Genomic DNA, 48,852 nt, shown 5'->3' with positions numbered 1-48,852 from the left:
TGACTCACAACACACACGCGCCACAGAGCGCCTTGAGGCACCCCGCCCCAAAACCGCCTTATTCAGCAGGCTCCTAGACCCGGACGGGCTTGGGGGCCTTCCAGGTGCCGTCGAGCGCTTCGGGTTTGGGCCAGTACAGCCGCATCGCGATGACGAACGGCCCAGCGGGTGCGGGCAGCCAGTTGGCTTCGCGGGCCGGTCCCGGCGACCTGTTCTGCACGTTCAGCGTGATGCCGCCGTCGGGGTCCTTGATCAGGGTCGGCAGCATCGCCGAGTTGATCAGGTAGCGGTTGACGGGGTTGGCCACCAGCAGGCTCTGCGGCATCTCGTACATGGTCACCGACCAGAAGGCGTTGACCGGCGGCAGCTGCCCGGGCGCGAACCGCAGCGTGTAGTTGTTGGCGCCGGTCAGTGGCGCGCCGGTGCTGTCGGCGACAGCACTCGGATAGATCGCCTCGGCGGCAGTGTTGCCGTAGATCCCGAGCACCGCGCCGGCCATGCGGTACAGGTAATTACCCCTGAGATCCGTTGCGGTGCCGAACAATTGGGCCGACGTCACCTCGCCGGTGTCGAACTTGTCCTTCTTGAACGTGTCGAACGCGGCCCAGGCGTCCGCCATCCCGTCCGCCACGGCCTTGCGGTTCTCGGGCGTCAGCTGGTCGGCACGGAAAGAGCCGTCGGGACCGATGCCGATGGTGGCGAAGCGCTTCCACATGACTTCCTCGGCGGCCTGCACCGGCGCGAACTTCATTGCGAAGTTGAGGATTTCGAAGAACTTCGGCGACGTGCGCTCGTCCTGCGCCGACAGCGGTGCGACGAAGTCGATGGCCGGCGCCGGCGGTGGCGGCGGCTGCTTCAGGAACGCCGACAACGGCGTCACCTGGTAACCGGCCTGAACCTTCTTGACGTTCTCGATGTCCGTCGGCCCGAACAGCTGCGTGCGGTACAGCACGAAGGCCAGCTCGGTCGAGCTGCGGATCACCCGCTCGACCCCCGGCGGCGTCGCACCGTGCCAATTCGGCCCGGCCAGAAGGTATTTGCCCGTGCCGTTGCCCGTGGCGCGGCTACCGACGTACGCGATGTTGTAGGTATAACCGTCGACGAACTGCAGCGAGTAGTACCGGCCCGGCTCGACGTCCGGCACGCTCAGCACCAGCGGCTCGGCGCGCAGGTCGGCACCCAGGAACGAGTACGGCGTGTCCGAGTTGGGCGTCTGGATCGCCTTGTCCTCGGGAGTGAAGACGCGCGCGACGTTGTGGATCTGGTTCCAGGCGCCCTTGTACTCGGGCCCGGCCTTGTCGGCGAAGTACGAGTACTGGACCCGGTAGTTGTCGACCATCGGAAACCCGTACGTGTACGCGGATTTCGCGATGGCGCGCACCTGCTCCGGCGTCGGCGGGGACGACGGGGACGGGCTCGACGACTTCTCGTCCGCACACCCGGTGACCGCCAGCAACAGGGCGGCCAGGCAGAACCAGACGATGCCGACCCGCACCGTCATCCCTTGTCGAGCTGCTCGGTGTGCGCGCTCGACGAGCGGCCCAGGGCGGCCACCTCGGCGTCCATGCGGGGCAGCAGATCGGGCACGAACTTGGCCACCGGTACCTCGCCGATGCGCGTCGCCAGCAGCGGCCGCAGCCAGCGCAGCGCGCCGACCCAGCCGGGGCAGTTCACCCGCGTCTTGCGGCCCTCGATGCCGGCGACGAAGGCCTCGCCGCACTTGTCGACCGACGTCGTCTTGCTGATGGGCCACGGCAGCTTGGTCAGCATCTCGGCGAACGTCGACAGGTCGGACTTCGAGTCGCGCACCATGGCGGTGTCGATCCAGGACATGTGCGCCGAGCCGACGTCGACGCCGCGGTACCCGACCTCGAGGCGCAGTGCGTTGGCGAAGTGCTCGACGGCGGCCTTGGAGGCGTTGTACGGCGCCAGACCGGGAGCGGCGGTGTAGGCGGCCAGCGACGACACGATCAGGACGTAGCCGCGGCGATCCAGGACCGACGGCAGCGTGGCGCGCACGGTGTGGAACACCCCGAGCACGTTGATGTCGAGCAGCCGCTTGAAGGCCTCGGGGTCGACCTGCAGCACCGAGCCGTAGGTCGCGATACCGGCGTTCGCCATCACCACGTCGATACCGCCGAAGCGCTCGACGGCCGCGTCGGCGGCGGCCTGCATCGAGGACAGGTCGCGAACGTCGGCGACCACGGTCAGGACATCGTCACCGAGCGTGGCGGCTGTGGCGTCCAGCGCCGCCGCGTCGACGTCGGTCAGCACCAGCTTGGCGCCCTTGCGGTGCAACCGGCGGGCCACCTCGGCCCCGACCCCCGCAGCACCACCGGTGATGAAGACGACTTTTCCGTACACAGAAGACATGGTCCGAAACGTACCCCCACGACGAAGTGACTAGAGGGTCACCCCGAGCAGCGCGTCGACGGTATCGGCCACCAACCGCGGCGAAGTGGCGTCGTGCCCGCCGTATTCGAGCGCGTCCGTCGACCAGCCATCAAGGGCGGCAAGAACTTTCGGGGTATCGAGATCGTCGGCCAGGTACCGGCGGACCCGGGCGAGCAGGTCGGTCGCATCCGGCCCGGCGGGCAGTGCGGTGGCCGCCCGCCAGCGCTGCAGCCGCACCTGCGCGGTGCTGAGGACCTCGGGGCTCCAGAAGCGGTCGGCACGGTAGTGCCCGGCCATCAGACCGAGCCGGATGGCGCCCGGGTCGACGCCGTCGGCCCGCAGCTGCGACACCAGCACCAGGTTGCCGCGGCTCTTGCTCATCTTGTGGCCGTCCCAGCCGATCATGCCGCCGTGCACGTAGTGGCGGGCGAAACGCCGCTCCCCCGTTACCGATTCGGCGTGGGCGGCGGAGAACTCGTGGTGCGGGAAGGTCAGGTCGCTACCGCCGCCCTGGATGTCGAAACCGGCGCCAAGGCGGTTCAGCGCGATCGCGGCGCACTCGATGTGCCAGCCCGGCCGGCCCGCGCCGAACGGCGACGGCCAACTCGGCTCGCCGGGACGCTGCACCCGCCACAGCAGAGCGTCCAGCTGGCTGGCCTTGCCGGCGCGGTCGGGGTCGCCGCCGCGTTCGCCGAACAGCGCCAGCATGGTGTCGCGGTCGTAGCCCGACTCGTAGCCGAACTGGGTGGTGGCGTCGGCCCGGAAGTAGACGTCGGGGTACTGGGCGTCGTCGATGACGTACGCCGCGCCCGAGGCCAGCAGCTTCTCGACGAGCTCGACGACCTCGGCGACAGACTCGATGGCGCCGACGTAGTCGTGCGGCGGGAGCACCCGCAGCGCCGCCATGTCCTGCCGGAACAGCTCGGTCTCGCGGTCGCCGAGAGCGCGCCAGTCGATGCCGTCGCGCGCGGCCCGCTCGAACAGCGGGTCGTCGACATCGGTGACGTTCTGCACGTAGTGGACCTCGTGCCCGGCGTCGAGCCAGTACCGGTGCACCAGATCGAACGTCAGATAGGTGGCGGCGTGCCCGAGATGGGTGGCGTCGTACGGCGTGATACCGCAGACGTACATGGTGGCCTTCGGGCCTGCCGAGACCGGCCGGACCTGACGGTCGGCGGTGTCGTAGAGCCGGAGTTCGGGGCCGGCCTGTTTCGGCCGGCCCGGCAGGCTCGGGACGCTGGGCGCCAGCCACGATCGCATGACGTCGACTTTAGCCGTCGTCAACTCAGTGGAATGCCGCTGCCCGGCTTCGACTCCTGATAGCGCTGCGAAAGCTCTTGATACCGCCGAGCAATCCGCGCGATGCGCTCGTGCAGGTCGCCGCGGCGCGGTTCCGGCTCTTCATCGGCAAGATCGCGAATCCCGTGCGCTGTCCAGAACGCGTTGGTTCGTCGATAGCCGCCCGGGTCCAGACCGAACAGTTCTTTGAGGATTCGCAGATCATGCGGAATCGCGAAGCTGTCGCGCGAATCCTCGTGGCTGAACAGATAGTAGTAATTGTCGAAGCCGGCCCACGTGATCGCCGACATGCACAGAGTGCAGGGCTCGTGCGTGCTCAGAAACAGGAGGTCATGCGTCGCCGGGCGATCTGCGATCTCGTAGAACTGGTTGAGCGTATTGATCTCGCCGTGAAAGAGGGGGTTGCGCGTTTCCGCGTTGGTGCCCGCCAGCACCAACGACAGGTCCGCCTTACGCAGCAGCGCGGCCCCGAAGACCTTGTTGCCCGCGGCGACGCCCTGCGCGGTCAGCGGCAGGATGTCGGACTCGATCACGTCGAGCAGTCGCGAGACGAGCTCCATTCGAGTACTCCTCATCGGTGGTTACGCCGGCCCGGTATCGTCCGCACGATGGGGCCGCCTGATCATCCCCGGGTCGCCGGGTTGTTGTTGGCCGCAGGCGCGGGCCGCCGGTTCGGCATGCCGAAAGCCTTGGTGCCCGGTGCAATTGAGCGCGCCGTCGACGTGTTGTTCTCGGGTGGTTGTGCCTCTGTCGCCGTCGCGCTCGGCGCCGAATATGAGCGCGCCGCAGCGCTCGTGCCCGACACGGCGGCGATCGTCGAGGTTGCGGGATGGGAGGAAGGCGTCGCAGCGTCGTTGCGTGCGGGACTCGCGGCGATCGACGGTGAGACCGCGCTGATTCATCTCGTCGATCTGCCGGATGTCGGTCCGGACGTCGTCTCGCGTCTGTGTGCCCTGGCCGATCGGGACCGGCTTGCCAGGGCGACCTACTCCGGCACGCCCGGGCACCCTGTCCTGATCGGCCGCAGTCATTGGGACCGGATTCGCACCAGCGCCCGCGGCGACCACGGCGCGCGCGAATACCTGAACAGCGTTGGCGTGATTCATGTTCCGTGCGAGGACCTGGCGACGGGAACAGATACCGACACACCTGCCCGCTGATGGACTTCGCCGTCGCAGTCGCGCAGTGGAAGCCCTGTTCCGCCCTCACGCAGGCTGATGATCTCCGCGATGACCGCGATGGCGATCTCTTCAGGAGTTCGGCCGCCCAGATCCAGCCCGATGGGAGAGGACAGCCGGGCCAATTGGCTGTCATCGATCCCCCGCTCGCGCAGCCGTGCCACCCGGTCGTCATGGGTTCTGCGCGAACCCATCGCGCCGACGAATCCGATCTCGGGCAAGCCCAGGGCGACCTCCAGTAGCGGCACGTCGAAGCGGTCGTCGTGCGTCAGCACGCAGATCGCGGTCCGCGCATCGACCAGCCCGGCACCGGCCTGTTGTCTGAGGTAGCGATCGGGCCAGTCCACGACGACCTCGTCGGCCATCGGGAACCGGTCCTTCGTGGTGAATACCGGTCGCGCATCGCACACCGTCACGCGGTAGCCGGCGAATGCTGCCGCGTGCGCAACAGCGGCGACGAAGTCGGTTGCACCGAAGACGATCAGCCGCGGTCGCGGCGCCAGTACTCGCGCGAAGACGACCTCGCCGCCTGGGCCGGTCAGCGTGCGGCTGGTGGTCAACGAGTCGGCAGCACGCACCACCGCGGCGTCCAGCGAGCCGACGCCGAGACTGCCCTTCACCGACCGGTCGGCGATCACCAGGTGACCGCCGGGACCGCCACCTGACCGGGCCGGCTCGCCGGCGCTGATCAGCGTCGCCAGGACGGCGGTCTCACCCCGGTCGGCGGCTTTCACGGCGAACTCGAATTCGGTGACATTCGACGGGCCGACGCGCTCGACGAAGACATCGATCGTTCCGCCGCACAGCAGGCCGACAGCGAACACCGACTCATCGCCGGCGCCGTAGCTGACGAGCCTCGGCTCGCCCGAGGACAGCACCTCGAGAGCCAGCTCGTACACCGCGCTCTCCACGCAACCGCCGCTGATGGAGCCGACGACGCTGCCGTCACCCGCCACGAGCATCGACGTACCCGGCCCGCGCGGCGTTGATCCGCTGACGGCGACCACGGTGCACAACGCGACCGACTCGCCGAGCCGGGTTCGGGTCAACAAATTCTCGATGACGTCCATGGTCAGTACTGCACCCGGTTGCTGTTGCCGATCCACGTCTCGAACGGCAGGAACGAGTGGTGCAAACGGTGCTGCTGGACGGGGACTTCCCAGTGTTCCCGTGGCCTGTCGAACAATTCGTAGAACGCCCGGTCGTCGAACCCGCCGACTGCCGCGTCGTGGCGGTCCGCCGCGAACACGACCCGGTCGACCCTGGCCCACAACGCCGCGGACAGGCACAGCGGGCAGGGTTCGCACGACGAGTAGAGCGTGTGGCCCGCCAGGCTGAAGCTTCTGACCTGCTGGCAGGCGGCGCGGATCGCCATCACCTCGGCGTGTGCGGTCGGATCGAGGTTCTGCGTCACCCGGTTCTGCCCGGTCGAAACCAGCTCACCGGCACCGACGACCACCGCGCCGAACGGCCCGCCGCCGGCTTCGACATTGGCCGTCGCCAGGTCTATCGCGACGGTGAGCCACTTGGGATCAATGCCGGTGGAAACGTTCATCGTGGTGTTCCTTCCTGAGCGAGCCGCCAGACTCGATCCCTCGACATCGGGAGTTCGAATGGACGCACGCCGATGGCGCGACGAATCGCGTTGGCAAGCGCGGGCGCCACGGGGTTGTATGGGGATTCGCTCATCGATTTCGCGCCGTAGGGACCGAGATCGTCGGCGGTCTCTGCGAACAGCACTTCCGTCGTCGGAATGTCTGCCATCTGGGGCACGCGGTACACACGGAACGTGGGTGTCGTCACCCGGCCCGCGTCGTCGATCATGATCTCTTCGTAGAGCGCAGAGCCGATGCCCTGGGCGACGCCGCCTTCCACCTGGCCCCGGCACTGGGCCGGGTTGACGACGACGCCGGCATCGGCGGCGTGCACCGACTGCAGAATCCTGACCGTCCCGGTCTCGGTGTTGACCGCGACGCGAAATCCCTGCACGTTGAACGCGATCGACCGCAGTTCACCCGTTTCGGCTCCGGTCGTCTGGAGGCCGTCGCCCACCCGATACAGCGCGGGCGCGGCCGCGATGATGTCGCCGAAGCGCACCAACCCGGTGGAGACCTGCACCCCGTGTTCACCCAGCGCACCGACTTCGCCGGTCAGCCGGAAGACGGTGTCCAGGATCAGTTCGCGCATGGCCGACGCCGCGGCGTACAACGCCTTGCCTGCAACCGTGGTCCCTGCTGATGCGAAGGCGCCCGTGTCGTAGTCAGCGGCGTCGGTATCGCCGTTGCGCAGCGTGATGCGGTCCGGTGTGGTGGCCAGTGCGGTGGCGGCGATCTGTGTGTGGACCGTCGTGGTTCCGTTGCCGAATTCCACGGTCCCGACGCCGACTTCGTAGCCGCCGCTCGGAGTGAGCCGGACGTTGACCGAGGAGAAGTGGCCGCGCGGGGCCAGCGTCGCGATGGCCGACAATGCGATGCCCTCCCCTGTGCGCCACTGGGCTCCCGTCGGGGCGGTCTCGCCGTCGGCATCCGTCAGCGCCCGTTCGACCAGGTCGAGGCATTGGTCGAGTCCGTAGCTGCCGTAGATCAGGTCTGGTTCGGGTTCGGCATGGGCGATCAGCAAGTCGTCGCCGTCGCGCACCATGTTGGTGCGACGAATGGTGAAGGGATCGATGCCCAGCTGCAGAGCCAGCTCATCGAGAGCGCTCTCGATGGCGAAGATCACCTGGCCGAGGCCATACCCGCGGAACGCGCCCGACGGCGGGTTGTTGGTGTAGACGGCCTCGGCATCGACACGCTTGACGGGGCATCGGTAGACGGACACCGACTCCGCGCAGCCGTGGAACATGACGCCTGGCGAGTGATTTCCGTAGGCGCCGCCGTCGCTCAGCACGGCCAGCTTCATCGCGGTCAATGTGCCGTCGGAGCGGGCGCCGAGCGTGACGTCGACGCGCATGGGATGGCGATGGGCGGTCGCGGTGAGCTCGTCGGTCCGCGACATCTCGTACGCGACAGGCCGCCCGGTGCGCAGCACGGCGACCGCGACGAGGTCCTCGGTGAACATCTCCTGCTTGCCGCCGAAACCGCCCCCGACGCGCGCGGTGTACACGCGAAGCCGGTCCTCGGGCAGATCGAGCAGAAGGCACAGTTCCTTCCGAACGAGGAACGGAACCTGTGAGCTGGTGCGTAAGGTGAGCCGGCCGTCGTCGTCCAACCAGCCGATGGTGCCGTGGGTCTCCAGCTGCGCGTGCGTGACCCGCGCGGTCCGCCAGGTACCGCCGACCGTGACGTCGGAGTCCGCCAGGGCGTCGTCGACGTCACCGCCAAAGCCCTCGTGCATCGCCGCGATCACATTGCGCGACGCGTCGGCGACGCCGTCTTCGAGCGTCCGGTCCGGATGCAACAGCGGCGCGCCCGCCGACCGTGCCTCCTCCGGATCGAACACCGCGGGCAGCACCTCGTACTCGACCACGATGCGGCGGGCCGCGTCCTGCGCGGCCGCGAGCGTGTCGGCGACCACGGCGGCGACCCGTTGTCCGATGAAGCGGACGATCGGGTCGAACACGAGGGTGTCGTCGGGGTCGTCGGTCCGGATCTCGTGGCGCGCGGTGGAAAACCGCGGCGTCGCGACATTGAGATGCGTGAGGATCACTTCGACGCCGGGCACCTCCTCGGCGGCCTCGGTATCGATTGCCACGATCCGGGCGTGTGCATGGGGTGACCGCAGCACCGAAATGTGCAGCAGCCCAGGCACATCGATGTCGAATGTGTAGGGCTCGCACCCGGTGACGATCCGCCGGCCGGCGGGTGGCCGCAACGACTGTCCGATGGCCGGGCCGGCCGGGGCCACCCCGTCGCCACTGCCGGTGACCCCCGCCCGGATCGCCTCGCGAATGGGCCGGTAGCCGGTGCAACGACACAGGTTGCCCTTCATCCGCCGGTCGAGATCACCGAGGTCGTCGGGCTCGAGGGTGGACGCGGTGACGATCATCCCGGCGGTGCAGAAGCCGCACTGGAAGGCGAAGCTGTCGCAGAACGCACGCTGCATCGGATGCAGATCGTCGCCGTCGGCGAGCCCGGCAACCGTGGTGACCGCACGGCCGCCCATCCGGGCGGCGGGATAGATGCAGGAGTGCACCGGTACGCCGTCGAGAATGACCGCACACGCTCCGCAGTCGCCGGCGTCGCAGCCCTTCTTGACGTCGAGGTGTCCGGTTTCCCGGAGCAGGGTGCGCAGGCACTGCCCCGGACGCGCATCAACTTCGACGGTCGTGCCGTTGACACCGAATCTCATACGCACGCCATGGTGCGTCGCCGCCGGCCGGTGGTCATCGCGCGATTCGCAGGCGTCGGGCAGAGGCGATGGGATTCGCGTCGGCAACCAGGTCGTCGAATCGCCACGCCGCGATCCGCGAGATCTCACTGAGCGCCGCCATGTGCTCGACCTGCGGAGAATTGTCCAGTCGCCGCCAGCCGAGGGTCAGAATGTGTTCGCGACTTTCCAGATCCCGAAGGCAGATGATGAGGGGGAAGCCGAATTTCGCTTCGTAGGCAGCCGACAGCTCGCTGAATTCCTCGGCCTCCTCCTCGGTGAGACCGTCGAGGCCGAGGTAGGCCAGATCGACTTTCGACATGTTGTGTTCCTGTGTCTCGGACAGGCCCGGATACGCCTGCATCAGCTCCATCTGCTCGGCGGGTGTGGCCGCGAGCAGCGCGGTCTGGACGGCGCCACGCAGTGCGCGGGTGTCGGCGAACGGACGTTGCGCGAATGCGCGTTCAACCGGCCAGGCCAGGCCCTGATACAGGACCGAGAACGTCTTGACGAACTCCTCCTGCGTCATCTTGTTGACGGCATCGAGTCCGACTTCGCCGGTCCGTGGCGTGCCGGCGACCATCGGGCCGCGGTTCGGACCGATGTGGAAGAACACGATGTTCAGGACGATCGCGGCAATGGCGCCCAGCGTGATCCCGGAACCGCAGATGATCTGGGCCCAGGCGGGAAAGCTGAATTTCAGCAGCGGCTGGGCGGTGACGAGCATGCCCAGGCCGAGTGCGGTGCCGACGATCACCGCGTTGCGGTGATCGTTGAAATCGACTTTCGACAGGGTCTGGATGCCCACCACGGCCACCGTGGCGAACAGCGCCAGCGATGCCCCGCCCAGCACCGAGTGCGGGATCGCGGCCACGACGGCCGCGGCCTTCGGTAGGTAGCCCAGCACGATCATGATGACGCCCGCGGTGGCCACCACCCAGCGGCTCTTGACCTGCGTCAGGCGCACGAGTCCGACGTTCTCCGCGAAGCACGTGTAGGGGAATGAGTTGAGTACGCCGCCGATCGTGGTCGCCATCCCGTCGGCGCGCAGTGCTCGGGCGATGTCGTTGGCGCCCACGCGTTTACCGACGATCTCGGCCGTCGCGAACACGTCACCGGTGGTCTCGACCGCGGTGATGATCATGACGACGATCATCGAGATGATCGCGGTGGCGCTGAAGGTGGGCCAGCCGAAGTAGAACGGCGTCGTCACGCCGAGCCAGTGGGACGTACCCACCGCACTGAAATCGACGTCCCCGAGCAGCGCGGCGACCGCAGTTCCGATGACCAGCCCGGCCAGCACGGCGATCGTGGCGAGGAACCCGCGGAAGAGGCGCTGCATGACGACGATGATCAGCAGGGTGCCCGCGGCGTACGCGAGATCCTTGAGCGCCACATCGCTTTTCATCGCCTCGGTGGTCGTGCCACCGACGATGTCGTTGGCCGCGACAGGCAGTAGGGCGATTCCGATGATCGTGATGACCGATCCGGTGACGACCGGCGGGAAGAACCGCAGCAGCTTCGAGAAGTACGGCGCCATGAAGAAGGTGAAGAGTCCCGCGACGATCACCGACCCGTACACCGACAGCAGACCGGGAACCCCCGACAAGCCACCGGCTGTGCCGATCGCGATCATCGGGCTGACGGCGGCGAAGGTGACGCCCTGGATCAGCGGGAGTTTGACGCCCACTTTCCAGAAGCCGACAGACTGGATGATCGTGGCGATGCCGCACGTGAACAGGTCGGCGTTGATGAGGTGGATCATCTGCTCGGGCGACAGCTTCAGCGCTCCGGCGACGATGATCGGAACCAGCACCGCACCGGCGTAGAACGCCAGCACGTGCTGCGTGCCGTACACCGCAAGCTTGGGAATCGGCAACACTTCATCGACCGGATGCACGGCCTTGCGCGCGACGTCGGCGCGGTTGGTGTCAATCGGCACGGCCCACCTCCAGGTGAGAAAGAACTTCTGAGCGAACGTCTGCGGCGAGCACGGCACTGACAGCGCGGCGCCAATCAGCGGACCCGAGCGGGTCGGTGTAATAGCCGGGTGCGGCCAGCACGTCGGAGCGGAGAGCTTCGGCGTCGGGTAGCTCCGGATAGCGGAAGACCGTGGGTGCGAGCGTTGCGGCCGTGACGGTGAAGACCGCCGAACCGTCGTCGTCGCAGCGGCCGCTGACGACGGCCCCGGAGCGTCCGTACTCGGCCAGCGCGATGGTCCGCAGTGCCGCCGTCGCACGCAGCGCCCGCTCGGGCAGGTGCACGGCCCGCAGCACCTCGCCGTGGGCCAGCGAGTTGGTTCCGTTGCCGGTGACCAGATCCGCGACCGGCTCCCATCGGGTTTGGCCGTCGGGAGTCCAGATCTCGGCCACGCCGTCGAGCGCGGCGGCGAGCGACACCATGGATGCGGCCGCGAACGATCGGCAGATGTTGCCGCCGACGGTGGCGACGTTCCAGATGGTGGACGAGGCGAGTAATGCGTTCGCACAATCACCGAAGAGCTGCTGGGCCGGCCAGTCGGCCCGACGCGGGTAGCGCACGAGTTCGGTGATGGTGCACGTGGCCGCGATGCGCAGCCCCTCGTCCGTGTGCTCGATGGGGCACCAGCCCATGGTCGTGAGGTCGACGACGCCGGTGGCTTCGGCCTGCGGTTCGGAGAACAGCCATGTCCCGCCGGCGACGAAGGACTCGCCGTCGGCGAGGTGCAGGTCGTCGCGGGAGCGCGCGAATCGGTATCGGCTGACGGTGTTCAGGTCCATGGCTCAGCAGAAATCCGGAATCGTGGTCCATGCCTCGGGCGCCTGCTCCGCGCCTTCGCGGGTGATGGTGGCTTGGATCAACCCGTACGGCCGGTCGGCGGCGTAGAAGACCTCGTTCGGGTTCTCCAGACCGAACGGGCTGAGGTCGACGACGAAGTGGTGTTTGTTGGGACACGACAACTTCACTTCTGCGACGACATCGAACTTCTCGAGGACCGCCTTGCCGATCTCGAACAGCGTCTGTTGCAACGAGAGCGAATGGACGCCGGCGAACGTGGCGAGCACGATGTCGGTGATGGCCTCGTGCAGCGCGTTGAAGTCGAGCTCAGGGTCGCCGGCGTCCGGGGTCAGGTAGCGCCACCATGCGGTGACCGACGTGGCCATGATGCGGTCGTCGGTCTCGACCAGCGTGGTGTATTTGTCCCGGGGGAAGCCGTGGAACTCTGATCCGGTCGACTTGAGCACGACGCAGTCCTTGATGCCGGACACCACCCAGGTGGTGTCGCCGGCCATCTGAACGACCGTCGTCCGGACGAACTTGCCGGTCCGCACAAACGAGTGGTCGTGTGGCTTGCCGTCGACGACGATCCGTTCCCACGCGTATTCCTCTGCCGCCCAACGGCCTCCGGTGACCCACTCGAAATCACCGACGAAGTGCCTGCCCAATGCGATCAGGAAATCCTCGGGTGACTTCACGCCCACTTCTTTCGCGTAGGCGTACACCGTGTTCTTCTGCGTGTCTGTCGCGACGACGTGCGAGTTGTCGCCCTCGTAGTGGCATGCGCTGAAGTCGCCCCGCAACTGCGAGGTGACGTTCAGATCGATGATGCGATGTACGGGGGTGTCCCGGACGATGCGCACAAGGCGGTTCTCCGCCTTGCCGTACTGATTCGACCCGAGGACGATGTCACCCACTGCCACGATTGCCCCTGACGCACGTTGAACGACTTACCGCTGCAACGTACGTTTCAGATTTTGTTGTGGCGTCACCATTTCGTTTCAACCGTGTGACGGTGCATCCAGCCTGCCGATCCCCGGAATGCCGTGGACCTGGCCGTAAAGGGATCGTAACAATCTCGTCAGGGCGAATCTTTGCTGCAACGCTAGATTCAGACCATGGATCTTCAGACTTTCAACTCTGCGTTGCCTGAGGAAGCCGAAGACGTGCTGCGCCCCTGCGCCGATATTGCGTCCTGGCTCAGCGTGGTTGTCGCCGCGCGGCCTTATGCCACTGTCGGCGAACTCGAGTCGGCGGCCGCGCGCGCCGCCGGCGACTGGAGCATCGAGAATCTGGACCAGGCGCTGGCCCAGCACCCCCGCATCGGCGAACGCGCCGATGGACCGGCTGTCGAGTCCAGGCTCTCCCGCGGCGAACAACCAGCCATGCCCGACGAGCTCGCGGCGACGATGGCCAGAGCCAACGCGGACTACGAAGCGAAGTTCGGGCGCATCTTTCTCATCCGCGCGAAGGGCCGCAGCGCGGCCGACATCTATGACGCCCTGCGATACCGGCTGTCACTGGGCCGCGAGGAGGAAGCCGCCATCGCCATCGGCGAGCTTCGTGAGATCGCCCTGCTCCGCCTGGCGGAACGGGTGACACCATGACATCGCCGACCGCGCAGACATCGCTGTCCACCCATGTGCTCGACGCCGCCCGCGGGAAACCCGCCGCGGATCTCGAGGTCGTGCTGAGCCGAATGAACGAACAGGTGGCGGCCGCGCACACCGACAGCGACGGCCGAATCCGTTGGGACGCCCCACTCGATGCCGGTGACTACCGACTGCATTTCGCGACGGGCGCCTGGTTCGCCAGTGCCGGTCGGGAGACGTTCTACCCCGCCGTCGACTTGCACGTCACGATCGGAGCGGGCCACACGCACGTCGCGCTGTTGCTCAGCCCGTTTGCCTACACCACCTACAAGGGCAGCTGATGCGCGCGGACGAGCCGGACTCGCTGGAGGCGAGAATCGCGAATTGCTATGCGTCGCTGAGTCCACAGGAACGCCGCGCTGCCGATGTGCTGCTCGCGCACGCGGGCGATGCCGGCACCTATCGCGCCAGCGAACTGGCCACCATGGCCGACGTGTCGAAGGCGACGTTCTCCCGGCTGGTGCGCGCGCTGGAATTCAGCAACTTCGACGCCATGCGGGAGCACCTGCGCGCCCTACGCCGATCAGGTGTGCCCGTCGCCATCGAGAGAGCGCCTGATGTCAGCGCGATCATCTCGCAGGACATCGCGAACCTGCACGCCATGCATGCGCTGCTGGATGAGGCCGTGGTCGAGGCCGTCGCAGAGAAGATCACCGCCTCCCGCCGCATCGCCGTCTGCGGCTACCGGAGCAGCCTGGCCGCGGCATCGGTGCTGAGGCTGAACCTCGCACAGATCCGGCCCGACACCTGGCTGGCCCCCGGCTCGGGTCAGTCCATTGCCGAGGACATCGCGGACTTCGATGAGCGCGACCTGGTCATCGCGATGTCGTTCCGGCGCCACGGGCGGTGGGCCAAAGAGCTCGTCGACTGGGCTTACGGGTCGCGAATTCCCTTGGCGCTCTTTGCCGATGACCAACTCCGCGTGCTCGCGGCACGTGCCACGTGGTGGCTCGAATGCCCGAACGTATCCCCCGGCGCGTTCGACAGCCACGCTGCGGTGATGAGCCTCGTTGCCGTTCTCTCCGACCGCGTCCTTGCCCTCACACCCGACGGTGCGCAGCGCATCGACCGCGTCAACTCGGTCCACGAGTCACTTGGCGCACCGCCTCGAGCAACGAGTCGGCGTACTCCGGCCGGCACATGACGAAGTCCGGCAGGTACGGGTCGGGCCGGTTGTACCGCAGCGGCGAACCATCGAGCCGCGACGCGAACAGCCCCGCCGCCTGCACCACGCCGGCCGGTGCCGCCGAGTCCCATTCCCACTGCCCGCCGGCGTGCACGTAGGCGTCGACGTCACCGCGCACCACGGCCATCGCCTTGGCGCCGGCCGAGCCGATGCCGACGAGCTCCATGTCGAGCACATCGCGCAGCCACCACACCACAGCCGGCGGCCGGTAGGTACTGGTGGCGACACGGATGGGCCCGGGACGACGCGGCGGCGGTCCGGTCACGGTGTCGGTGCGGTGCACCTCGCCGTGTGCGGGAAGCGCGACGGCCGCGTCGGTGATGGACCCGTGTGGGCTGCCATCGCGCTGCCACAGCGCGATGTGGACCGCCCAGTCCGGCCGGCCCCTGCCGAACTCACGGGTGCCGTCGACCGGGTCGACGATCCACACCCGGTCCGAACGAAGCCGGACGAGATCGTCGGCGGCCTCCTCCGACAGGATGGCGTCGTCGGGGCGGGCGGTGCGCAGCCGATCGAGGATCAGCGTGTTGGCGTGCCGGTCGCCGGCCGCGCCGAGGGTGTACGGATCGTGGGAGCCCAGCCGGTCGCGCACCGACAGCAGGAACTCCCCTGCCTCCTGCGCGACCTCGGCGGCCAGCGCGACATCGCTGCGCTCCGTGCCGCTGTCCGCCATGCCCATGAGTATCGCCGAGGGCGACGTCACAGCTGAAATCGCCTATTCACAGGGACGTTGCAGGCTGCTGTCAGGTCCTGCCGAAATAGGGCTCATAGCATTTTCCACAACTATTTACCGCGTGGTCATTAAGGAGGACGTCATGAAGGTGGCGAAGACATTCGGATTCGTGGGCATCGCCGCAGCAGTGACGATGGGCGTACTCGGCGTGACCAACGCACCTGCGCCGGACAACACTCCCGTCGCCTCGTCGGGTCACGGCTCGACCACTGGCGAGTACAACCAGCCGTCGGTCGCCGCGATCAACATGGGCTCCACGGAGGCGCCGACGACGCCCAGCAGCGTCGAGCCCGTCACCGTCGCTTCCCCGCCGGTGAAGGCCAAGCCGTACTCCGGCTGAGCTGACGACAGGCATGGAAAAGGGCTCCGGAATTCCCGGAGCCCTTTTCCTTTGGGGCACAGCCTACTTCGGTGTCGCACCCGGAGCGCGGACCACCATGGGCACGGCCGGGAAGTACGACGCCATCTCCGACCGCGACCGGCGCAGCGCCGCGGTGCCGTAACCGCGGTGGCGGTAGTCGGGGTGGACCCAGATGCGGACGTTGACCTCGCCGCCGTCCAGCTCACCGAACACCATGCCGACCTTGGCGCCGTCCTCCTCGGCGACGAACCACACCGCTTCTTCGGCATTGACGCGGGCAAGCGCGGCCTTGATCTCGTCGTCCAGATCGCCGGCGGCACGGCCCGAGCCGTCACCGGAAGCACCGACATCGGTGGTGCGGGTGGCGAAGATGTCGCGGTCGGCGGCACCGGAGAACGGGCGCAGCGACAGGTTGTCCCCGAAGCTGGCGGGGCGGTCTTTCACCGCAAAAGACAACTGGCTGTTCAGATCTTCGAGCTCGTCGGCGATGCGCTTGCGGGCGTCCTTGGTCAGCAGATCGAAGGACATCGCCATGACCTGCTCGCCACCGGCATGCGAGGTGCCGAGCAGCTTGGCGATGGCATCAACGGCGGCAGCCTTGTTGTCGGCTTCGACGATGACGTCGAGCACCTCGTGCCGGCGGTCCAGTGCTTTCTGGAGCGCATCGGTGATCTCGCGGCGGGCTGCGGCCTTGTCGTGGTCGGTCATGCCGACGAGCCTAGAGCACTACCGATCGGTAGGGCGGCGTAAATCGGTTACCTGTGTGCAAACTGCGATCAAAAGGCCGGCCACGGGATCGGCCGGTGCCGATCCGGGGAAGGCATGATCGGATTGTCAAGCAGTTCAACAACTCTCGCTCGCAGCGCGGCGATCTCGGGACGGGTGAGGTGCGGGGCCAGCGTCGCGGCGAGGCCGTCGCGCAGCGCGTCCCGCAATGCGGCGACCGCACCGAGCACGTCGTCGTCGATCGGTTTTCCGGCCCAGCCCCACAGCACGGTCCGCAGCTTGTCCTCGGCATGCAGGCTGACGCCGTGGTCGACGCCGTACACCTGGCCGTCGGCGCCGGCCAGCACGTGCCCGCCCTTGCGGTCGGCGTTGTTGATCAGTACGTCGAACACCGCCAGCCGGTGCAACCGGGCGTCGTCGCCGTGCACCAGCACCACTTCGTCGCCCTTGTGGTCGTAGGCCCGCAGGATCGGCAGGTATCCCGCCGGCACCCGGCCGGCCGGAACGAGGTCGACGAGGTCCGGGCCCGGCGGCGGTTCGGTTTCACTGAGCGCGTCACCAGGTTGGTCGACCCAGCGCTGCACCATGCCCGGGCCCGCCGGGCCGTCACGAATGATGGTGTGCGGCACCAGGTTCCAGCCCAGTGCGGCAGACACCAGATAGGCCGCCAGCTCGCGTCCGGCCAGGGTGCCGTCGGGGAAGTCCCACAGCGGCGCCTCCCCGGAGATCGGCTTGTACACGCAGTGCAGCAGCGCGCCGTCCAGCTCGGCTTCGCACAGGAACGTCGCGTTGCTGGCCGACCTGATGCGCCCGAGCGCCGTCAGCTCACCGCGTTGCAGAATCCGTTCGGCGTCAGGAGGCGTCATCCGGCTCTTCACCGTCGGCATCCAGCATGCCGCGCCGATACCCGTTGGTGCGCACGCAGATATGTCCCTCCGGGTCGAGCGGCTCCTCACACAGCGGGCACGGCGGCCGGCCGGCGGAGATCACCCGATTCGAACGGTTCGCGAAGTCCCGGGCCGACTGCGGACTCAGGAACACCCGCACGGCGTCGGGACCTTCCTCGGCGTCGTCGAGCACGACAGAGGCGTCGAATTCCGAGTCGGTGACGGCCAGCAGCTCGACCACCACGGTCTGCGCTTCGGAGTCCCAGCCCAGACCCATGGTGCCGACCCGGAATTCGGCGTCCACCGGCATCACGAGCGGGTTGAGGTCGGTGACCTCACCGGTGTCAGGCGGGATCGGCGTGCCGAACCGCCGGTTGATCTCGACCAGCAGCGCCGAGATGCGTTCGGCCAGGACCGCGACTTGCTGCTTCTCCAGCATGACCGAAACGACCCGCTGGTCGTGCACGGCCTGCAGGTAGAACGTCCGGTTACCAGGCTGCCCAACGGTCCCGGCCACGAAGCGGTCGGGAGAGCGGAAGACGTGAATTGCGCGAGCCATGGCACCTTTCAAAATACCGGTTCACCGGTCTAATCGGTCGAGCCGCCGACGGTTGCGTCGTGTGTCGGTACGGCATCGTCGGGCTTGCCGGACTGGTCGGATTTGGGTTCCGCGGGCGGCGGGTGAAGCGACGACGAGAGATCCGAACCGGTGTGGTTGACATGGAGGACGAACGGCCGGTGCGGCGTGTAGCGGATGACGCTCATCGAGGCGGGGTCGGCGACGATCCGCTGGAAACCGTCGAGGTGCACGCCCAAAGCGTCGGCCAGCACCGCCTTGATGACGTCGCCGTGCGTGCAGGCGATCCACAGCGTGTCGCCGTCGTGCTCCTGCGCCAGGGCCCGGTCGATCTCGCGGACGGCCGCGACGGCGCGCGACTGTACCTGCGCCAGTCCCTCGCCGTCCGGGAACACCGCGGCGCTGGGCTGCTGCTGAATGACGGGCCATAGCGGCTCTTTGACCAGTTCGGCGATCTTGCGGCCGGTCCAGCCGCCGTAGTCGACCTCGGTCAGCCGGTCGTCGACGCGCGGTTCGAGACCGAGCGCCGCGGCCAGCGGGGCCACGGTGTTCTGGCAGCGCAGCAGCGGCGAACGGACGATGGCCTTGACCGGCAGTTCGCCGATTCGGGCGACGACGCCGTCGGCCTGCGCGCGGCCCTTGTCGTCGAGGTCGACGCCCTCGGACCGGCCGGCCAGGGTGTGGGCGGTGTTGGACGTCGAGCGTCCGTGCCGGAGCAGGATGACCGTCACTGTGCCGCCACCACCCCGGTGCCGAGGAGCGCGAGCACCGTCACGCCGAGCACGACGCGGTAGCCGACGAACCAGTACATGCTGTGCCGCACCAGGAATTTCAGGAACCACGACACCGCGGCGTAGCCGACGACGAACGCGATCAAGATGGCGACGGCCAGCTGGGCGCCGGTGGCGCTCATGCCCTCGGTGACGGGCTTGAAGGCGTCGGGTAGCGAGAACAGGCCGGAGGCCAGCACGGCCGGGATGGCGAGCAGGAAGCCGAAGCGCGCCGCCAGTTCACGGTTCATGCCGAGGAACAGGCCGGCACTGATCGTCGCGCCAGACCGCGACACCCCCGGCACCAGCGCCAGGCACTGCGCCAGGCCGACGATGACGCTGTCCTTCCAGGTCAGCTGCTCGACGTCGCGGGTCTGCTTCCCGATGTACTCGGCGAGGGCGATCACCGCGGAGAACACGATCATCGCGGTGGCGATGACCCACAGATTGCGGACGCCGGAACGGATCTGGTCCTTGAACAGCAGACCCAGCACGCAGATCGGGATGGTGCCGATGATCACCCACCAGCCCAGCCAGTAGTCGGCGGTGCGGCGGGCGGCGTCGGTCAGCCCGCCGAACCAGGCGGTGAGGATGCGCCAGATGTCCCTGGCGAAATAGATCAGCACCGCGGCCTCGGTCCCGAGCTGGGTGACCGCGGTGAACGACGCGCCCGCGTCACCGGCGAAGAAAACCCGGGAGGCGATGGCCAGATGGCCCGACGACGACACCGGCAGAAACTCGGTGAGCCCCTGGAGGACGGCCAGCACGATCGTCTGCCACCAGCTCATGGCTGCCACGTCAGTCACGCCGACGACCGTACCGTGAGCGGCGGGCGCAGGCGTTAGTGGTTGCGCTGCACCGGTTGTGCGTCGGCGACAGCGTCGCGTACGGCGGCGGCGAGACTGCGCTCGTCGTGCACGTCGACGTGCGCCAGGCTTCGCGAGGACACCGCGACGACGTCCTCTTCCTGCGGCACCGGCCCCGACAACCGCGGGCGGTAGACCTCCACAATCAGCACGCGCTTGTCGTCAAGGCGAAAGGAAAAACTCCGGCCGTCGCCGACCTGGCCAAACCCGCTGGCCCGCAGACCTGTCGAAAGGTCTTCGATAGCAAAATTACCGTTGGCAAGATCGCCGTCGGTGGCAATGCTCATGAGTCCGACCATACCCCTCCGGTACGTGACGTACCCGCCGGACGAAGATAATTGACGCCAATATATTTGCCTAAACTGGCAATTAGGGTCACCCCGCCGTTCGCCGACCGAAAGACAGCCTGTGTCAATGGATCACCACCCCATTAATTGTCGGCTGCGTGAATATCGGGTGGGCGTAATGAGATTCGCGACGGCCGCGCTGGCCATCGGCACGCTGGCGGCCTGCTCGTCGCATCCGGCCGAGACCGCGCCGCCGACCATCTCCCCTGCACATGCCGCGGTCTCTCCCCCGGTCACCGGTGCCCCCGACGGCGTCGTCCGCTCCCTTCCCGGGCCTGGCACCGGCGCGACCTTCGACGCGGCGACGTCGTCGCTCGTGGTGCTCGGCACCGACGGCACCGGGCGTCCGGTGGTGACGGTGCCGGGAACCCCGCCGGTGGTGTTGCCGGCCGCTGCGACGGGTGTCACAGTCGACGGCGCGGGCACGGCGTTCCTGTCCACCCGTGGCGGCTACCTGCGGTTCGACATCGGCAAGCGCGCGGTGCAGGCGGTCGCGGTCGACGGCCAGGCGGACACCGACTTCACCTCGATCGCCCGGCGGGCCGACGGGAAACTGGCGCTGGGCACCGCCGACGGCGCGGTGCTGATCGTCGACGGCACCGCGGTGAAGTCCCGGATGAAGGCCTTCGCCCGCGTGGACGGTCTTGCCGCGCAAGGCAATACCGTTGTGGTCCTGGACCGCGGGCAAACCTCGGTGACCGAGGTGAACGCCGACGGCACCGACGTCGCCCAGGCGCTGCGCGCCGGTGAGGGCGCCACCACGCTGGCCGCCGATCCCGCCGGGCGGGTGCTGGTGGCCGACACCCGCGGCGACGGCCTGCTGGTCTTCGGGACGACGCCGCTCATGCTGCGGCAGCAGGCGCCGGTGCGCGGCGCGCCGTACGGCATCGTCGGATCGGCGAAACTCGCCTGGGTTTCACAGACCGCGACGAACAGCGTGGTTGGTTACGATCTTTCGACTGGCATCCCTGTCGAGAAAGTCCGATATCGCACCGTGCAGCAGCCCGACGTCCTCGCCTTCGACGAACGCACCGGCACCTTGTTCGTGGTGTCGGGGTCGGGCGCCGGGGTCCAGGTCATCGCGAACGCCGCCGCGGGGCCGGGGTCGGGCGGCCACTGATGCAGCGGGGGCGGATGCCGGCAGCGTGGGCGGAGGACCTGTCCGACGACTACGAATGGATTCCGCTCCGGCTGCCCCCGGAAGTGACCAGGCTGTCGGCGTCCATCCGGCTGTCGATCGAGGCCGAATACCGCGGGTGGGAACTGACCCGGGTGCGTCTCTATACCGACGGTTCGCGCCGCGTGCTGCTGCGCCGCCGCAAGATCAGGACTGGCGACGCGACCGGAAATGGGCCCGGGGCGGGCGAAACGACGGGCCAGGTGCCCGATAGGTTGGCGCCCGAACAGCCGTCGATGTGAGGAGCCGTTGATGTATCGCGCCCTGCGCTGGGTGATGTTCCGTGTCCCACCGGAGCGGATTCACACCTGGGTGTTCGCGCTGCTGCGCGTCGCGACCGGCCCGAGCGTGAGCCGCCGGCTGCTGGCCAAGTGGCTGGCGCCGTCCGATCCCGTGCTGGAGACCACGGTGTTCGGCGTGACGTTCCCGGGACCGGTGGGCCTGGCGGCCGGCTTCGACAAGAACGGCAGCGGCATCAATGCCTGGGGCCCACTGGGTTTCGGCTACGCCGAGGTCGGCACCGTGACGGCGCAGGCGCAGCCCGGCAACCCGGCGCCGCGGCTGTTCCGGCTGCCCGAGGACCGCGCGCTGCTGAACCGCATGGGCTTCAACAACCACGGGGCAGGCGAGCTCGCCATCAAGCTGACCCGCAGCCAGTCCACCGTGCCGATCGGCGTGAACATCGGCAAGACCAAGGTCACCCCGCCCGAACACGCCGTGGACGACTACGCCGAGAGCGCCCGCCTGTGCGGGCCGCTGGCCGACTTCGTCGTGGTGAACGTCAGCTCGCCGAACACGCCCGGGCTGCGTGACCTGCAGGCCGTGGCGTCGCTGCGGCCCATCCTGGCCGCCGTGCGCGCCGAGACCACCAAGCCCGTGCTGGTGAAGATCGCGCCTGACCTGTCGGACGACGACGTCGACGAAATCGCCGACCTGGCCGTCGAACTGGGGCTGGCGGGCATCGTCGCGACCAACACCACGATCTCCCGCGAGGGGCTGCTGACGCCCGGCGTCGCCGAGCTGGGCGCGGGCGGCGTGTCCGGCGCCCCGGTGGCCGCGCGGTCGCTCGAGATCCTGCGGCGGCTGCACAAGCGCGTCGGCGATCAGCTGGTGCTGATCAGCGTCGGCGGCATCGAGACCGCCGACGACGCCTGGGAGCGCATCATTGCCGGTGCCTCACTGGTGCAGGGCTACACCGGATTCATCTACGGCGGCGGCCTGTGGGCCAAGCACATTCACGACGGCGTGGCCGCGAAGTTGAAGGCCGGTGGCTTCGCGTCGCTGGCCGATGCGGTGGGTTCGGGCGCCTAGCTCGGCCTAGTAGATCTCCGTCGGCGTGACGCCGAGCTCGTGCAGGGTGTGCTGTACGTGCTCGCGGAGAACGGCTTTGGTGTTCTCCGCCCCGACCTGGTAACCCACGATGCCGATGGTGACCTTGCCGTTGTGGCGCAGCGCCGTCACCACCAACAGACCGCCGGGCTGCTCGATGTCGCGTTTCTTGACGTTCTGCTCGACGCCCCAGCAGATCACGTAATCGGCCTGGCGGACCCCGTCGATGCGGCCGACCAGGTCGGGCACGTCGCCCACATTCGAACAGGTGACAGGCAGCTCGCCGAGCACCATGGCCGCAGTGTGGCGGACCGCCCGCCGCGGGATGAACGGCGTCAGCGGCAGCAGTTGGAAAGACTCGTCCGGCTGGTCTCTGGCGGTGCGCAGCGCGGTCCGGATCGACCCACGCAGCTCGGTGAGATCGGTGGTGGCCGACTCGGGATCGACGGTGAACGTCGTGAAGGTCATCGCGTTGGCCCGGGTGTCCTCGAGCGAGGTGCGGTCGTTGATGGCGACCATCAGCGAGATGGCGCCGTCCCGCGCGCGCTGGCGACCCATCCGGACGCCCAGGCGGGTGGCGAACGCCGCGACCAGTGAATGGCCATTGCCGCCGAGCTCTGCTGCACGCGCGTCGAAGTGATCGAGGTCGATGATGGCGGACGCGAACGGCACGTGCACGAGTTCGTCACCGGAGGCAGACCCTCCTGTCGAGGGCGTCGCCGTCATCTCACTGCGCCGCTCTCGGGCCAGTTTGGCTGCGACCTTGACCGTCCGGCGGACCTCAGGCAGGTCCCTGAAGGTCTGGCGCAGGTCGGAACGGATCGCCTGCAGTCGGGTCCGGGACCGCGGCCGCTCGTAGCCGAGGTCGCGCTCGTTTCCCAGGACCGCGTCCATGAACGCGACGACCGAGCCGCTGCCGTCGATCAGACAATGCGAGAGCACTATCGCGACCGCCGTCGAGCCATCGGTGAAAGGCTGCACCCCCAGGTGCCAGCCCGGCCCGCGCTCGGGATCGATCGGGATCTGGGCGCGCTCCTCCAGCCAGTCGCTCAGTCCTGAACGTGGACAAGGAGTTTCGGCGACGTCGACCGGTCGCGGCGCGCCTGACGCGGCCACCCAACGATGGCGGCCGAACGGCAGTGGGGAGCGCTCGATGTACCGCGCCACCATCCCCTTGCCGAAGTTCTCGTTGAACCGGCGCAACCCGTCGAGGTCCACCGGCCCCTCGTAGAACCACAGCGCCATGCCGACCTGGACCCGGCCATTGGCCCGGTACGACAGGAATGTGGCCTGGTCGATGTAGTCGAGGCGGTCCTGATCCGTCGGTGTCGAGTGCTTGCTCACCGGGGTAGGTGTGGACAAAGCCGATGGCCCCCTCGCGTCGGTAGGCCGGCGGGCGTCGCTGCCGCCGGCCTCGGTCCGATAGTAGGTCGGGTGATGGGTGGTCGCGACTCGGCGCGAGCGGCCTATTTCTGCTCGTAGGTGCCGTGGATGACGGCCCGCGCGATGGCCTGCATGAACAGGTTGAAGCCCAGGAACGCCGGGGTGGCGTCCTCGGGGATGTCGAGCTTCTCGACGGGCAGCGCGTGCACGGCGATGTAGTACCGGTGCGGGCCGTGGCCGGCCGGCGGGGCGGCGCCCAGGAAGCGCTTGAGGCTGGCGTCATTGGTCAAGGTGATGGCGCCGCCGGGCAGCGCGTCGCCGTTGCCGGCGTCGGCGGGCAGCTCGGTGACGTCGGCCGGCAGGTTGGCGACGGCCCAGTGCCAGAAGCCCGACGCGGTTGGGGCGTCGGGGTCGTACACGGTGACGGCGAAGCTGCGGGTCTCGGCCGGGAAGCCCGACCAGCTCAGCTGCGGCGAGACGTCTTCTCCCCCGGCGCCGAAGATGCCACTGACCTGAGCGTTGGCCAGCGGGCCGCCGTCGGTCAGCGACGTCGAGGTGAGGGTGAAGGTCGGTAGCTGCGGCAGGTTGTCATACGGCGAAGCGGTCATGATGAGAGTCCTTTCGATGGCGGGCAGAGCTGTCAGCAGTGCGTCAGGAAGTGTTCGAGGACCTTGGCGCCGAACTGTAGTGCGTCCACGGGTACCCGTTCGTCGACCCCGTGGAACAACGCGGCGAAATCCAGCTCGGGCGGCAGCCGCAGCGGCGCGAAGCCGAAGCACCGGATGCCCAGGCGGACAAACGCTTTCGCGTCGGTGCCGCCCGACATCATGTAGGGCACCGTGCGGGCGTCGGGGTCGACGGCCAGGATCGCGGCGTTCATCGCGTCGACGAGGTCGCCGTCGAAGGTGGTCTCCACGCTCGGCAGGTCCCGCTCCCACGTGCGGGTGATGTTGGGGCCGAGCAGCGCGTCGAGTTCGCGCTCGAAGGCCTCCTTGCGGCCCGGCAGCACGCGGCAGTCGACCATGGCCTCGGCCGTCGCCGGAATGACGTTGGCCTTGTAGCCGGCCTTGAGCATGGTGGGGTTCGCGGTGTCCCTCAAGGTGGCGCCCACGATGCGCGCGATGCCGCCCAGCTTGGCGATGGAACCTTCCAGGTCCGGCGAGGTCGGGTCGAGGTCGTAGCCAGTCTCTTCGGACACCGCGGTCAGGAACTGCTCGACCGACTCACTGAGCACCAGCGGGAACTGGTGCCGGCCCAGTTTGGCGACGGCTTCGGCGATCTCGGTGACGGCGTTGTCGTCGTGCACCATCGAGCCGTGCCCGGCCCGGCCGCGCGCCGTCAGCCGCATCCAGGACAGGCCCTTCTCGGCCGTCTCGATGAGGTACAGGCGACGTTCGCCGCCCTCCTTGGTCGGGACCGTCAACGAGAACCCGCCGACCTCGCCGATGGCCTCGGTGATGCCGTCGAACAGGTCGGGCCGGTGGTCGACGAGCCATTGGCAGCCGTAGGTGCCGCCGTGCTCTTCGTCGGACACGAAGGCGAAGACGAGGTCGCGGGGCGGGGTGATTCCGGCGCGCTTCAGATGCCGTGCGACGGCGATCATCATGCCGCACATGTCTTTCATGTCGACCGCGCCGCGGCCCCACACGTAGCCGTCTTTCACCGCACCGGAGAACGGGTGGACGCTCCAGTCGGCGGGCTCGGCGGGGACGACGTCGAGGTGACCGTGGATCAGCAGGGCGCCGCGGCTCGGATCGGCGCCGGGCAGCCGCGTGAACACGTTGCCGCGGCCGGGCGCCGTCTCGACATACTCGGTTTCGTACCCCACCTCTTCGAGCTGAGCGGCCACCCAACGAGCACATTCGGCCTCGCCTTTTGTGGTCTCCGGCTCGCCGGTATTGGACGTATCGAACCGGATAAGAGAGCTGACGAGGTCGACAACCTCATCCTCGGGCGCAGTCACAGTCACATTCGTACCACCCTCGGTTTTGGACTGGGCACCTCGATCCGTTAGCCTAAGCTGCCCGGCCAGACGGCAGGGCAGGTCCGAGTGGCGGAATGGCAGACGCGCTAGCTTGAGGTGCTAGTGCCCTATTAACGGGCGTGGGGGTTCAAGTCCCCCCTCGGACACACACCACGATTGCAGTATCACCGCCAGCTCAGACGGCATTTTTCTGACGACTACGACGCCGGTCTACGGGTTCTTTGGACACACTTTGGACGCTAACCGCGATTCGCGCGTCCAGATTGACGGCTACCGCGTCGAGGTCACTGTCGAACAGGTCGGCATAGATCCTCAGCGTGACGCTGGGATCCTTGTGGCCAAGCATCCGCGACACCGCAAGGACATTCGCACCCGAGCTGACCGCCAACGATGCGCACGTGTGCCGCAGGTCGTGCGGCGTGATGGTCTGCACGCCAGCACGCTCGACGCCCCGGTTGAACCAACCCGTCGAGTCATAGCTCGGTCGCTTCAAGTACCCACCACTGCGGGCCGGGAACAAAAGGTCGCCGGCGCTCTTCCCTTCGCACCGGGCGGCCAGCCGAGACAGCACCGACGCCGGGACCGGCACCATTCGATTGTCCTTGCCCTTCGTGGTCCCGACCTCGAATTCTTGCCCGACCTGAACCGCGTTGCGGTGCACCGAGATACGGCGCTTCAGGAACTCGACGTCTGCGACGGTCAGCGCGATGGCCTCACCCCACCGCAGGCCGGTGAACGCCAGCGTCAGCACCAGGTCCGCGTACCGGCCGCACTCCTCGGCCAGCCGGCACACGTCGGCCTCGGTTAGATAGATATGGCGCTTCGGCGCCTTCTGCGGTTTCTCACCGCGTTTGAACCGGCGCGCGGGATTGGAGGCCAGCGCCCGGTGCTCGACCGCGTCGTCGAGCACCCCGGCCAGGATGCCGACGGCGCGGTTTACCACGGTCGCACTGGCGCCGTCGCGAGTCATGTTCGCGGCCCATGCCTTGACGTCAAGGCTGTCGACCTTGTTGACCGGCACGCCGGCCCACTTCGGGCCGACGTGCTTGCCGTAGGCGTAACGGATCGTCCGGTAGTAGGACGGCGCGAGTGTCTGTTCCTGGCGCTCCAGCCATCCAGTCGCCAGGTCGCCGACCGTCACCCGGCCGCGCGCCGGTGACACGTAGGCGCCCTCGGCCTTGGTGGTCTCTACCTTCGCCGCCCATGCCGACGCGTCGCGCTTGGTGGTGAATCCGCGTTTGCGGCTGGTGATTCCGTTCGGCTGCCGGTACCGGACCTCCCACCGCTCCCCCGCGGCCGTGCTGTATCGGTTAATCGTCGCCATCGAGCACAGCTTTCAGCTCGGCCTTGAGTGCACGGGCCACGCGGCCCTTCTTCTGCGCATTCGCATCTGCGCCGGCGAGTTCGTCGCGTTTAGTGCTGAACGACTGTCCCCACAGGGCAAGCATCTCGGCGGCAAGCCGCGTGCGGTCGATGCCCAACTCGCGCGCAAGTCGTTCCTCGGGTTCTCCGATCTGCCCCAGCATCCGCATCGTGGCACCCTTTGACACTCGCTTTAGTCGCGCGGGCCAGTTCTCCCGGTACTCACCGCTGATAGCGGCCCCGAGCGCTGCCCCAACTTCGCGCCGGTACTGGTCGGCGGCGGTCACTGCGTCGCCAGATAGATAGCTGCGCAATTCATCGCCTGTCACGGTTATTCGCGTTGTAACAGCGATGTTTTCGTCGCCCCGGACGAGATCGCACAGTGTCACGGGCCGGCCCCGCAGCTCGGAGAAAACAAGGGCGACGGCAACCATCGTGGGCAGCGTCGGCGCTACCTTGCCGTGCTCCAAATCCGATACCCGGCCGGTGCCCCAATTCAACCCGCACGCCCGCGCAACCTTGGCAACATCGTCGAGCGTCGAGTCACCGCGCAGTTCTCGCGCACTTCGGCCCAGCACGGTCGCCATGTCAACAACTTCTGCCATGCCGCGGAACATACCTCGGATTTCCGTGGCGTGACAACCGATCGCACCTCATGTACGTTCATCCTCACGCCCGTGATTTACGTGGCTTGAGAAATCGCTACGGAGGTAACCGCGTTGACCACCAAGACGCCGACAAATCCCGATACATCGAAGCCGGATACCGCTAGCTCGAAAGAGGTTGCGTCCGTGCTCCATACGACGGAGCAAGGACTTGCCGCGATGCGCTACCGCGGCATAGGTCCGAAGTTCATCAAGGTCGGGCAGAAAGTGCTCTACCGCTGGAGCGACGTCAACGCGTACCTGGACGCCAACACCGTGCAGCGCACCGACGACCCGCGCGGCGTGGCATGACCGAGCAACAGCTGATCGCTCAGCACTTGGCGGCATCGCCGTGGTTCCCCGTCCCGGCTGGGGTTGAGGGCCAGCGGGATTCAGTCGCTCACGTCCAGGTCGACGGCGATACGGTCAACATCTGCGTGACGGACGCCGCCGGCGTCAAGCGCGAGTATCAGGCCCAGGTGGTCGCGGTCTCCGATGGCGGCACACGCGAAGACTTCTCGCTCCTGGCGCCTGTCCCCGTCCCCGCCGGCGTGACGGCCGGCCTCTGGGACACCGACGCGAAGGGCCACCTTGTCCGCACCCTGTCGGACGGCCGCGTCCAGCGCGGCAACGGCGACATCGTCGACACGGCCGGCAAGGAAGTGACCCCGGCCTGATGGGCACAGCGTCAGGCAAGTTCGACGGGCTCGCGCTCGTCGACCGGGAGCGCAGCGCGTGCCTGTGTGATGTTGGCGCACCCGGTTACACCGCCGCGATCGCTGTCACGGACGACGGCCGCGACTGCCTCTGGATCGTCGACGAAGCCGAGCTGCACGCCAAGCATCCGCGGCATGGGAACGGCAACCAGCGACACGAGCAGCTGGGCCCGCTGCCCGCTGCCGTACGTGAGCGCATCTCGCCGGCGCCGCGCTGCGGGCGACCCACCAAGGCCACCGGCGAGCCATGCCGACAGCGGGTCTCTGCACCCGGCGAGCCATGCGGATGGCACTCAGACCGGAGTTGGGCACCATGAAGCCGCCCGACTTCCTGAGGGTGCTGCCTGCCGACATCGGCCGCGTCAGATACGACGGCGCTGCCATCCTTGCACTGGTCCGATACGTGACCGAGCTGCCCGGTGAAACGAACGGCCGCAAGATGGTCGACGGCGCGATGTGGTGGCGCGCAACGCACGACGATATCGGCGAAGCGCTCGGCGGCGTGCACAGCGATTCAGTGCGCCGAACACTGCTCAAGCTGTCCGACAAAGGGGAGCTGCTGACTAGGCCGGCAGTGGCGTTCTACGGCGACCGGGCGCAAGCGTATCGAGTCCCTGACGTGCCATTACGCGAAAGTGCGGAATGCGCTGACGTGCCATTACGCGAAAGTGCGGAATGCATTCCGCGAAAACGCGGCAGCAGCTCACGCGAAAGTGCGGAATCAGATCCGGCGAAAGTGCGGAATCTTCCTATTACTGGAGAACTTGAAGATCTCTCCGAGGGGGAGAAGGGCGCGGCGCTGGCTGAGCGCGAACCGCTCGACGTCGAACCCGTCGCCGACCCGGGCAACGACCCTCCCCCGAAAGATCAGCTCGCAATCCAAACCGACCCCGCCGGCGCGTGGGTCGACGCCGAACTGGTCGACGACGACCCAGACCCTGAACCTCAGCCCTACTGCGACCGCCACATGCCCCACGGCACCGACGCCCCGTGCGGCGCCTGCAAGCGCCGCCGCCAGGCACACGAGGCGTGGCAACAGCGCGCACTGTCCCGGGTCTTCGTCGGCGCCACTAGCTCGGCCGACGCCGGCGACAACCGCCGCGCTGCGATCGCGCAGTGCCCAGATTGCGACGAGTTCGGACAGGTCGACCTCGGCGATTCGGTTGCGACTTGCCGACACACCAAACGCCGGCGCCCCGCCGCCGACGACGCGAGGCCGGCATGAGCCGGCTCAGCGCCACCGAGGTCGTCGCGCGCAAGGAACGGGTAGCCGCGATCCGCCGATGCCGATATTGCGACCCGTGCGGTTGGCGCTACGGCCCCGACGGCGACCCGATCGACCCCGCCATCCGGTGCACCCACCGCCCGCCGGCGCCGGCACGCGACATCACCGAGCCCATCCACCAACCCGAACTGTTCGACACCGAGGAAACCGACCGATGACCGTCCGCGCCGTGCTCGTCTGCCACGGCGACCCCGACGGCCACCACGGCGTCGAGTTCACGTACTGGTCGTCCCGAGCCGAAGCCATCGAAGCATCAATCGAGCTGGCCACCCTGCGGCCCACGGTGCCGCGGCCACCACACGTCGCCCGCCTCGACCTCAAGCCCAGCCCACGGCCCAGCATCACCAACACCTGGCTCGGCGCCAGGCGGTCCAAACCACGACCCGCGACATCGAGGACCAGGACGACGCCGAACCCCGACGGTTGTCCCGCACCTGCCGCGGCCGGTTCGGCGCGGTGAACTCATGAATGAGTCCGGTCTGCTGCGCTCCGGCGGTGTCGTGGTCCTGTCCGGGCCAGCGCTGAAAGTGGCCCGGGACGCTGCCCTGATCGCGGTCAAACATCGCAAACAGTCCGGCGTTCCATTTCGGAACTACGAGGCTCTGGCCTGCGAATTCGGCGCCGCGATGGCCGCAGCCGGTCACTCGGACGTCCGTTCACCCGCGATCAGCAAGGCTGTCGCCGTGGAACACCCCACCGTGCCGCTCGCCGAAGCAGCTGCCCGCCTTGGCATCTCGCTCAGGCAGGCACGCCGGCGCGCCCCACAACTCGCAGGCCGCAAGGTCGCCGGCCGCTGGCTCGTCGACGAGGCAGCGCTCAACGAGCACATCGAAGGAAGGCAATGACCAAACAAGAAATCGCCCGACTCGTCGCAAGCCTGACCGACGACGAGCTCGACCAGCTCCGCGACTTCCTCGCAGAACCGGAGGACACCCGCCAGCCCAGCAGCAGCAACGGGCGGTTCCTGAACTCGTTGTTCGGCGGTGGTAGCGATTAGCGCCGCGGACGGGCTGACCGTCGTGGAGCGCTGCATGGCCCGCATTGACCACGAAACCGTGGAACGCAGCGAGCGGGAGCGAGCCGCGAACGCAGCCGAAGAACGCCGAAAGTACCTGTACGCCCGACTGTTCCAACACGTCACGCCAACTCGCGACGTGGCAGGTCTGCGCACCGAGAGTCAGGCAAGCGACATGTTTCTCCGAGCACGCGGAGAGAACCTCCTGCAAATCGCGATTCTGCGCGTCGCCGTCGACAACCGATGGGGCTCCGTGGTCACCGCCTTCATCAAGTTGTGGGACGGCGAACACCCAATCGCAGGCACCGTCCAAGAACTCTGGAATCTCACCCTCACCACAGGCCGCTCCGCGGTCTGACCAAACGAAAGGAACACGCACGCAATGTCTCTCGCACAACTCAAATCCCAGATCGAGGACCTGCGCGCACAAGCAGCAACCGCGTACAGCCGGGGCATCCGCACCACCGATCTGCTCGACGCCGATGACACCCTCAGCGATGTCGGCAAGCAGAAAGCTCGCGACACCGAGCGTGAGCAGGTGAACGCCAAGATCCGCGACCTTCGCAAGAAGGAAACCGAACTCATCGCCGCCAAGAAGCAATCGCTCGAACGGCGGCTGTTCGGGCTGGGGCCGGTGGCCAGCGGCGATCCCAATCAGATCATCGCCTACCGAGACGCACAGGACCGAGCCGCGCGACTCACCGATCACGACGACGCACAAGCAGCATTCGCGGCGGCCATGCGCTCCGACGACAGGACCCTCGCCGCAGCGATCCTCGCTCGGGCCCTCGACGCCGGCTGGAACCGCATCGTCAACGAGTACGTCGAGCAAAACCCAACCGCCGGCGAGGATCTCAACGACCTCGCCGACATCAATCAGTACAGCTCGTTCGACGCCACCCTGTCGTACAGCTACATGTGACCACCTCGCGGCCGGCGCACCGGGAGCGCACACCGCGCACGTCGGCCGCGAGGCACCCAGGGGGACAGCTCCCCACCCCGGCCCCCAGCCGCACCTCATGGCATAGACGCAGCCCCCCCTGGATCCCCACAAAAAAACAACTACCGATGAGAGCGATCTGCGATGCAGGGAACCTATTGGCTGACAGTCCTGCCTGAGACGTCGCAGTTGCGTCCGCGGATCAAGCGCGCGCTTCGAGGTATCGACGACGAGGCCCGGGTTAACCCGACTGTCGACGATCGTCAGGCGGAGTCGTCGGGCAGGCGTTTCGGTGGGAAGTTCCGTCGGGGTTTCGACGCGTCTGGGGCTGCGACGCCGAAGGTCGACGACCGCCAGGCCGAGCGCGCCGGCAGTTCGTTCGGCGCGAAGTTCCGCAAGGGGTTCGAGGCGAGCGCGTCGAACCTCGGCGCGACTGCTCGGCTTATCGGCGCCGGGTTCACCGGGGCGTCGGATGCAACCCGCTCGATGGTTCGCAACGTCGGCACCGCGGCGACTGTGCTCGGTGTCGCGACGAAGGCGACCAAGGGGCTCGCGTTCTGGCTCGGCGGCGCCGCAACCGGCCTCAAGGTGGTCGCCGGCGCATCGTTGGCGAAAGTCGCCGGGATGCTCGGGTTCACGGCGCGGATGGCCGGCCAGCTCGCGTCGAACGTCACTCGAGTAACGTCCGCGATCCTGCTGCTGGCGACCGTCGGCAAGGTGCTTGGTTTCATGAGCCGCGCAGCGAAATGGATGGCGCTACTCACCGTCGGGTCCGCGGCGCTGATCGGTGTCGTGTCAGCGCTGGCGTCGCAGCTCGGCGGCGCCCTGGTCGCCGCGCTGACGGTCGTCGGGTCCGCGGCCGGCGTCGCGGCCGGCGCGCTGGTCGGCATTCTCGGGCCGGCCATCGCGACGGCGAAGCTCGCGTTCAAGGGGCTCGGCGAAGGCGCGAAGGCATTCCAGGAGTCGATGAAGGACGTCTGGGGTCCGGCCGACGAAGCGTTTAGCAAGATGATCGGGCAGCGGATGGGTCCGCTGCTGACGCAGTTCCGCGAGTTGAAAATGGCTGTGACGGATGCGTTCTCGGGTGCGCTGACGCCGGCGATGAACTCCGCGGCCGGCGTCATGCAGAAGATGCAACCGGCTATGACGGCGATGGCGACCACGCTCGGCCGGATCGGATCGGAGGTCGCCGGCGCGATCGCGTCGCCGGCGAATATGTCCGCGCTCGACAAGATGTTCGCCGCATCGAACCAGTTCATCGGATCACTCTCGCCGGGATTGCAAAGCCTGGTGTCCGGGCTGGTCCAGTTCGCGTCGACCGCGGCCGACACGTTCAAGGGTGTCGGCGCCGGGATCAGCGAGCAGCTGACGAAGTTCGGCGACTGGCTGCGCGGTATCTCGCCGGCGCAGATGATCCTCGCGTTCCAAGCGCTGAAACTGATGGTCACCAACGTCTGGAACGTGCTCAAGCCGGTCATCCAAGGGATCCGCGATATCGGCGCCGTGTCCGCGCCGGCGCTCGCACCCGGATTCCAGGCGATCGGGCAGGCGATCGGGCAGGCCGTGCCGGGGCTGGTCCAGATGTCTCAAGTTCTTATGCCGGCGCTGTCGCAGGTGATGGAGCGGCTGGCGCCGGTGCTGCCGGCGTTGGTGCAGGCGTTCACCCCGTGGGCTGGCGTCCTGGCCGCGGTCGCGCCACCGTTGGCGTCCATCGTGGCGCAGATGGCGCCGCTGGCGCCGCTGGTCATGCTGGCCGTCGGCGCGGTGAAGTTGTTCGGTGCCGGGATGATCGTCGCGAACACCGCGGCGGCTGCCTACTCGATCGGGCTGGGCGTGTTCGCCGCGGCGACCGGTCGCAGCGCGGCATCGCTGGGTGCCAATGTGATCGCGCTCGGCGCGCACCGGGCCGCGTTGATCGCCGGCACTGTCGCGAGCCGCGCGTTCGGCGTCGCGTTGGCGTTCGCGACTGGCCCGGTCGGGTTGGTCGTCGCCGCGGTGGTTGCCGCGGGCGCGGCGATCTGGGCGTTCTTCGCGAAGACCGAGACGGGCCGCAAGCTGTGGGCGCAGATCTGGCCGGCGATCACGAACGCCGTGAAAGTCGCGTGGGACTGGATCAAAACCACGCTGTCTACGGCGTGGCAGCAGATCGGCCCGTCGCTGATGAAGATCGGCGACATCGCGAAGCAGGCGTTCGGGAAATTCGTCGAGGCGGCGAAGTCGATCTGGACGGCGATCCAGCCGGCGATCGCGTGGATTGGTCGGTTGTGGTTGTCGGTGCAGAAGTTCCAGTTCACCGTCGCGATCGCGGCGCTGAAAGCGCTCGGCGCCGCGATCGGCTGGCTGTGGACCAACGTCGTCGTCCCGGCCTTCAACGGCATAGCGGCCGCGGTGTCGACGTGGTGGTCCGCGGTGCAAGTCGTCTGGGGTGCTGCGACGACCGCGATCGGATGGGTCGGCGACAAGGTGATGTGGCTGTGGCACAACGTTGCCGAGCCGGCGTTCTCGGCGATCGGATCGGTCGTGTCGACATGGTGGTCGGGAGTGCAGGCGGTCTGGGATCTGTTCACGACCGCGCTGGACAAGGTGAGTACCGGTGTGGGGGCCCTGAAAGACGGGTTTGTGACCGCGTTCAATGCGATAAAGGACGTGGTCCTCGGGGTCTGGGACAAGATCAAGGGCGTCATCGACTCCATCGGCAACGGCATCGGTGCCGTCGTCGACAAGCTGCGCGGTGCCCCCATCATCGGGAACCTGATTCCCGGCCACGCGGACGGACGGGCGCCCGGGTTCGCCAGCGGCCGGCCGGCGTCGCTTTCGCGCAGTGGCCGGCTGAGCGGGCCCGGGACCGGGACCAGCGACTCGATTCTGGCGATGCTGTCGAACGGCGAAGGCGTCGTGAAGGAATCGGCGATGCGTGGCGGTGGCGCCACCGTCGTTGCGGCGCTGAACTCTGGCTGGGTTCCGTCGGCCGAGTTCCTGCGCGGGATGCTGCCGGGATTCGCAGAGGGCCGCGGGCCCGATATCAGCGTCGCCGAGCAGTTGGTCGGCACGAAGTACAGCCAGGCGCAGCGGTTCGATTGCTCGGGCGTCGTGGCGCGCATCATCAACGGCGCATTGGGGATGGGCGGCGGGCTCATGTCCACGAAGAACGCGCGGCAATGGTTGTCCGAGCGCGGGTTCGTCGATGGTTCCGGCGGGCCCGGACAGATCCGCGTCGGCTGGTACGACCATGGGCCGAACCCGAACGACGGCCACATGGCGATGACCCTGTCCGATGGGCGCAACGCTGAATCTGGCGGCAGGAACGGCGTTTTCACGATCGGTGCCGGCGCGGCCGGCGCGGACGATCCGCAGTTCGACAACCACATGTACCTTCCGCAACTGTTCGGCGAGGGCGCCGCGACGGGTGGCGCGGTGTCGTCGCTGGGCCGCGCGGTGAGTGCCGGGGGCGGCGGGTCGTATCGGGCGGCGACGTCGAGCGAGCTGTCCACCAGTGCGGGCCGGGTCGAGTCGGCGAACAGCGCTGTGACGCAGGCGAATCAGGCTGTCGATGACCGCACGTATGCGCGCGACAAGGCGCAACGCCGGCTCGACGATTTGAAAGCGCAGGGCAAGGACACGGCCGACGCTCAGCACTCGCTCGACGTCGCCAACCGAGAGCTCAAGGATGCGACCGACAAGCAGGCGAAGGCCAAGGACAAGGCGGCGAAGGCCGAGCAGGACGACGCCGATCTGCGGTCGCAGGGCGTGCAGGACGCGCAGGCTGCCGGCGACAAGAAGTCGAGCAACGGTTTCGGCGACCTTGGTAAGGCGTTCGCCGGCGGGATCTTCGAGACGATCGGACTCGACGGTTCGTTCCTGTCGAACCCGTTCGAGTGGCCGACGATCAAATCGGCCATGGCCGGCGTGAACTGGCTCGGCAAGGCGCTGATGGGCGACGAATCAGGATCGGCCGGCGGCGGCGCTGCGAGTGATCTTGGCGGCGGGCTGGTGAGTGCATTCGCGGACTCGGCGGGGCTCGACGTGGCGAACTTGAATCCGGCCGCGGCCGATATCTCCGCGGCGCCGGCCTCCGCGGTGGCGCCCGATACGACGCAGCACGGCGCTGGCGCCGGCGCGGCACCCGGGCCGGCCGTCGTCATCGAGAACGCCGGCATGGACCCGACTGCGCTCTCGAACAAGCTCTCTGCCGAGTTCAATGCCCGCACCCGAACGACGAAGGTTCACTGATGACGAACACCGTGACGATGCTTCTGTGTCAGCAGAGTGTGGACGGCCAACCGGAACCGACGACGTGGGGTGCGGCCGTTCTGCTCGGCACCACTACGGCAGAACTGGGCAAATGGGCAGACTTGGACGGCGACCATGTCGACTCGGACAAGCTGCCGGACTGGCTCATCCGACAGGGCCGGCGCCGAGCTCGGGAGGCTCAAGCCGCCACCGGCGTCGGCTCCACGACCGCGGCCATGACTCACTGGGCCGTGCGCGACTTCAGCGAGGGTGTCGTCGCGTTCGACATGGTTACCTGGTCGGACGTGCACCAGCTGTGGATGATCGTCACATCCGAAGTGGCACAACGGATTACTGGGGAAGCTGAGAGCTGAGCGCCGCATGGCCCTGGTCGTCGGCGTGGCGGTCTCGCGTCAGCGACGTGCCAGTCGCCGCGCTTCACCGCCCACGGCCACCGTCGTCGCGCGTCTCGTTATTGATGACCTCAATTAGCGCGTCCTCGGCGGCGCTGATCGAGTCCCACGCATCTTGCGTGAACACACCGACATACGCGAGCAGGGCCTCAAATACCGCTTCTGCCGCCTTGCGACCCGGCGGATCAAGCACCATGCAGACCAATGACAACGCGCGGCGCACCGGAGCCGTCTCGTCCGGTGTCAGATCGGCATAACCGGCACCATCGGGTACGGCGTCGCGGCTCTCGGCCGCGAGCAGCCACACCGCAGAAACGAACTCCGCGCCGAGTTCGCGGCGCTTGTCGAGCAGACGGCCCTCTCGCTCAAACTTGCGGTTCGCGTCCGCGATGCGGTCCTGGCGCATGTCGGCACGCCTCTGTGTGTAGGCGATCCCGCCGACACCGACGAGCGCCACGAGCATGGACGGGATACCGCTGAGCAACACATTGGCGAGAGTCACATCGGGCATGGGCGAATCGTCGCAAATCGGTCGGCCGCGTTGTGCGCCAGGTCGGCGCCGTGGTCCCGGGCGTCGGCGTGGGATCCGCTGGCCGGCCCCGAACAGCTGCATCATTGCCGAGTGACGATGCGGCGGGAAGCGATGCGTGCCCTGTTCGAGGGCTCACTCGCCGACGTCGGTGACCCGAACCCGTACGCCGGCCGATCGCTCGCCCTGGCGAAACTGTGGATGCGCGGCTACACGCGCATGTTGCGGGTACGCGTCAATACCGGCCCAGCGATGCGTGCTACAGGTGCCAGGCGCTAAACGGCACTCCAGAGCCAGGCAATGAGGCTGCGTTGCGGATGGTTTCGATGAGCTCCCACACATTACTACCGGGGTTCCACGGTTTCTTCGTTCCGTCGCCCGCGATGCTTGGCGTCGAGTTGCTTTGCGTTCTCCAACGCAGTGCCGTACCGCTCCTCAAGTAGGGAGAGTGCGGCTTCGCTCAGCGTCTTGTTGCAGCCGAGCAGCGTCTTTGACTCATGCTGCGCTGCATGACGTTCCAGGTAAGCCGCCTGAAGGCGGTAGTGCAGTACGAACCATACTTCGAGGCACGGGCTCGACAGTGCCACCTTGACCCCACTGGCGGCTGCAAGCTGGAGCGCCTCGTCGAGCCCGTAGTGCTCGTCAACGTCGATGACGCACCAATACTCGTCGTAGGCCGAGCCTCGCCCGCGTTTCTCCTCTCGCAGGTCGTATTTGCGTTCGGCAACAGCGGCTTCTACGACACTCAGAGGCGCAGAGCCCTGGTGTTCGGCGATGCTGACGATTACCCGATTACGGTGCAGCCGAAAGTAGTGATTGATGTATCCGACCTCGGTCTCCTTGCCTTCCGCGAAAACTCTGATCTGGAATCGCTGTGCCTGAGTTGAGGGACGCCGGCGGCCGGTCCGGGCACGGGAGCCTCGACTGTTGCTCGTCATCCCTTGACGGTCTCCTGCGTAGTTAGGAGAGCAGCAAGCGCCCGGAATTGATTGCCGCTAATGATCGGCGTCGCACCGTATCGACCTTGCATGTATCGACGCGCGATAGCCTCTTCCTTCCGGGGATTCAGATCGGTCAGCGAGTAGAGCTCACTGCTACCGTCGTCCCGCTTCTCTGTGAACCACGCCTGATCCCGTCCGATTATCCGGTCGGACGGCGAATTGCCCAGCAGCTTCGCCTCATGCGAGTTGAAGATGAGTTGCGCTCCATGCGGATTCGACTCCGGGCTTTGGAACAGCATCACGAACTGCTCGACTAGCAGTGGGTGAAGACTCGCCTCTAGTTCATCGACCAGCATCACAGTGCCAGCGACAAGTGCGTCGAGCAGTGGCCCAACCAACCCAAGCCAAACCATCGTGCCGAGCGATTCCTCGGAGCTATCCAAGTGGACGCTCTCACCGTTTTGCGTGCGGTGACTCAGCTCGATCCCTGAAAAGGCGTCAAGCTGGAGCTCGGAGTCGTCGACCGGGCCGCTCTCCCCATCGCCGCGTAGCGCTTGGTACAGCTTTCGCGCCAACTCAATTTCGTGCTTCGTCGGCTCCCGACGGCGCGCGTCCGTGATGCCGAGATCGGCCAACTTCAAGATCTCAAGTAGCTGCAACCTGCGTTCCTCGTGCTCCATCAAATGCGCGGTGTACTTCGCCCTGGAGTCTCTGCTGGCAGCGTCGCACAGCCGAAAGTTCTGATCGAACCACCGGTAGAGCGAGCCGAGCTCTTCAAATTCCGCGGCATCGGCGACGGACAGGAAAAGTGCGTCAGGGCGCAGAAGCTCCTTCATTGCACGCGCCCTCGCCGTGCGACTCTCGAGTCGCAGGTCGAGTCCATGGCGCTCGAAGATCGTCACTGCGCGGCCCCGAGGAAATCGCCGCGCCCACTCGTGTAGAACCTGGTCGTCGTCAATGGTGAAGCCGTACTCGTGCCGGATACCGTTGATGATCAGGTCGACTTCATATGTGGATGGCGCATTCCCAGTGCGCTCGCTCAGCTTGAACGGCCGTCGTAGGTATCTCAGTGACCGGCGTCGATTGTGAGGTGAGAACGACTCTCGGACGATCGTCCGCATGTCCTCCATGGCTCGCAGCAGGTTGCTCTTGCCGGAAGCATTCGCCCCGAAGACGCCGGCGACGGGGAGCACCTTCATGTAGTTGCGCCCGTTCTCCCGCCACGGAACCTCGCGAACAACCTTCGGCTCAGCCATCGCCGTCGCCTCTAACGAGAAGTCGATGTTGCCGCGGAACGAGCGGACGTTCTTGGCCTGAAATCCCAGCAGCATCGTGTGCGACTTCGGAACCATTTGATCTCCCATAAAGCAATTATCGCAAGTTTCTTGCAATTTTCTAGATTTTGGCACTGATTACTCTAACGATGAACAACCAAGCGGTTGAGCGTGACCCCAAGCCGATGCGGCGGGCGCAGCGTGGGCCAACATCTACTTGGACGTCCGCGCGCGCCGATCGGTTCCACTCAAATTTGAGCCGCCATCATCGCGGCCCGTACCTCGTCGGCATCGACCGCGGTGTACCGCTCCGTGGTCGCGACCGAGGAGTGTCCGAGCAGCGTTTGCACCGCCCGCAGATTGCGCGATCCGCGAAATGCCTTGCTCGCGAACCGATGCCTCAGCGTGTGGGCGCTCCAGTGATCAGGTAGCGCGCGGGCCATGAGCTTCCCGACATAGTGCGGTGTCAGGTGTGCGCCGACGTCCGAGCTGGGGAACAGCCACCCGGAGACCGGTCCGCCGCGGGTGTGACCTGCCGCGCCGGCGGCGACCAGGCCGGCGAGCTCGTCGCCGATCGGCAGCACGCGGACCTTGCCGCCTTTGCCCGTTACCCGCAACTGCCAGCCGTCGAACCCCTCAACCAGGTCGCGGGAATGCAGGCGCGCGATCTCGGCGCGGCGTAGGCCGGCCTCCGCGGCCAACCGCAGCATAAGCCGCACGCGCGCGTCAGCTGCGGCCAGCGCGGCGAACCACGCCGCGTCGGGCGCCGGCCGCGGCGCCGGCACCGCAGCGCGCACAACGGGCAGCTCGGCGGCGGGATTGGCCGGCAGGTGGCCGGCCCGGTGTGCCCAGCGGAAGAACAAGACCAGCGCGTTACGCCGGCTGCGGCGCGTCTCGATCGACCAGTCGGGGTGTCCCAACCACCGCAGCAGGGTTGCTTCGGTGACCTGGTCCGGTGCGCACTGCCGGCCGTGGGCGAACTGGGACAGTTGGCCGCGTCGGGTGGCGACTGTGGCGCGGCTGTGGCCGGCGCCGGCTTCGGCGTCGAGGTAGCCCTGGATCAGATTGGCCCATGCCGGCGGCAGCGGCCGGGGTGCGGGACCGGGGCGAGCCGCGGCCCGCGGTGCGTCGACCGGGTCGCCGGCCATGTCAACCGCGAGTTCGAGCAGCTTCGCGGCAGTGTGGATGCCGCGGCGCTCGACCTCGGTGAGTGCGGCGCGCTGCATGTCGTCGAGCTGGTCGGCGACATCCCGCCATGTCCGCGCCGGCGGGGTGCTGGTGAGGGTTGTCATGCCGCCGAGACTAGCGGCACGAATTCCGAATTATCAAGGGCTGCAAAGGAATTCGTACATATGCCGTATTCGCGCAAATGCCGGAATCGGACATATGTCGCGATGTGCACAAATGTCGGGGCGTCCCCGCCGAGCCGGCCGCACCTCCCCGACCCGACCCGACCCGACCCAGACTGGACACGCTTTGGACACAAAATGCGGGAAAAGCGTGGCATTCACAGTGACTTGCAGTCATGTGTTTCCGCAGGTAGACCGTGCGATATCGCCCTGACCTCGCGCGTCTGCGGGGGTTCAAGTCCCCCCTCGGACACGTCCGGCGACACGACTTAGGTCGGCCGTCGCCGTGACTCGCCGTAGGTGCGGGTCATAATCAAGACGCAAACCCAGGCTCGCGTACACCTGGGCGCGTTCCACCCCGGTCGCCTTGCCGAGGATCACCGACAGTCCGCCCAGCTCCTGGACCAATTCGCTGATCTGGACGGCAGACATGGCGTGGGGTTGCTCCGTTCGCTCAAGACGAGCCCTCAGCTCGTCACGCTCGGCCGTGCGGCGACGCAATGCAGCAGTCAAGTCCTCAACAGCCACACCCGACTCGACCGCAGCGACCAAGGCAGCAATCTTGCTGTTGACCTCGCTGAGCTCACGCTGCGCAGCGGCGTAGCCAGCTCCAGCCACCTGGTCCGTGTCCTGCCCGCGTGCGAGGTCTTCTGGATCGGCGAGGGTGGCGATCCAATTATCCAGACGTGCGGTCACCTCGTCCTCACGGAGATAGACGGTGCGCGGGTGATCACTCAGGTCCACAGGTACGGAACGCGACTTGCCCAGCTCGCATCGGTAGAGGATTCGCGTCGTTTGCTTCCCTGGTCGGGCAGCGCCCTGCATGCGGCGTCCACATGCGGCACAGAACAACAGGCCGCGCAGCGTGTACGGAACCGTCGATTCTCTGCTGCACACAAGACCAGGACCGCGCCGCGCCTGTGTCCGAAGACGAACAGCCTGCGCCAACTCGTCAGGGATCAGCGCTTCATGCGTGCGGCGGTCCGGCGCGATCCAGTCGGCCTCATCACGCCACCGCATACGAGTCTCATACCCAGCAGCGACATCCTCGGGATTGACCAGGACTTCGTATTTCTCTTGCTTGGCCCACACACGGATACCGCGGTACGCCGGGTTGTCGAGGATCGCGCGGATCGCCGAATGGGACCATCCGCGCGGGTCACGGTGACGATTCCGGGCCGGGTCGTATTGGCTCGGTGACGGCACACCCTCGTCGGTGAGCTGTTGGGCGATGTAGCGCAAGCCGGCGCCGTCGGCGTACATGCGGTAGATCCGCTCGACGACCGAACATGTCGCGGGGTCGGGTTCGAGGCGATGGAGCCGCTGCCCAAGACCTGCTTTGGCAGGGTTGGGGTGCGGGCCGGCGTCGACGAGTTGGTAACCATACGGTGGTCGCCCACCAAGGTATCTGGACGTGTCTTGCGCAAGTGCTGACATCGCCGTACGGACTCGCATCTGGATTCGCGCACGCTCTCCCTTGCTCATGCCGCCGAACAGAGTCATCACCAGGTCGTGTGCCTCGGAGCCGGGATCGACTGCTCCGCCGACCTCGGGTACCCACAGGCCGACGCCGTAGTGCGTGAGGACAGGAAAGGTGAGCGCGAACTGCGGCCCGTAGAACGCACGGGCGGGTTCCCCGATCACTATGGCATCAAAGCTACGGTCCCTGGCGGTGACATCGGCTAGGAGACGCGACGCCTCGGGCCTGCGCTTCCACGGCAGCGAACGGCTTTGTCCCACATCGAAGTAATCACTGACGACGACTCCGCCATGCGGAGCGATCAGGTCGATGGCCCGCCGTTTCTGCCAACTGCGACTCGCCTCTGGGTCTTGAGCGTCCTCCGTGCTCACTCGGCCGTAGAAGGCGAACCTCAGACTCACGCCACTCCCCTCCCTGATGCAAGCATGCGGTCTCGTACAGCCAGTATGACCTGCACCAGCGCACGGTTGGCCTTAGCCGGAAATCGATAGCTCTCGGGTACCACCATTTCAACACCTCCCTCCGACAAGGTCGGCGCATCGATTCGACCGTCGCACTCGGTGCGAGCATCTGCTGCTCGGGAACTGTCAGCCATCGCCACCCCTGGGGGGATCTCCCTGTTGGTTGCAAGCTTGGCGACGGGCTTCCACCCGTCCGATGCGGCGGGCGTGGATGCGTTGCAGGGCGGCGGAATAGATGAGGGTGCGGTCGCCGAGGCTGGCGGGGCCGGCACGGTCAAACTCCCACGCCACCAGATCATCGCCATCGGCGGACTCCAAATCCAGATCATGCTGATGTGCAGTGCTTATCAATCGCTGTTCACGTGTCCAGGTGGCGCGGCGTTCGCGCAACGCGGTCATGGTGGTGGAATAGCGGCGGGACTTGGAGGTGATGTGGCCTCGGTAGCCCAGAGTGTGCAGCCAGCGGCCGATACCAGCCAATCCCCTATCGGCGAGTTGGCTGATGGTGGTCAGGATCGCGCGAACGTGCTCAGTGACGTCGAGGTCAGCGACGGCCTCAGCGGAGATTCGCCGTGCACTAATCCCCACGTCAGCCAAGGACTTGGTGACGTATTTCGCGAGGTAGCGAGCTACGCGCTGGCCTGGCAGTATCCGGTCGCGTGGTGAATCCTCCTGCACAGCAATTCTTTCCGCGTCAGCGTGCCGGTTGTCGATGGGTTGGGTGTCGACTTGTGTGCCGAACCTGATTACCCGTGTCGCGGTGTCTGAGGATGAGTCGGTGACCGTCACGGCCACGGTTCGAGCGGCCTGTTGGATGATGGTGGCCAGTTCGGTTGCCGCGAGAGGCGCCTGCCAGTCCCGACCGCCACAGTTGTCGCCGGCGGGCGGGTCGAGGCGGATCAAGGCATGAATATGCGGGACAAGTCGGGCTTGCAGCTCAACGACTTTGATGAAGCTGACCCGCACCGAATCCGGGTCGGCCCCCGAGGCGCGTAGCTTTCGGCGCAGTGTGCGTCGCAGAGTGATGGTGAAACGTCGCCACAGTTCAGGCAGGTGCCAGGTGAAAAGGACGTGCCCGGCGTAGTCGTAGCAGTCTGCGCAGATCGGCTGTCCCACATGGATATCACCGTCGCTGTGGGTTGCACTGCACCAGAGGGGTTTTCCGTGTTGGCAGCGGTTGGCGCCGCCGGTGCGGTGATGATCGCGGCACACCCGGTGCCGCTTGTCGCCCGCACGTTCGGTGGTGTGAACAGGTCCATAGCTGGGGGCCGTAAGGGTGAGGAACACCTGCGGACGATCGGCCACTGCTGCGGGGATAGCGTGATGGCCGCCAACGGTGCCGGCGTGCACGAGTTGCCAGGTGTCGCGGGCGTATAGGTCTGAACACGACGGGCAGATCTGGGCCCGGCGGTTGTTGCACCGTGTCCACACCACCCGATCCCGACCATATTCATCGGTGCCGACCAGTTGGATGGGGTGAGCGCAGAACCCGACCGATTCGGCACGCCGCCACCACGATTCGAACCCCATAGAGGCCGCGCGGCGTACCATCTGCTCAACCACCTTGGCGGTGTCGATGATCTCAGGAACACCGGGAAGGCCGAGCTGTGCCGCTTCCTTGGAGCTATTCATTGCTGCCCTCGCCCGATGTCTGGCCGCCGCCATGGCTTCTCGGCTGCCTCTTGCTGCCCGGCCGGCCGGTAGGGCGGCGGAATCGAGCGGCGAGGGTGGCGATGTCCTGGTCGGTGACGTGGAAAGCCCGCACTCGCTGAGGTTGGGCGGTGCCGTCGACGAGCATGTAGCCCACACCCGGTGTTGCATCGGAGATCCGATCGCATTCCGCACCGGCATCACGCGCGCCTTGGCCCAGCACCATAGCGGTTTGAGTAGTCTCGGTCAGCCGCAGCCCGATCCGCACGGTGAACAGCTGCCGGACGGGGAGCGTGTCCTTGGCCGGGTCTTGGACCGCGGCCACCACCGAAATGCCGACGGCGCGGCCCTGGGAGAGCAGCAAGCCCAGCAGTTGTTCGATTTCGCTGCGCAGCTTGCGATCAGTGACATAGGCGGTCAAGGCCGCGATCTCATCAATCACCACGACAAAGAGCGGTTCGGATGAGGTGGGGGTGTGCAGGCGCGTCTTGCCGCGCAACCGGTTGGCGCGGGCGTGCATCACCTCCACCAGTTGCCGCAGCAGATGCAGAGTGGTGTCGGTAGCGTCGTGGCTAAACACCGTGAACATCGGGGCTCCGGCGCCCAGTTCCATGCCGCCTTTGGGGTCGATGACACAGAGTCGTACGTGCCCGGTCTTCACCGAGGGAGCGATGCCCGTGACCAATGACCACAACACCGAGCCTTTGCCGGCGCCGGTCGCCCCGGCGACCAGGATGTGATGCCCCAGTAGCGGCAACCGCCACCACCCGTGGCTTTCGGTCATCCCGACGCACACAGCCGTGAGGTCGACGATGGTGGCCGGCGTGGGCATCGGAAGTGCGATCGGTTCGGCGAGTACGTCGCCACGCATCAGGGTGATCCGTAGTTCTCCTGGTGCGGTAGCGGTGATGGTGATGCGCTCCGCGCGCCACGTGGCAGCCAGCGCCTCGGCTTGTCTGTGCCAGTCCGGCACCGATTGGCCGGTCACGACGCGCAGCCGGAGTACATCGGTATGCGTGCCGATCTGCACTGACTGCAGTGTCGGCGTGAGAATGCGCTCGCCTAGCTTGGCGGTCAATCCATGCAGGACGCACACAGAGCCCCAGTTGCGGGTGTAGCGCCACCACGTCAGCCAGCGCCGCCGCACCGGCTCGGTCACCCAGGCGTGAAAGGATCGGCGGTCCAGCCATGCCCACGCCATGTACCCGAAACTGACCACGACGGCAGTGATCAGTCCCGGACGCACCCCATGGGTGATCGCCACCGCGATGCAGGCGACGATCGGGATGCTGATGGCGGGAAACAAGATCGCCCACCACAGCAGATATCCCACCGCTTTGAACAGTGACACGATGAGGTCTTCAATCCAGTCGTCATTGTTCGACTGGGTGTTGTTGGTGCTCTTGTTGTTTGACGCCATGATGGCTGCCTTCCGTGAGCTCGGCGTGATGTGCGGATGTGCGGCCCGGGCTGGGGCGTGAGACTGTGCCAGTGCCACACCCCAGCCCAGGCGCTCATTTCGGTGCGCGCGCCACCTGGTCACCCGACCCAGCCGAGATCGCGGTGATCGCTTCGGCGCGGAAGGCCACACCGCTGCGATCGCCCTGTGCCCACGGGATCGCCACCAAGCCCGACACCGACACCGACTGTGTGACAGTGAGTTTCGGGTCACCGGCGACGGTGACATTGAGTACTTCGCCGCCGGTGTCATCCAGGGCGAGGAGTTGTATCGCAAACAGTGGCAACCCGGTGCTGGTGTCCACCTTGGGGCTACCTGTCTCGAAATTCAGCCGAGGTTCTGCCGCCCGCGTCACAATGAACCGGGTGCCTGATGTGTCAAGTCTCAATCGCATTGCTGTGCTGTCCCTCCTTGGTTTCGCATGCGGTCGTCGGTGTCCGCGAATCCAAGAACAGCGTGTGGACGGCAATCGCCGGAAGTCACCACCAGTAAGAGCCAGTAACACCCCGGCACGCGCACGATTGCCTGACCTGCGCTGATGTGTGAGGCATGATCGGAAGATGACGGCAGTCGATCCACACCGTGCGCTCAACGCGCAGCGGCTCCGACGTGCCCGCCTGGAATACGGATTCAGTCTCCAAGAACTGGCAGCCGAGGTCGAAAACGTGCGCGGGATGCGCAGTGACCGCGATATTCCGCCGCGCGAATCCTTGCGTCAGATGATCATCAGCATCGAACGCGGCGGCCCATTCGGCGAAATGTGGCGGGCAGACCTTGCCGCAGTCTTCGGCCGCGACCCCGACGAGATATTCAGCGTGCCGGTCCAATCACCGCTGCCGCACCCGTTGCTGCTGGAGTTGCCGGTCGACGAGGATGTGTTGTCGGTAATCACCGCGCAGCGGGCTGCGCACATCGAGGCAGAGCACGCCTTCGGCGCTCAACACGCGCGGCCGTTGGTCGAGCGCGATCTCGACACCGTCGAAGCGCTGATCAAAACCGCACCCCGCCGACTCAAACGTGCCATGGCAGAGGCAGCCGGGACCATCGCCGAAGTAGCTGGCTGGATCGCCCAAGACCTAGGCGATCATGCCGCCGCCCAAACGCTGACGCATAAGGCGTTCCTGCATCTGCGGGCTGCTAGTCCCGAGCTACGTGCGATGATCCTGATGCGGCAATCGAACATTCTCACGCGCAGCGACGCCAGCTTGGCCGTCGACCTCGTAGCCGATGCCGCCGAGTTCATCGACGGCCGCGACGCAGGGCGGCTGACGGCCAGCATCGCCCGCCAGCAAGCCCTCGCCGCGCTGCACAATGACGACGAGCGGGGCTTTCACCGGCATGTCGCCGAGGCCCTTGAACTCGGCGACATCGAGCCCGCCACCGATGACCGGGCACCCTACGCCCACGCCGCTTACGTCGCCAGTGACATCGCATCCGGATACTTACGCCTCGGCCATGCTGAGAAAGCGCTGGAGCTGCTGACCAGCCACCACACCGAATGGACTTCACAACAACACCGCGACCGCGCCGTCGCCGACATGCGACTACTCCATGCCTACATCGCGATCCGGGACTATCGCCTCGCGCTTACGCTAGCTGACACCGCCATCCCCGCCTACCTGTCAGCGCCATCGCAGCGAGCGCGCCGACACCTCGCTCAGGCGGGCAAACTCGTCCGTGACCGTCGACGAAGAGACACCAGCCCTGTCCTGCAAGAACTTGCCGCGCGCATCAAGAAAGCCACCCAAGGAGCACATACGTGAGCCGCCACATCATCCCCGATACCACCACCACCGATCCCGTCGCCACCAATTCCGTGGCAGTGCTACCGGTTGGTTCCTTCGAACAGCACGGCCCCCACCTGCCGCTGGGCACTGACTCTCTCATCGCCTGCGCCATCGCGACGGCAATCAGCCAGCATCACAACGTTTTCCAACTGCCACCGATCACGTTCGGATGCTCTCATGAACACGCCGCGTATCCCGGAACGGTCAGTATCAGCGCCACAGCACTGGCGGCGGTCATCGCCGATATCACCCAGTCGCTCATCCAGCAGGCAGTGCGCGGGCTCATTGTCGTGAACGCCCACGGCGGCAACGCTGTACTCACTAATGTCGTGCAGCAGGCCAACCAGCCCACCGCGCCGATCAATGTGGGTCTCTATCCAAGTCGCGAAGATTGGACCGAAGCCCGCACCGCCGCCGGTGTCACCAGCACCAATCACGACGACATGCACGCCGGCGAACTGGAAACTTCCATCCTGCTCGCCGCATACCCGCACTGCCTTCGCGCCGGGTGGGACAACGCCGATCACAGCGCCTCGGACCGCCGCTACCTCACCACCGTAGGTATCGACGCCTATACGCCTACCGGTGTCATCGGCTACCCGTCACGGGCCACCGAAGCCAAAGGCCACGCGCTGCTCAACCACCTCGGCCGCAACGCCGACACCCTCATCACACTGCTGACCCCGCCGCTCCACTGACGAATATTCCCCCCCGTGTACAACCTCCCGCGGCTACCTGCGGGCTTCACTACGCTCCCTCTGCTCCCGTCCGCTGGCGCTCCCGTCCGCTCCGGTCGCTGCGTTCTGCCCTCCGTCCTGTCCGCCGTTGCAGCAGGCTGGCACCGGTGGGTGCATCCTTGTCCGATAATCGGTTGCCTGAAGCCGTCAGTGTCGCCGACAACCCGCGCCCCGCGCATGGTGCCAGCCTCGACGGGCCGACACCACGTCGGCGTTAGTACTTCTGACCTGCGGCGTGAGAACTTTCTTTACTGAGATCAAGCCTGGGTCCGCCGCCTACCCCGAGCTGACGCCAACGTATCTGTTTCTGGGAGTGCGGTTTCCGTTCCAGGGTCGTCGGCCCCGCAGCTGCGACTCCAACAGCATCGTGCTGGGCCGCTTCGATAACATCCACGGCCTCACCGATAGCGCCGGGCGGCCATTGCGGTTCAGCCAAACCCACCGGCTGCGCCATACCCGGACCACCGAATTGCACCGCGGGCGGGGCGCGGGGGACTGTCCGAACAACGGTGGATCTGATCTTGGTCTGACACGCCGAGCGTGAGCTTGGGAGCAATGATCAATACCTGTGGATGAGGCCCGAGGAGGCGGCCTGAAAGTGGGCGCACCTTCCCGAGGATGATCATCACGGAATCAGGTATTCGATCAAGACCGGCGTTGGCGCGC

Annotated in this window: 53 protein-coding genes and 1 tRNA gene; 24 read left to right on the top strand and 30 right to left on the bottom strand. The window is 66.9% G+C overall.

From position 1 onward, the window contains the following. Positions 1-73 precede the first annotated feature (73 nt). The 4 genes from ACJH6J_RS24890 to ACJH6J_RS24875 are packed head-to-tail and all read right to left on the bottom strand — an operon-like array spanning position 74 to position 4,253. Positions 74-1,501, bottom strand: a complete 1,428-nt coding sequence (locus ACJH6J_RS24890) for a DUF1254 domain-containing protein (RefSeq protein WP_406804686.1) — start codon at positions 1,499-1,501, stop codon at positions 74-76. Continuing rightward, on the bottom strand, positions 1,498-2,373 hold the full coding sequence (locus ACJH6J_RS24885) for an SDR family oxidoreductase (protein ID WP_133426966.1): 876 nt from the start codon (positions 2,371-2,373) through the stop codon (positions 1,498-1,500). Before ACJH6J_RS24885 ends, ACJH6J_RS24890 begins: the two co-directional genes overlap by 4 nt. Positions 2,374-2,403: 30 nt before the next feature. Next, positions 2,404-3,654: a cysteine--1-D-myo-inosityl 2-amino-2-deoxy-alpha-D-glucopyranoside ligase gene (gene mshC, locus ACJH6J_RS24880; RefSeq protein ID WP_061010141.1), complete on the bottom strand. Its 1,251-nt coding sequence runs from the start codon at positions 3,652-3,654 to the stop codon at positions 2,404-2,406. A 20-nt stretch (positions 3,655-3,674) separates the two neighbouring features. Beyond that, on the bottom strand, positions 3,675-4,253 hold the full coding sequence (locus ACJH6J_RS24875; protein WP_318987196.1) for a nucleoside deaminase: 579 nt from the start codon (positions 4,251-4,253) through the stop codon (positions 3,675-3,677). Between the two features lie 48 nt (positions 4,254-4,301). Between ACJH6J_RS24875 and ACJH6J_RS24870 the strand changes: the two genes are divergently transcribed. Continuing rightward, positions 4,302-4,853 carry an NTP transferase domain-containing protein gene (locus ACJH6J_RS24870; protein WP_406804685.1) on the top strand — a complete coding sequence of 184 codons (552 nt, stop codon included), beginning with the start codon at positions 4,302-4,304 and terminating at the stop codon, positions 4,851-4,853. Here ACJH6J_RS24870 and ACJH6J_RS24865 read toward each other — a convergent pair. The 6 genes from ACJH6J_RS24865 to pucL are packed head-to-tail and all read right to left on the bottom strand — an operon-like array spanning position 4,796 to position 12,853. Next, positions 4,796-5,941: an XdhC family protein gene (locus tag ACJH6J_RS24865; protein ID WP_406804687.1), complete on the bottom strand. Its 1,146-nt coding sequence runs from the start codon at positions 5,939-5,941 to the stop codon at positions 4,796-4,798. The genes ACJH6J_RS24870 and ACJH6J_RS24865 overlap by 58 nt on opposite strands. Positions 5,942-5,943: 2 nt before the next feature. Beyond that, the gene (locus tag ACJH6J_RS24860; RefSeq protein WP_406804684.1) at positions 5,944-6,426 is read right to left on the bottom strand and encodes a nucleoside deaminase; all 483 of its coding nucleotides are present in this window, start codon (positions 6,424-6,426) and stop codon (positions 5,944-5,946) included. After that, positions 6,423-9,161: a molybdopterin-dependent oxidoreductase gene (locus ACJH6J_RS24855; protein WP_406804683.1), complete on the bottom strand. Its 2,739-nt coding sequence runs from the start codon at positions 9,159-9,161 to the stop codon at positions 6,423-6,425. The genes ACJH6J_RS24860 and ACJH6J_RS24855 overlap by 4 nt, the downstream gene beginning before the upstream one ends. A 34-nt stretch (positions 9,162-9,195) precedes the next feature. After that, entirely contained in the window at positions 9,196-11,121 is a 1,926-nt protein-coding gene (locus ACJH6J_RS24850) for a solute carrier family 23 protein (RefSeq protein ID WP_061006425.1), read from the bottom strand. Continuing rightward, a complete protein-coding gene (locus ACJH6J_RS24845) occupies positions 11,111-11,938 on the bottom strand; it encodes an FAD binding domain-containing protein (RefSeq protein ID WP_406804682.1) in 828 nt (275 codons plus the stop codon). The genes ACJH6J_RS24850 and ACJH6J_RS24845 overlap by 11 nt, the downstream gene beginning before the upstream one ends. A gap of 3 nt (positions 11,939-11,941) precedes the next feature. Beyond that, positions 11,942-12,853, bottom strand: coding sequence for a factor-independent urate hydroxylase (gene pucL, locus ACJH6J_RS24840; RefSeq protein WP_061006427.1), 912 nt, complete (start codon positions 12,851-12,853; stop codon positions 11,942-11,944). A 201-nt stretch (positions 12,854-13,054) separates the two neighbouring features. Here pucL and uraD point away from each other — a divergent pair, with 201 nt between their 5' ends. Genes uraD through ACJH6J_RS24825 form a run of 3 tightly spaced genes read left to right on the top strand, consistent with a single transcriptional unit; the run spans position 13,055 to position 14,732 of the window. Beyond that, positions 13,055-13,543, top strand: a complete 489-nt coding sequence (gene uraD / locus ACJH6J_RS24835) for a 2-oxo-4-hydroxy-4-carboxy-5-ureidoimidazoline decarboxylase (RefSeq protein ID WP_346414614.1) — start codon at positions 13,055-13,057, stop codon at positions 13,541-13,543. Continuing rightward, positions 13,540-13,869 carry a hydroxyisourate hydrolase gene (gene uraH, locus ACJH6J_RS24830; RefSeq protein WP_061006429.1) on the top strand — a complete coding sequence of 110 codons (330 nt, stop codon included), beginning with the start codon at positions 13,540-13,542 and terminating at the stop codon, positions 13,867-13,869. The genes uraD and uraH overlap by 4 nt, the downstream gene beginning before the upstream one ends. Continuing rightward, on the top strand, positions 13,869-14,732 hold the full coding sequence (locus ACJH6J_RS24825) for a MurR/RpiR family transcriptional regulator (RefSeq protein WP_406804681.1): 864 nt from the start codon (positions 13,869-13,871) through the stop codon (positions 14,730-14,732). Before uraH ends, ACJH6J_RS24825 begins: the two co-directional genes overlap by 1 nt. Here the strand turns inward: ACJH6J_RS24825 and ACJH6J_RS24820 are convergent. Further along, a complete protein-coding gene (locus ACJH6J_RS24820) occupies positions 14,662-15,453 on the bottom strand; it encodes a 3'(2'),5'-bisphosphate nucleotidase CysQ (RefSeq protein ID WP_133427090.1) in 792 nt (263 codons plus the stop codon). The two genes, ACJH6J_RS24825 and ACJH6J_RS24820, sit on opposite strands and share 71 nt — an antisense overlap. A 136-nt stretch (positions 15,454-15,589) precedes the next feature. On the opposite strand from ACJH6J_RS24820, the gene ACJH6J_RS24815 reads away from it, so the two are divergent. Then, positions 15,590-15,847 carry a hypothetical protein gene (locus ACJH6J_RS24815; protein WP_133426972.1) on the top strand — a complete coding sequence of 86 codons (258 nt, stop codon included), beginning with the start codon at positions 15,590-15,592 and terminating at the stop codon, positions 15,845-15,847. A gap of 63 nt (positions 15,848-15,910) precedes the next feature. Here ACJH6J_RS24815 and ACJH6J_RS24810 read toward each other — a convergent pair whose 3' ends face one another. The 6 genes from ACJH6J_RS24810 to ACJH6J_RS24785 form a co-directional block, all read right to left on the bottom strand. Further along, a complete protein-coding gene (locus ACJH6J_RS24810) occupies positions 15,911-16,576 on the bottom strand; it encodes a GNAT family N-acetyltransferase (RefSeq protein ID WP_133426973.1) in 666 nt (221 codons plus the stop codon). Between the two features lie 68 nt (positions 16,577-16,644). After that, positions 16,645-17,460: an SCO1664 family protein gene (locus ACJH6J_RS24805; RefSeq protein WP_406804680.1), complete on the bottom strand. Its 816-nt coding sequence runs from the start codon at positions 17,458-17,460 to the stop codon at positions 16,645-16,647. After that, positions 17,447-18,040: a DUF3090 domain-containing protein gene (locus ACJH6J_RS24800; RefSeq protein WP_061006435.1), complete on the bottom strand. Its 594-nt coding sequence runs from the start codon at positions 18,038-18,040 to the stop codon at positions 17,447-17,449. The genes ACJH6J_RS24805 and ACJH6J_RS24800 overlap by 14 nt, the downstream gene beginning before the upstream one ends. Before the next feature lie 29 nt (positions 18,041-18,069). Beyond that, entirely contained in the window at positions 18,070-18,789 is a 720-nt protein-coding gene (locus tag ACJH6J_RS24795) for a histidine phosphatase family protein (RefSeq protein ID WP_061006436.1), read from the bottom strand. Beyond that, on the bottom strand, positions 18,786-19,616 hold the full coding sequence (locus ACJH6J_RS24790; protein WP_061006437.1) for an undecaprenyl-diphosphate phosphatase: 831 nt from the start codon (positions 19,614-19,616) through the stop codon (positions 18,786-18,788). Before ACJH6J_RS24790 ends, ACJH6J_RS24795 begins: the two co-directional genes overlap by 4 nt. A gap of 53 nt (positions 19,617-19,669) precedes the next feature. Further along, positions 19,670-19,981, bottom strand: a complete 312-nt coding sequence (locus ACJH6J_RS24785) for a hypothetical protein (RefSeq protein WP_061006446.1) — start codon at positions 19,979-19,981, stop codon at positions 19,670-19,672. 178 nt (positions 19,982-20,159) lie between these two features. Between ACJH6J_RS24785 and ACJH6J_RS24780 the strand changes: the two genes are divergently transcribed. The 3 genes from ACJH6J_RS24780 to ACJH6J_RS24770 are packed head-to-tail and all read left to right on the top strand — an operon-like array spanning position 20,160 to position 22,529. Then, positions 20,160-21,161 (top strand): YncE family protein, encoded by a 1,002-nt coding sequence (locus tag ACJH6J_RS24780; protein WP_061006438.1) that lies wholly within the window; start codon positions 20,160-20,162, stop codon positions 21,159-21,161. Next, positions 21,161-21,460, top strand: coding sequence for a DUF5703 family protein (locus ACJH6J_RS24775; protein ID WP_061006439.1), 300 nt, complete (start codon positions 21,161-21,163; stop codon positions 21,458-21,460). Before ACJH6J_RS24780 ends, ACJH6J_RS24775 begins: the two co-directional genes overlap by 1 nt. Positions 21,461-21,470: 10 nt before the next feature. Then, complete coding sequence (locus ACJH6J_RS24770) at positions 21,471-22,529, top strand: quinone-dependent dihydroorotate dehydrogenase (RefSeq protein ID WP_267325034.1); 1,059 nt, start codon at positions 21,471-21,473, stop codon at positions 22,527-22,529. A 6-nt stretch (positions 22,530-22,535) separates the two neighbouring features. On the opposite strand, the gene ACJH6J_RS24765 is transcribed toward ACJH6J_RS24770, so the two are convergent. The 3 genes from ACJH6J_RS24765 to ACJH6J_RS24755 form a co-directional block, all read right to left on the bottom strand. Continuing rightward, positions 22,536-23,891, bottom strand: a complete 1,356-nt coding sequence (locus tag ACJH6J_RS24765) for a hypothetical protein (protein ID WP_267325035.1) — start codon at positions 23,889-23,891, stop codon at positions 22,536-22,538. Positions 23,892-24,013: 122 nt separating this feature from the next. Next, positions 24,014-24,538 carry a YbhB/YbcL family Raf kinase inhibitor-like protein gene (locus ACJH6J_RS24760; RefSeq protein WP_064860976.1) on the bottom strand — a complete coding sequence of 175 codons (525 nt, stop codon included), beginning with the start codon at positions 24,536-24,538 and terminating at the stop codon, positions 24,014-24,016. A 32-nt stretch (positions 24,539-24,570) separates the two neighbouring features. Continuing rightward, on the bottom strand, positions 24,571-25,899 hold the full coding sequence (locus ACJH6J_RS24755) for a M20/M25/M40 family metallo-hydrolase (RefSeq protein ID WP_267325036.1): 1,329 nt from the start codon (positions 25,897-25,899) through the stop codon (positions 24,571-24,573). 75 nt (positions 25,900-25,974) lie between these two features. Between ACJH6J_RS24755 and ACJH6J_RS24750 the strand changes: the two genes are divergently transcribed. Further along, a tRNA-Leu gene (locus ACJH6J_RS24750) sits at positions 25,975-26,060 on the top strand. A gap of 29 nt (positions 26,061-26,089) precedes the next feature. Here ACJH6J_RS24750 and ACJH6J_RS24745 read toward each other — a convergent pair. Continuing rightward, positions 26,090-27,238, bottom strand: a complete 1,149-nt coding sequence (locus ACJH6J_RS24745) for a tyrosine-type recombinase/integrase (protein WP_406804679.1) — start codon at positions 27,236-27,238, stop codon at positions 26,090-26,092. Next, entirely contained in the window at positions 27,225-27,863 is a 639-nt protein-coding gene (locus ACJH6J_RS24740; protein ID WP_406804678.1) for a hypothetical protein, read from the bottom strand. The genes ACJH6J_RS24745 and ACJH6J_RS24740 overlap by 14 nt, the downstream gene beginning before the upstream one ends. 132 nt (positions 27,864-27,995) lie before the next feature. Between ACJH6J_RS24740 and ACJH6J_RS24735 the strand changes: the two genes are divergently transcribed. The 12 genes from ACJH6J_RS24735 to ACJH6J_RS24680 all read left to right on the top strand — a co-directional run bounded on the left by ACJH6J_RS24735 (position 27,996) and on the right by ACJH6J_RS24680 (position 36,480). Next, positions 27,996-28,232, top strand: a complete 237-nt coding sequence (locus tag ACJH6J_RS24735) for a helix-turn-helix transcriptional regulator (RefSeq protein WP_406804677.1) — start codon at positions 27,996-27,998, stop codon at positions 28,230-28,232. After that, complete coding sequence (locus ACJH6J_RS24730) at positions 28,229-28,597, top strand: hypothetical protein (protein WP_406804676.1); 369 nt, start codon at positions 28,229-28,231, stop codon at positions 28,595-28,597. The genes ACJH6J_RS24735 and ACJH6J_RS24730 overlap by 4 nt, the downstream gene beginning before the upstream one ends. Then, entirely contained in the window at positions 28,597-28,953 is a 357-nt protein-coding gene (locus ACJH6J_RS24725) for a hypothetical protein (protein WP_406804675.1), read from the top strand. The genes ACJH6J_RS24730 and ACJH6J_RS24725 overlap by 1 nt, the downstream gene beginning before the upstream one ends. Next, positions 28,923-29,861 (top strand): hypothetical protein, encoded by a 939-nt coding sequence (locus ACJH6J_RS24720; RefSeq protein WP_406804674.1) that lies wholly within the window; start codon positions 28,923-28,925, stop codon positions 29,859-29,861. Before ACJH6J_RS24725 ends, ACJH6J_RS24720 begins: the two co-directional genes overlap by 31 nt. After that, positions 29,858-30,079, top strand: coding sequence for a hypothetical protein (locus ACJH6J_RS24715; RefSeq protein WP_073698262.1), 222 nt, complete (start codon positions 29,858-29,860; stop codon positions 30,077-30,079). Before ACJH6J_RS24720 ends, ACJH6J_RS24715 begins: the two co-directional genes overlap by 4 nt. Continuing rightward, on the top strand, positions 30,076-30,381 hold the full coding sequence (locus tag ACJH6J_RS24710; protein ID WP_406804673.1) for a hypothetical protein: 306 nt from the start codon (positions 30,076-30,078) through the stop codon (positions 30,379-30,381). The genes ACJH6J_RS24715 and ACJH6J_RS24710 overlap by 4 nt, the downstream gene beginning before the upstream one ends. A gap of 4 nt (positions 30,382-30,385) precedes the next feature. After that, on the top strand, positions 30,386-30,766 hold the full coding sequence (locus ACJH6J_RS24705; protein ID WP_073698260.1) for a helix-turn-helix domain-containing protein: 381 nt from the start codon (positions 30,386-30,388) through the stop codon (positions 30,764-30,766). Beyond that, on the top strand, positions 30,763-30,918 hold the full coding sequence (locus ACJH6J_RS24700; RefSeq protein ID WP_168176129.1) for a hypothetical protein: 156 nt from the start codon (positions 30,763-30,765) through the stop codon (positions 30,916-30,918). The genes ACJH6J_RS24705 and ACJH6J_RS24700 overlap by 4 nt, the downstream gene beginning before the upstream one ends. Before the next feature lie 34 nt (positions 30,919-30,952). Further along, positions 30,953-31,294 carry a hypothetical protein gene (locus ACJH6J_RS24695; RefSeq protein ID WP_073698259.1) on the top strand — a complete coding sequence of 114 codons (342 nt, stop codon included), beginning with the start codon at positions 30,953-30,955 and terminating at the stop codon, positions 31,292-31,294. 24 nt (positions 31,295-31,318) lie between these two features. Continuing rightward, positions 31,319-31,858, top strand: a complete 540-nt coding sequence (locus tag ACJH6J_RS24690) for a hypothetical protein (RefSeq protein WP_073698258.1) — start codon at positions 31,319-31,321, stop codon at positions 31,856-31,858. A 162-nt stretch (positions 31,859-32,020) separates the two neighbouring features. Beyond that, entirely contained in the window at positions 32,021-36,106 is a 4,086-nt protein-coding gene (locus ACJH6J_RS24685) for a hypothetical protein (RefSeq protein WP_406804672.1), read from the top strand. Beyond that, entirely contained in the window at positions 36,106-36,480 is a 375-nt protein-coding gene (locus ACJH6J_RS24680) for a hypothetical protein (protein ID WP_073698256.1), read from the top strand. The genes ACJH6J_RS24685 and ACJH6J_RS24680 overlap by 1 nt, the downstream gene beginning before the upstream one ends. Positions 36,481-36,544: 64 nt before the next feature. Here ACJH6J_RS24680 and ACJH6J_RS24675 read toward each other — a convergent pair whose 3' ends face one another. Then, the gene (locus ACJH6J_RS24675) at positions 36,545-37,030 is read right to left on the bottom strand and encodes a hypothetical protein (RefSeq protein ID WP_073698255.1); all 486 of its coding nucleotides are present in this window, start codon (positions 37,028-37,030) and stop codon (positions 36,545-36,547) included. Positions 37,031-37,147: 117 nt separating this feature from the next. Here ACJH6J_RS24675 and ACJH6J_RS24670 point away from each other — a divergent pair, with 117 nt between their 5' ends. Then, positions 37,148-37,327 (top strand): hypothetical protein, encoded by a 180-nt coding sequence (locus tag ACJH6J_RS24670; protein ID WP_083612592.1) that lies wholly within the window; start codon positions 37,148-37,150, stop codon positions 37,325-37,327. Between the two features lie 65 nt (positions 37,328-37,392). Here ACJH6J_RS24670 and ACJH6J_RS24665 read toward each other — a convergent pair whose 3' ends face one another. From ACJH6J_RS24665 to ACJH6J_RS24635, 7 genes are all read right to left on the bottom strand, one after another. Next, positions 37,393-37,986, bottom strand: a complete 594-nt coding sequence (locus ACJH6J_RS24665; RefSeq protein WP_406804671.1) for an RloB family protein — start codon at positions 37,984-37,986, stop codon at positions 37,393-37,395. Continuing rightward, positions 37,983-39,341, bottom strand: a complete 1,359-nt coding sequence (locus ACJH6J_RS24660) for an ATP/GTP-binding protein (RefSeq protein ID WP_073698252.1) — start codon at positions 39,339-39,341, stop codon at positions 37,983-37,985. Before ACJH6J_RS24660 ends, ACJH6J_RS24665 begins: the two co-directional genes overlap by 4 nt. A gap of 170 nt (positions 39,342-39,511) precedes the next feature. After that, on the bottom strand, positions 39,512-40,555 hold the full coding sequence (locus ACJH6J_RS24655) for a tyrosine-type recombinase/integrase (protein WP_286150331.1): 1,044 nt from the start codon (positions 40,553-40,555) through the stop codon (positions 39,512-39,514). 291 nt (positions 40,556-40,846) lie between these two features. Beyond that, a complete protein-coding gene (locus ACJH6J_RS24650) occupies positions 40,847-42,493 on the bottom strand; it encodes a recombinase family protein (RefSeq protein ID WP_406804670.1) in 1,647 nt (548 codons plus the stop codon). 186 nt (positions 42,494-42,679) lie between these two features. Then, the gene (locus ACJH6J_RS24645) at positions 42,680-44,185 is read right to left on the bottom strand and encodes a replication initiator (protein WP_406804669.1); all 1,506 of its coding nucleotides are present in this window, start codon (positions 44,183-44,185) and stop codon (positions 42,680-42,682) included. Beyond that, a complete protein-coding gene (locus ACJH6J_RS24640; protein WP_406804668.1) occupies positions 44,178-45,623 on the bottom strand; it encodes an FtsK/SpoIIIE domain-containing protein in 1,446 nt (481 codons plus the stop codon). The genes ACJH6J_RS24645 and ACJH6J_RS24640 overlap by 8 nt, the downstream gene beginning before the upstream one ends. A gap of 94 nt (positions 45,624-45,717) precedes the next feature. Further along, a complete protein-coding gene (locus ACJH6J_RS24635; protein ID WP_406804667.1) occupies positions 45,718-46,056 on the bottom strand; it encodes a hypothetical protein in 339 nt (112 codons plus the stop codon). A gap of 166 nt (positions 46,057-46,222) precedes the next feature. Here ACJH6J_RS24635 and ACJH6J_RS24630 point away from each other — a divergent pair, with 166 nt between their 5' ends. Both ACJH6J_RS24630 and ACJH6J_RS24625 read left to right on the top strand, forming a co-directional pair. Further along, positions 46,223-47,425, top strand: coding sequence for a hypothetical protein (locus tag ACJH6J_RS24630; RefSeq protein ID WP_406804666.1), 1,203 nt, complete (start codon positions 46,223-46,225; stop codon positions 47,423-47,425). Next, positions 47,422-48,147, top strand: a complete 726-nt coding sequence (locus ACJH6J_RS24625) for a creatininase family protein (protein ID WP_406804665.1) — start codon at positions 47,422-47,424, stop codon at positions 48,145-48,147. The genes ACJH6J_RS24630 and ACJH6J_RS24625 overlap by 4 nt, the downstream gene beginning before the upstream one ends. Positions 48,148-48,852 lie beyond the last annotated feature (705 nt).

This window comes from Mycobacterium sp. SMC-18 (genome assembly GCF_045310895.1).
In the GTDB taxonomy this organism is placed as follows: domain Bacteria; phylum Actinomycetota; class Actinomycetes; order Mycobacteriales; family Mycobacteriaceae; genus Mycobacterium.
This window is presented reverse-complemented; position numbering and strand designations above follow the sequence as displayed.

Coding starts and splice junctions, on each gene's coding strand:
- ACJH6J_RS24665 (WP_406804671.1), bottom strand. CDS start 37,986: ATGACGAGCAACAGTCGAGGCTCCCGTGCCCGGACCGGCCGCCGGCGT.
- ACJH6J_RS24770 (WP_267325034.1), top strand. CDS start 21,471: ATGTATCGCGCCCTGCGCTGGGTGATGTTCCGTGTCCCACCGGAGCGG.
- ACJH6J_RS24695 (WP_073698259.1), top strand. CDS start 30,953: ATGGCCCGCATTGACCACGAAACCGTGGAACGCAGCGAGCGGGAGCGA.
- ACJH6J_RS24730 (WP_406804676.1), top strand. CDS start 28,229: ATGACCGAGCAACAGCTGATCGCTCAGCACTTGGCGGCATCGCCGTGG.
- ACJH6J_RS24845 (WP_406804682.1), bottom strand. CDS start 11,938: ATGGACCTGAACACCGTCAGCCGATACCGATTCGCGCGCTCCCGCGAC.
- ACJH6J_RS24685 (WP_406804672.1), top strand. CDS start 32,021: ATGCAGGGAACCTATTGGCTGACAGTCCTGCCTGAGACGTCGCAGTTG.
- ACJH6J_RS24790 (WP_061006437.1), bottom strand. CDS start 19,616: ATGAGCTGGTGGCAGACGATCGTGCTGGCCGTCCTCCAGGGGCTCACC.
- ACJH6J_RS24780 (WP_061006438.1), top strand. CDS start 20,160: ATGAGATTCGCGACGGCCGCGCTGGCCATCGGCACGCTGGCGGCCTGC.
- ACJH6J_RS24810 (WP_133426973.1), bottom strand. CDS start 16,576: ATGACCGACCACGACAAGGCCGCAGCCCGCCGCGAGATCACCGATGCG.
- ACJH6J_RS24860 (WP_406804684.1), bottom strand. CDS start 6,426: ATGAACGTTTCCACCGGCATTGATCCCAAGTGGCTCACCGTCGCGATA.
- ACJH6J_RS24820 (WP_133427090.1), bottom strand. CDS start 15,453: ATGGGCATGGCGGACAGCGGCACGGAGCGCAGCGATGTCGCGCTGGCC.
- ACJH6J_RS24870 (WP_406804685.1), top strand. CDS start 4,302: ATGGGGCCGCCTGATCATCCCCGGGTCGCCGGGTTGTTGTTGGCCGCA.
- ACJH6J_RS24775 (WP_061006439.1), top strand. CDS start 21,161: ATGCAGCGGGGGCGGATGCCGGCAGCGTGGGCGGAGGACCTGTCCGAC.
- ACJH6J_RS24715 (WP_073698262.1), top strand. CDS start 29,858: ATGAGCCGGCTCAGCGCCACCGAGGTCGTCGCGCGCAAGGAACGGGTA.
- ACJH6J_RS24645 (WP_406804669.1), bottom strand. CDS start 44,185: ATGAATAGCTCCAAGGAAGCGGCACAGCTCGGCCTTCCCGGTGTTCCT.
- ACJH6J_RS24660 (WP_073698252.1), bottom strand. CDS start 39,341: ATGGTTCCGAAGTCGCACACGATGCTGCTGGGATTTCAGGCCAAGAAC.
- ACJH6J_RS24690 (WP_073698258.1), top strand. CDS start 31,319: ATGTCTCTCGCACAACTCAAATCCCAGATCGAGGACCTGCGCGCACAA.
- ACJH6J_RS24855 (WP_406804683.1), bottom strand. CDS start 9,161: ATGAGATTCGGTGTCAACGGCACGACCGTCGAAGTTGATGCGCGTCCG.
- uraH (WP_061006429.1), top strand. CDS start 13,540: ATGACATCGCCGACCGCGCAGACATCGCTGTCCACCCATGTGCTCGAC.
- ACJH6J_RS24635 (WP_406804667.1), bottom strand. CDS start 46,056: ATGCGATTGAGACTTGACACATCAGGCACCCGGTTCATTGTGACGCGG.
- ACJH6J_RS24740 (WP_406804678.1), bottom strand. CDS start 27,863: ATGGCGACCGTGCTGGGCCGAAGTGCGCGAGAACTGCGCGGTGACTCG.
- mshC (WP_061010141.1), bottom strand. CDS start 3,654: ATGCGATCGTGGCTGGCGCCCAGCGTCCCGAGCCTGCCGGGCCGGCCG.
- ACJH6J_RS24640 (WP_406804668.1), bottom strand. CDS start 45,623: ATGGCGTCAAACAACAAGAGCACCAACAACACCCAGTCGAACAATGAC.
- ACJH6J_RS24865 (WP_406804687.1), bottom strand. CDS start 5,941: ATGGACGTCATCGAGAATTTGTTGACCCGAACCCGGCTCGGCGAGTCG.
- ACJH6J_RS24800 (WP_061006435.1), bottom strand. CDS start 18,040: ATGGCTCGCGCAATTCACGTCTTCCGCTCTCCCGACCGCTTCGTGGCC.
- ACJH6J_RS24700 (WP_168176129.1), top strand. CDS start 30,763: ATGACCAAACAAGAAATCGCCCGACTCGTCGCAAGCCTGACCGACGAC.
- uraD (WP_346414614.1), top strand. CDS start 13,055: ATGGATCTTCAGACTTTCAACTCTGCGTTGCCTGAGGAAGCCGAAGAC.
- ACJH6J_RS24745 (WP_406804679.1), bottom strand. CDS start 27,238: ATGGCGACGATTAACCGATACAGCACGGCCGCGGGGGAGCGGTGGGAG.
- ACJH6J_RS24890 (WP_406804686.1), bottom strand. CDS start 1,501: ATGACGGTGCGGGTCGGCATCGTCTGGTTCTGCCTGGCCGCCCTGTTG.
- ACJH6J_RS24725 (WP_406804675.1), top strand. CDS start 28,597: ATGGGCACAGCGTCAGGCAAGTTCGACGGGCTCGCGCTCGTCGACCGG.
- ACJH6J_RS24655 (WP_286150331.1), bottom strand. CDS start 40,555: ATGACAACCCTCACCAGCACCCCGCCGGCGCGGACATGGCGGGATGTC.
- ACJH6J_RS24815 (WP_133426972.1), top strand. CDS start 15,590: ATGAAGGTGGCGAAGACATTCGGATTCGTGGGCATCGCCGCAGCAGTG.
- ACJH6J_RS24675 (WP_073698255.1), bottom strand. CDS start 37,030: ATGCCCGATGTGACTCTCGCCAATGTGTTGCTCAGCGGTATCCCGTCC.
- ACJH6J_RS24710 (WP_406804673.1), top strand. CDS start 30,076: ATGACCGTCCGCGCCGTGCTCGTCTGCCACGGCGACCCCGACGGCCAC.
- ACJH6J_RS24825 (WP_406804681.1), top strand. CDS start 13,869: ATGCGCGCGGACGAGCCGGACTCGCTGGAGGCGAGAATCGCGAATTGC.
- ACJH6J_RS24760 (WP_064860976.1), bottom strand. CDS start 24,538: ATGACCGCTTCGCCGTATGACAACCTGCCGCAGCTACCGACCTTCACC.
- ACJH6J_RS24705 (WP_073698260.1), top strand. CDS start 30,386: ATGAATGAGTCCGGTCTGCTGCGCTCCGGCGGTGTCGTGGTCCTGTCC.
- ACJH6J_RS24670 (WP_083612592.1), top strand. CDS start 37,148: ATGCGGCGGGAAGCGATGCGTGCCCTGTTCGAGGGCTCACTCGCCGAC.
- ACJH6J_RS24885 (WP_133426966.1), bottom strand. CDS start 2,373: ATGTCTTCTGTGTACGGAAAAGTCGTCTTCATCACCGGTGGTGCTGCG.
- ACJH6J_RS24630 (WP_406804666.1), top strand. CDS start 46,223: ATGACGGCAGTCGATCCACACCGTGCGCTCAACGCGCAGCGGCTCCGA.
- ACJH6J_RS24680 (WP_073698256.1), top strand. CDS start 36,106: ATGACGAACACCGTGACGATGCTTCTGTGTCAGCAGAGTGTGGACGGC.
- ACJH6J_RS24720 (WP_406804674.1), top strand. CDS start 28,923: ATGGCACTCAGACCGGAGTTGGGCACCATGAAGCCGCCCGACTTCCTG.
- ACJH6J_RS24805 (WP_406804680.1), bottom strand. CDS start 17,460: ATGACGCCTCCTGACGCCGAACGGATTCTGCAACGCGGTGAGCTGACG.
- ACJH6J_RS24785 (WP_061006446.1), bottom strand. CDS start 19,981: ATGAGCATTGCCACCGACGGCGATCTTGCCAACGGTAATTTTGCTATC.
- ACJH6J_RS24875 (WP_318987196.1), bottom strand. CDS start 4,253: ATGGAGCTCGTCTCGCGACTGCTCGACGTGATCGAGTCCGACATCCTG.